The sequence below is a fragment of the Methylobacterium mesophilicum genome, assembly GCF_036441335.1.
In the GTDB taxonomy this organism is placed as follows: domain Bacteria; phylum Pseudomonadota; class Alphaproteobacteria; order Rhizobiales; family Beijerinckiaceae; genus Methylobacterium; species Methylobacterium mesophilicum_B.
Genome location: NZ_MLBW01000008.1, coordinates 111,576 through 165,073, shown reverse-complemented (window position 1 = coordinate 165,073; position 53,498 = coordinate 111,576). Strand labels below are relative to the sequence as shown.

Sequence of the window (53,498 nt, the reverse complement as noted above, 5' to 3'; positions counted from 1 at the left end):
GTCGCCGGCCGGGCCCGCGGCAACGGGCGGTCGACCGCCGCGGKGCCGGGCGCTCAGATTTTGCCGTCGAGGCCCATCTGGTAGTACTTGTGGGTGATCTTGTCCTGGTTCTCGAGGAGCCAGTCGATCGAGGGCTCGTTGGTCATGGCCTTGCGGATGGCTTCGGTCATGCCCCTGCGCTGGATGTCGAACAGGGCCTTGTGGTCGACGTGCTGGGCCTCGATGACGCCGGGGCTGAGCCAGACCGAGCAGATGATGCCGAGGTCGTTGGCCTTGTGCTTGGGGATGTAGCCGGCGCGCACGGCGTCCAGCACGCCGTTGGCGATGGCGAACTGGACGGTGCCCATCAGGATCGAGGTGTACTTGCTCTCGGTGACGCTGACCTTGGACACGCACAGGGTGACCGGGCGGACCATGATGTCGGTGTTGAGCAGGGCGAAGACGCGGCTGTGGCCGACGACCTGATCGCCGGTGAGCGTGGCCAGGGCGGTGCCGACCGGCCCGTCGAGCTCGCCGATGATGACCTCGGGCTCGGAGGCGGTGTTGGGCGGCCCGCCCGCGACCAGGGCCTCACCGGCCCGCAGGATGATGCGCTCGTTCATGCTGTCCCTCGTCAAGGTCGGGCGATCCGGCACTGCCCGACGGCGCGGCTCCTATCACCGGCCCGCCGGGCCTGTCGACGCGGGCGCGGCGCGGCTGCCCCGAGACGCAGGGGGGGAGGGCGGCGGTCGACGGCGCCGCCCGCCCGGTCAGTCGCGCACGACGACCTTGGTGCCGACGTGGACCCGGTCGTAGAGGTCGACCACGTCCTTGTTGGTCATGCGGATGCAGCCGGACGAGACCGCCGCGCCCATCGTCTCGGGCTCGTTCGAGCCGTGGATGCGGTAGAGCGACGAGCCGAGATAGAGGGCGCGGGCGCCCAGCGGGTTGTCCTGGCCGCCGGCCATGTAGCGCGGCAGGTCGGGGCGGCGGGCCAGCATCTGCTGCGGCGGGCGCCAGTCCGGCCACTCCTTCTTCATGGTGACGGTCTTGGTGCCGGACCACGAGAAGCCCTGCCGCCCGACGCCCACGCCGTAGCGGACCGCCGCGCCGCCGCCGAGCACGTAGTAGAGCCGGCGCTGGCGGGTCGAGACCACGATGGTGCCGGGCTTCTCCTTGCCGGTCCACGCCACCGTCTCGCGCGGGATCGCCTGGCTGCGGAAGATGTTGAGGAAGTCCGCGATCGGACCCCTGTCCAGCGGGTTGGCGGCCGCCGCCGGGGCGCTCCCGAGCAGCAGGCCCGCGAGCCCGAGTAGCGCGATCCGTCTCGCCATAGTCGTCCGTCCTCCGTTCGTCGCGGCGCTGGTACTCGCGGACCGTCGTGGACCTGTTCAGCTCTCGGCAGACCTGGGTCGGGCCCGCGCGAGGACCCCCGCGCATCCGGCGAGCCGGCCCGGACTTCACGGCAAGGTTGAGGCCGGGCCGCCGGTACGGACACTTCCGGACGCAGCTGTGTGCCGCGCGCAACACTGGGCGGGTGGCGCGACGCCGTGGGTGATTGCGCGCGGCGACAGCCATGCTTATCTCGGGTCCGTGATCCGATCCGCCGCCTTTCCGGCCCGCCGTGTCGCGGGCCTGCCGGACCGCCTCGCCCGGGGCCTCGTCGCGCTGGCGCTGCTCGTCCTCGCGGCGGCCGCGCTGGTGGCCGCGAGGACNGCCACCGGCAGGTCGTGCGCGTGGCCGAGGCCGAGCCGCTCCAGCGCGGCGCGCGGGTCCAGGCGCGGCGCGCCCAGGAGCCGCTGGGCGAACAGGAGGTTCTCGCCCGCCGTGAGGGAGCTCTTCAGGCCGTCGCGGTGGCCGACCGCGTGGAGGCACTCGGGCAGGCTGGCCTCGCCGACATCGGCGACGTCGACCCGCCCGGCATCGGCCCGCAGCCGGCCCGACAGGATGGCGAGGAGGCTCGACTTGCCCGCCCCGTTCCGCCCGGTGATCGCCAGGGCGTCGCCGGGTCCGAGGGCGAAGGACAGGTTGGCGAAGATGCGGCGGCCGGAGCGGCGGCAGGCCAGATTGTCCACGCTGAGCCGCACCCGATACCCCGCCCTCGTCCCGCCACCGCGCGGCCGCTCCGCCATCGCCGCCTCCATGCCCGATTGCGCCGCGGAACGGAACCGCACGGCCCAGCTGCGCTTTCGTTCTGGGACGGAGGATTGCCCATGCCCGAGGCGAGGAACCCGAGCGAGACCGAGGTCGCCGCGACGCCCGACGCGGTGGCCGGACGCGCCAAGGTCGAGGCGCGGATGGCGCAGTGCACCCCCGAGGAGCAGACGGCGTTCTGGGAGGCGGTGGGGCGCTGCTTCGGCGGCGGCAAGGCCCCGGAGATGAAGCCGGCCTCCGGCTGATCAGCCACCCTTCCGCGTCAGGGCCCGCAGCGCCCCGCGGAACGTCCGCACGTCCTGCTCGGTCAGGCTCATGCGGTGCAGCATGTCGCGCATGTTGCGGGCGATGATCTCCCTCTTCTCCGGCGGGTAGAAGCCGGCCCCGTCGAGGGCCGCCTCCAGGCTTCCGAACAGGGCGATCAGCGCGTCGCGGGTCGCGGGAGGCGACAGGAGTTCGCCCGTGAAGGGCAGGCGCGCCCGGCCGCTCGCCTGCCGCCACGCGTAGCCGACCAGCAGGACCGCCTGCGCGAGGTTGAGCGAGGGAAAGTCCGGGGAGACCGGGAAGGTGACGATCGCGTCGGCGAGCGACACCTCGTCGTTGGTGAGCCCGACCCGCTCGCGGCCGAACATCACCGCGGTGCGCTGGCCGTCCCGTGCCGCGACTTCGCCCATGGCCTCCTCGGGCGCGAAGACCCGCTTCATCTGCCCGCGCTCGCGCGCCGTGGTCGCCAGCACGTAATGGCAGTCGGCGATGGCCTCGGCGACGCTGCCGTAGATCGTGGCCGCGTCCAGGACGTGCGTCGCGCCCGAGGCCGCCTCGCGCACGCCCTTCTTGGGCCAGCCGTTCTTCGGCTTGACGAGGCGCAGCTCCGACAGGCCGAAATTCGCCATGGCGCGGGCGGTCATGCCGATATTCTCGGCGAGTTGCGGCTCCACCAGGATCACCGCGGGGGCGATCCCGGGCGGCAGCTCGGTAACCTTCCCGGGGGCGTCGTCGGGGGTGTCGCCCTGTGCGGCTCGGCTCGTCATGGCGGCCGTCTGGCACGGCGGGCCCGCGCCCGTCGAGGGGCGAGTGACGATGCCGCCCGGATGACAGCGCGCGCCTTCCGTCGCCGGAAGGGCCGCGCTATGTCGCGGGGCGATTCCGGCCCGGGGCGCCCGACAGGTCCCCGGGACAACGACCGCACGGCCCTTGCATGCCGTGCGCGGGGACAACGCGGGAAGGCATCGGTCCATGGCGAAGATCAAGGTAGCGAACCCCGTCGTCGAACTCGACGGCGACGAGATGACCCGGATCATCTGGGCCGAGATCAAGAACAAGCTCATCCACCCCTATCTCGACGTCGACCTCGAGTACTACGACCTCGGCGTCGAGCACCGCGACGCCACCAACGACAAGGTGACGGTCGACGCCGCCGAGGCGATCAAGCGCCACGGCGTCGGCGTGAAGTGCGCGACCATCACCCCCGACGAGCAGCGGGTGCAGGAATTCGGCCTCAAGGAGATGTGGCGGTCGCCGAACGGCACGATCCGCAACATCCTCGGCGGCGTGATCTTCCGCGAGCCGATCATCTGCAAGAACGTGCCGCGCCTCGTGCCCGGCTGGACCCAGCCCTTCGTGATCGGCCGCCACGCCTACGGCGACCAGTACCGCGCCACCGACTTCAAGGTGCCCGGCAAGGGCCGCCTGACCATCAAGTTCGAGGGCGACGACGGCACGGTCATCGAGAAGGAGGTGTTCAAGTTCCCCGAGGCCGGCGTCGCGATGTCGATGTACAACCTCGACCAGTCGATCATCGACTTCGCCCGCGCCTCGATGAACTACGGCCTGGCGCGCAAGTACCCGGTCTACCTGTCGACCAAGAACACGATCCTCAAGGCCTATGACGGCCGGTTCAAGGACCTGTTCCAGAAGGTCTACGAGGACGAGTTCGAGTCGAAGTTCAAGGCGCTCGGGATCACCTACGAGCACCGCCTGATCGACGACATGGTCGCATCGTGCCTGAAGTGGTCGGGCGGGTACGTCTGGGCCTGCAAGAACTACGACGGCGACGTGCAGTCCGACACGGCCGCGCAGGGCTTCGGCTCGCTCGGGCTGATGACCTCCGTGCTGATGACGCCGGACGGCCGCACCGTGGAGGCCGAGGCCGCCCACGGCACCGTCACCCGCCACTACCGCGAGCACCAGAAGGGCCGCGAGACCTCGACCAACTCGATCGCGTCGATCTTCGCCTGGACCCGGGGCCTGTCGCACCGCGCCAAGCTCGACGGCAACGACGATCTGGCGAAGTTCGCCGCGACCCTGGAGAAGGTCTGCGTCGACACGGTCGAGGCCGGCCACATGACCAAGGACCTCGCGCTCCTCGTCGGGCCCGACCAGAAGTGGCTCTCGACCACGGGCTTCCTCGACAAGGTCGACCAGAACCTGAAGACCGCGATGGGCGCCTGAGTCTCCAGCCCCTGGCGTGGACAGCGGCGGGCGGCCTCCGGGACGCCCGCCGTTCTCACATCCGCGCGTCGCCGGCGCCTCAGGCGCCGCTCGCGCGGTCCGGCGGGCGGGTCTGGGCCAGGGCCCGGGCGACCTCGAGAAGCAGGAGGTCGATGGCGGCCCGCATCAGCGGATCGCCGACCGTGTCGATGAGTTCGCGCACCCGCAGGCACTGCGCCGCGAGCACGTCCAGCGCGGTATCCTTGCTGTCGAAGATCATGTTCAGGCCACCAGGTAGGCGGGTTCGGAGACGAGCACCGAGCGATTGTCGCCGCGGACGGCGCGGAGCTTGGCGAGGGTGCGGGCGTCGAACCGGGCGGTCGCCGCCATGATCTCCTCGCCGGCGATCTGGACCGGGAGGCCGAGCGGCTGCGGGCGGAAATGCAGCTGGATAACGTGGATCATGTAGAGGGTCGGCATCTGCAGCAGCAGGCTGTTGACCCCGTGCGCGAGGCCCCACTCGACGATCCCGGTGAGCAGCGCGATCGAGACCGGATTGACGACGCGGCCCTTCGCCCGGTGCGAGCGGGCGACGCCCTGGCGAGTCCATTCCCAGATCTGCGGGCCGACCGGCCGCTCACCCTCGCAGAGCTGCGGCAGCACGTCCGACAGGAGATGCGGGCGCGTGGTCGGCAGGAGCCGGCTGTAGCCGACGACTGTGTTGCCCTCCATGGCGAGGAAGTGGATCGCGTGCGGCGTGTCGAACTGATCGATCTCGCGGCCGTCCGGCCGGGCCAGCTCGCTCCAGCCCTTCTCGGCGACGAAGATCTCGTGGCGCAGGCGCCAGGCCTGCTCCATCGCGTCGGCGTAGCGATCCGCGTTGGCGGGGGTGACGATGTGGATCACGAGAAAACCTCACGTTGGTATGACGCGAGTTCTCGTCGGTTCACCGGGAGCTGTGTACTACGAGAAACCGTAGGGTCGACGACCCCGTCCAGCTGAAGCGCGCGGCACTTGCCGCTGTCCCGGCACGCTCTCTCGTCTCGGGCTGCGGGGTGTGCGGATGCCGCGCCGCGGCCTCTAGGTTATCAGGCCGGCCCGGAGCGCCTGCGCCACGGTGTGGGCGCGGTTGACGGTGTCGAGCTTCGATCGGGCCGAGCGCAGGTGGTAGTCGACGCCCGCGGCGGTGATGCCCATGACGATGCCGATCTCGACGTCGGTCTTGCCTTCCGCCGCCCATTGCAGGGCCTCGCGCTCCCGCGGCGAGAGGCGCGCCGGCCCGCGCCCGGCCGGACGGCTGTTCATCAGCAGCAACTGACCGACCGCGTAGGTCGCGACCAGGTTGACCGCGACGCGCTCGGCCGGATCGATCTCGATCCGGTCCCCGGAGACGCTGATCCCGCCCGGCTCGCCGTCGAGGGTCACGAACGGGATCGTGAGGCCCGCGCGGATGCCGAAATCGCCGGCCTCGTCCATGACGCGCCCGGCCGTCGGCGTATCGGGCCGCACGGCGCTCCAGTCGAACGGCGTCGCCGTGGTGCAGAGCCGCCGGACCGTGGGGTCGTGGAGGGCGTAGCCCTGCGTGACGTACCGCCGCGCCCACTGCTCCGGCATGGTGCTGGCGAGCACGAACCCGGCGTGCCGCCGCTTCGGCAGGCCGGGATCCGGGACGATCCCAGCCATGATGTACGAGACCCCGTAGCGCGTGAAGGCGTCGACCAGCAGCCGCGCGATCTCGTCGGGCGTGGCCGCCCGTTCCAGATCGCGCAACACGCTGAAGGTCCTGTCCAGGTGCTTCGGATGCGGCATGCCCTATCTCAAAGTTGATGCACGCACTGCGACAAATGGTGAGTCGAACGCAACCTGAGGATGGCATCGCCGCGGCTGAAAGGCTAGGGTGGCGCCGAAAGCTCTGCCGTTAGGATCGGTACAGCGGTCGGAGTACGAGTTTCGCAGGCATGACAGACGACGCGACCCCGCCGACGACCCGCTGGCTGCTGGAACGGATCGCAGCCACTCTGAACGTCTGTCCGACCTTCTTCCTCCAGCCGGACCGGCCCGACGAGACAGCGACGGATCAGGAGACGCGGGACTGCGCCGAGGTCGCCGCGCTGTTTCGCGCGATCAAGTCGCCGGCGCGGCGCGACGCTGTCCTGAAGCTCCTGCGCGAGATGAGCCGCGAGACCTGACGGCGCGCGCCCCGGGGCTGCCGGTTCGCGGGCGCCGTCAGGCCGCCACGAGGAGCGCGGCCCCGGCGACGCCGGAGAGGACCAGGCGCAGGCGGCCGAGCCAGAGGGGCGTGAGCCCGCGGCGGGGCAGGTCCTGATCGATGAGGCCCCAGGCCAGCACGAGGCCGCCGAGGATGCGCAGGTCCCACGGTGCCGGCGCGGCCATCGCAGCCCAGGCCACGAGGGACGGCACGATGGCCACGAGGTAATCGCCGTTGCCGGCGTTGCGCGCCGCGGCGGCGCCCCAGCGGATCCCTCCCAGGAACGAGGCGATCACGGCCCCGTAGGCCGACAGGATGGTGCGCGGAGACAGGCCGATGCTGCTCAGGCCACCGTCGGTGCCCGATACCGCCAGGGCCGCGAAGCCCAGGAACGGGATGAGACCGGCGACGCCGAGCACGATAGCGCCGAGCGGGACAGTACTCCGGTGCGCCATCCATCCTCCGGGCATCGGCAAGGGTTGGCGACCCGCGCGATCCGACCCTCGGTCCGACGCCGCCCTGTCGCAGCGTTCCCGCATCGCGGCGTGGCGGTCAAGGTCGCTCCCGTGGCCGGAACGCGCCCCCCGACCGCGGTCAGCTCCGGCGCGGCGGGGCCGTGAACGGCACGGCGCCGGGCATCGGTGCGCCGAGGAGGGACATCGGCGCGTTGGCCGGCATCTTCGGTGCGGGCGGCTCGTTGATTGCCGCGTCGATCTTTCGCGGCTTGAAGTTCGCCGCGAGGCTCTTGGCGCTGGCGAGATCGGCGGGGCTCAGCTTGTTGGCCACGTCGTCGCGCTTCTTTCCGGCATCGTCGTCGCCCTGGCTCGCGGCCGCGGAGAACCACGCGTAGGACTGGATCAGGTCCTGCGTCAGGCCGAGGCCGCGCGCGTAGAGGACGCCGAGATTGTATTGGCTGTCGCGGACGCCGAACTCGGCGCCCTGGCGGAACCACGAGGCCGCGGAGGCGAAGTCGGGCTTGCCGTTGGCGGCCGGGTTCTCGGCGTAGAGCACCGCCAGATTGTGCATGGAGCGGGCATGGCCCTGCTCGGCGGCGCGGCCGTACCAGAGCTTCGCCTTGTCGAGGTCGCGGACGACGCCGGAGCCCTTCTCGTAGTGGCCCGCGAGCTTGTACTGGGCGGGCGCGTAGCCGGCCGCGGCCAGCTTCTCGTAGAGCTTGGCGGCGACCGAGAGGTCGCGCGGCATGCCGCGGCCGTCGGCCTCCCGGGTGGCGAGGTCCCAGATCGACGCGCCGTCGCCGTCGAGGGCGGCGAGCTTCACCTTCGCCAGCGCCGGCGGCAGGTTGCCGAGTTCGGCCTGAAGGCTGTTCATCCCGGAGACCTGCGGCACGGCCGCCTTGGCGCCGGGCCGTGCCTCCGCGGGAACGGGATTGGGCAGGGCCTGGGTCGTCGTCGGGTCTGCCGGGGCCGGCTTGGACTCGGCGCTCTCCCTGACCGGGTCCTTCGACGCGTCCCTGGAGCCGTCCCTGGAGCCGTCCGGAGCGTCCTTCTGGACGTCCGCGGCATCGCCGCGGGACGGCGCGACCAGGCTCGTCGGAGCGGCCGGCCGCGACTCGTCGGCGCCGCGCATGGTGATCGCCTGGAGCGCCCCGAGGGCCAGCACGATGGCGGCGAGGCCGAGCAGCAGCGGTCGGCGCCGGCGATCGATCTCGGCGCGCAGCCGACCGAGACGGCCGGTCGACGCGCCCTGGAGGGCGTCCACCCGGTCACCGCGGGCTTCCGTGCCCCAGGTTGCAAAATATCAACCACTGGTCGATCAATGCAGCGCACATTCTACCAGGAGAAAAATTAATATATTGGCACTCGTTATTGACCTGTTTACTTTGTTAATTCAATTTCTGAATTGTTTCTAGATCGCGCTTGATCGAACATCGTCATTATTGCTCATGAGATTGCCGCAGAAGCGGCGTGTTGACTCAGAAAGATAGCAAATCATGTCTTCGATCACCCTGTCGGCTGCGACGCGCCAGAACCTGCTCTCGCGCGGCGGCCGGCCGCTGCCGGGCTCGAGCAGGTCGTCGGCGAGGCGGGAGGCCTCGACACCGTCGCGCCGCGGCTTGGCGCGCGCCTCGACGGGCGCGAGGGCCACCTCAGGGCTCGTCGAGGACATCAGGCGCTCGTCGAGGGACGGCCCCCGTACCGGGACGGCCTCGGCCGGGCCGAGCCGGACGAGCAGCCGCTCCAGGGCCGACTGAACCCCCTCGAGGGTGGCACCGAGGCGCTGGTCGGAGGCGACCTGCCGGGCCTGCATGTCCGCGAGGCTGGCGCGCAGGAGGCCGATCTCGCCCGACTCGGCCGCGCCGAGTCCGGACGTCTGGAGGGTCTGGGCGACCGCGTTGCGGGCGGCGCGCTCCACCACGGCCTCGCTCGGCGCCGCGTCCTTGAGCGCCGTCACCTGCCGCAGCAGGTCGCCCATGGTGCGCTCCAGGCCGGCCAGCGCCGGATCGGCGCTGTGCGGCGCGTCGAGACGGCCCGCCAGCGAGACGACCTGCCGCTCCAGGGCGTCGAGGCCGTCCTGCTCGGACCGGTTGCCGACCTGATCGACCTTGTCGGCGAGGCTCCGGAGCATGGCGTGGATGGACGCCATGTCGCCCGAGCGGGCGACGCTCGCGTCGCCGGAGCGCTCGGACCAGTCGTCCCGGGCGCAGAGCACGTCGACCTTCTCGGCGAGCGCCTGAATCTGCTCCGCCAGCGCGGCCGGCGCGGCGATCTTCACGTCGCTCCGGATCTCTTCCAGGATCGGCCGCAGGTCCGGACCGGCGGCCGTCCGCTGCAGCTGGGCGATCTGCGCGCTCACCGCCTGCAGGCTCTGCGCGAGGCCCTGGATGCGCTCCGGACCGGCGAGCGCACCGATCTGCCGCCGGATCTCCTCGAGTTCGGCGAACAGGCCCGCGAGGGTGTGGTCATCCGGCCCGGCCGCGCCGGTCGCGGCCGCGGTGTCGAGGCGCTCGGCGAGGCGCCGGACGTCCTCCGCGACGCGGCTGTGGACGTTCTCGGCCACCTCCTCGGCGAGGCGCTCGACCTGGGCGCGGACCTGCTCGATCGGCGCCGCGATAGCGGTGAGATCGGTCCCGGCCTGGGCGCGCTCGATGCCGCTCGCCAGGGTGACGACCGCCTGCTCCAGGGCGCCGATGTCGCGGCTCGTGGCCAGCTGATTGATCGCCTCCCGCAGGCGCGTGGTCTCCTCCTGGAGCTCGATCAGGGCGGTCGACGGCGCGACGCCCTCCTCGATCCGGGCCTCCAGGCGGCGGGCGAGGCGGCGTAGATGTTCCAGTCGTTCGGGTCGTAGCGCTCGGCGATGACGCGCTTCATCTCCACGAGCGCCGACGAGACCAGGGTGCCGCCGGTCTCGCGGGAGCCGAAGAACGTCTCCTCGTCCACCTCGGTGGCCCGGTCGGTGAGGGCGAGCTGCTCGGCGCGGTGACGCCGCCGGTGCCGGCGATTGCCCTGGCCGGCCGCCTGCTGCTGCGGCACCACCGAGGCGATCCAGGTCTCGAGCGGGACGCCCGCCCGCGCCGCCACGTCGCGGGCCGCGTCGAGCACCTCGGGATCGAAACTGTCGAGCTGCGGCATCGCGTTGCGGGTCATCGGTGGCCTGTCGTCGGCAGCGTTCGGCGTCCGTTTCCTCGGCGCAGAGCGGGACCGGATTTCGGTATCCACGGACGCACGCGTCGGATCGTTCGAGCGTGACCATTAACTTTCTTGGTAAACACGAAGTTAAGGTCTGCTGGGCGCGGTAATGGCTGCGACCTTCCCGCGACTGAGGAACGGCGCCGCGTGTCGCGCGATCGGCGGGCGGAGCCGTTGCTCCGGGGGCAGCGTGGCGTTTACATGCGGCCAACGCGGCGGGCCGTTCCGAGAGGCCCGCACCAGACGGGGGAAGCCAGAGATGCCGCAGTATCGCGCTCCGGTCGAGGACACGCTGTTCCTGCTCACCGACGTCCTCGGCTTCCACGCCCGGGACAATCTGGCGGGCTTCGCCGAGGCCTCGCCCGACGTGGTCGAGGCCGTCCTGCGCGAGGGCGCGAAGCTCGCCGAGGAGGTGCTCGCGCCGCTCAACCGCACCGGCGATGTCGAGGGCTGCCGCCGCGAGGCGGACGGCACGGTGCGCACGCCGGCCGGCTTCAAGGCCGCCTACGACACCTACGCCAGCGGCGGCTGGATGGGCCTGTCGGTGCCCGAGGCCTACGGCGGCCAGGGCCTGCCCCACACCCTCAACACGGCGATCCAGGAATTCGCCTCGGGCGCGAACCTCGCCTTCGGCATGTATCCCGGCCTGACGCAGGGCGCGATGGCGGCCCTGCTGGTCCACGGCTCCGAGGAGCAGAAGGCGCTGTACCTGCCCAAGATGGTCGAGGGCGCCTGGACCGGCACGATGAACCTCACCGAGCCGCATTGCGGCACGGATCTCGGGCTGCTCAAGACCAAGGCCGTGCCGAACGGCGACGGCTCCTACAGCATCACCGGCACCAAGATCTTCATCTCGGCCGGCGAGCACGACCTCGCCGAGAACATCGTGCACCTGGTCATCGCGCGGATCGAGGGCGCGCCGGCCGGCACCAAGGGCATCTCGCTGTTCGTGGTGCCGAAGTTCCTGGTGAACGCCGACGGCTCCCTCGGGGCGCGCAACGGCGTGTCGTGCGGCTCCCTCGAGCACAAGATGGGCATCCACGGCAACGCCACCTGCGTGATGAACTACGACGGGGCGACGGGCTGGCTCGTCGGCCAGGAGAATCGCGGCCTCAACGCCATGTTCGTGATGATGAACGAGGCGCGGCTCGCCGTCGGCGTCCAGGGCCTCGGCCAGTCCGAGGTCGCCTACCAGAACGCGGCCGCCTACGCGAAGGACCGGCTCCAGGGCCGGGCCCTGACCGGCGCCAAGGCGCCCGAGAAGGCCGCCGACCCGATCATCGTCCATCCGGATGTGCGCCGCACGCTGATGCAGATCCGCGCCTTCAACGAGGCGGCCCGGGCCCTCATGCTCTGGACCGCGCTCCAGGCCGATATCCTGCACCGTTCCGAGGATGCCAAGGAGCGGCAGGCGGCCGACGATCATCTCGGCCTGATGACGCCGGTGGTGAAGGGCGTGTTCACCGATCGGGGCTTCGCCAACGCGGTCGAGGCCCAGCAGCTCCTCGGAGGCCACGGCTACATCGAGGAATGGGGCATGTCGCAGTTCGTGCGCGATGCCCGCATCGCCATGATCTACGAGGGCGCCAACGGCATCCAGGCCATGGACCTGATCGGCCGCAAGCTGCCGAAGGACGGCGGCCGGGCGATGATGACCTTCCTGGGCGAGGTCCAGACGTTCCTGAAGGACCACGGCGAGGATCCCGCCATGGCGCCGTTCACCAAGCCGCTCCAGGCCGGACTGAACGACCTCCAGGGCGCCGTGATGTGGCTGATGCAGAACGCGTTCAGCAAGCCCGACAATGCCGGGGCCGGCGCGACCGACTTCATGCACCTCTTCGGCCTCGTGGCCCTCGGCTACATGTGGGCGAAGATCGCCAAGGCCGCCCAGGCCAAGCACGCCGAGGCCCCCTCCCCGCGCTGGGAGTCGAAGCTGACGAGCGGCCGGTTCTTCATGGAGCGGATGCTGCCGGAGACCGCCCTGCGCCTCAGCCGGATCAAGGCCGGCGCGGATAGCACCATGGCGCTGGAGGCGGAGGCCTTCTGAGCGTCCCGCCGGCCGCGCGCCTCGCGCCAGCCGGCGGCTTCTGGTCAGATCGCTGGAAGCGCCGCCGCCCTCGCGCGCGCAGCGAAGCGATCCCGCCGGCGCCACGCTTCCCGCCGGCGCGCCGCCCGGGGTCGCTTCGCTGCGCGCGCGATGGCGCCGGGCTCACGCACCCAGCGCCGCGTCCAGATCCTCGATCAGGTCGGCCGGATCCTCCAGGCCGATCGACAGCCGCACCACGTCGGGGCCGGCGCCCGCGGCGGTCTTCTGCGCGTCGGTCAGCTGACGGTGGGTCGTCGAGGCCGGATGGATGATCAGCGAGCGCGTATCGCCGATATTGGCGAGGTGCGAGAACAGCTGCAGGCTCGACACCAGCTTGACGCCCGCGTCGTAGCCGCCTTTCAGCCCGAAGGTGAAGACGGCCCCGGCACCGTTCGGCGTGTAGCGCCGGGCGAGCTGGTGGTAGCGGTCGGTCTCCAGGCCGGGATAGCTGACCCACGACACCGCCGGATGCGTCGACAGGTGCTTGGCCACCGTCAGCGCGTTGTCGGAGTGGCGCTGCATGCGCAGCGGCAGCGTCTCGATCCCGTTCAGGATCAGGAAGGCGTTGAACGGCGACAGCGCCGGCCCGAGATCGCGCAGCCCCAGCACCCGGCAGGCGATGGCGAAGCCGAAATTGCCGAAGGTCTCGGCCAGCACCATGCCGGAATATTCCGGCCGCGGCTGGCTCATCATCGGGTAGCGCGCGTCGCCGGCCCACTGGAACGAGCCGCCGTCGACGATCAGGCCGCCGATCGAGTTGCCGTGGCCGCCGAGAAACTTGGTGGCCGAGTGCACCACGATGTCGGCGCCGTGCTCGAAGGGCCGGATCAGGTACGGCGTCGCCATGGTGTTGTCGACGACGAGCGGGATGTTGTGCTTCTTGGCGACCTGCGACAGCGCCGCCAGATCGGTGATGACGCCGCCGGGGTTGGCGATCGATTCGCAGAAGATGGCCTTGGTGCGCGGCGTGATCGCCGCCTCGAAGGAGGCGGGGTCGTCGTTATCGGCCCAGGCCACCGACCAGCCGAAGTTCTTGTACGAGTGATTGAACTGGTTGATCGAGCCGCCGTAGAGCTTGTTCGAGGCCACGAACTCGTCGCCCGGCTGCATCAGGGCGTGCATGGTCAGGAACTCGGCCGCGTGGCCCGAGGCGACGGCCAGGGCGGCGGTCCCACCCTCCAGCGCGGCGATGCGCTCCTCCAGCACGGCGTTCGTCGGGTTGGTGATCCGCGTGTAGATGTTGCCGAAGGCCTGGAGGCCGAACAGCGACGCCGCGTGGTCGACATCGTCGAAGACGAAGCTGGTGGTCTGATAGATGGGCGTCGCCCGCGCGCCGGTGGCCGCGTCGGGGGCGGCGCCCGCGTGGATCGCCAGCGTGTTGAAGCCGGGCATGCGGTCGGACATCGTCGGGTCTCCTCAGAGCACCCGAGCCTGTACGCCCGCCCGGGAGTGCGGCGCAAGACTCGGCCGCCGAGACGCGCCCGCCGAGACGCGGCCGCCGAGACTCAGCCGCGACGACTCGGCCGCGAAGACTTCTCCGCGACCGGGCGCGCCGCGATGCCTACACGTCCGGCCGGTGCCCGATGTCGATATGCGGCTGACCCGCGTCGACCAGGGCGCGGTCCACGGCCTCGATGGCGAGCAGGGTCCGGGTCAGGTCCTCGGCCATGGAGATCGGCGCCAGGTCGAGGCCGCCCAACCGCCGGGCGATGGCGTTCCGCTGGCGGGCCAGGGCGGCGCGCGCCCGATTCAGATCGTCGATCTCGTCGGCGGTCATCCGCGCTCCTCCTCGTCGGGGCCGTCGCCGCGCTCAGGCGCCCGGCGTCCAGTCGATGTTCGGGCGCTGGGCCAGCATGCGCTCGAAGTAGTTGGCGACGGCCTGCGCCCCGTCCGTGTGCATCATCGCGACCGGATGCGCGAGGTAGGCACGGGCGAGATCGACGGGAATCCGGCCGCCCTGGAGCGCGCTCAGCACCTCGTCGATGAAGGCGTCGTTGGCCTCGTTGAAGTCATTCGACAGCTTCTTGCGGTCGTTGAGGGCCTTGATCGGCATGCAGCATCCTTGTCGCTCGGCTACGGGGCGGGCTCGGCCGGAAGGCTCGGGCCGAACCGGGCCGGGGCGGCGATTGTTCCGGCCAGAGAGCCTGCTCACAGGTCCAATGCGCGTGCGAAGCCTCACCGCTCGGTAACCGTCCGCACATGACCCGTGGAGCGGAGTCCCGCGCTCGGGCGTTTACCGGTCATGACGACCGAAATCACCCGCTCTCACACCGTCGAGATCGTCCCGTGCGCTGACGATCCCCGCTGCTTCCGCTGGGTCATCCGCAGCCGCGGTGGCGCGATCGTGGAACACTCGCCCTACGCGTTCGTCACCCAGAACGGGGCGCGGATATCCGGCGCGTGCTGGATGCGCGAGCATTTCGCCGACGGGCAGCCTGCCTAACCGCCCGCCCGCGACACGGTCCGAAGGTCGATCGCCGACCCTCGAACCAGGCCGCGTCGCGTGTCTGGGCCCGCAGATCGCCGCCATGGCCGGGCCGAAGCCGCAATCGTCGCGCCGACGGCTCAAGACAACCTTGCCGATGTTCTGGATCCGTAAGGCATCGGTTAAGCATTGTTTCGCCGCGCCTCGCTCTTTGTCAGAACTTTAATCAGCGCCGCCCAATATCGCGCCGATTCTTGTCGGAGCAGGGTGCGGGCGATGTTGAGCGGCGACGGAACGGTCCGGCACGACGTGGCCGCGTCGAACATGGGCGCCGTGACATCGATCGAGGGGTCGAAGGTTCATCTGGAGCTCCTCGTGCAGAACGGGCGGCCCAGGGTGCGGGTCACGGTCGGCAATCTGGTCCGGATCCGGGCCGGGGACGCGGTGCTCGTCGGCATCGTGACCACGCTGTCCTCGGGCAGCGAGCAGGGCCACCGGCCCGGCGCCTTCGCGAGTCTCGATCTGCTCGGCGAGATCGTCGCGACACAGGGCGCGCAGCGCTTCAGCCGCGGCGTGACCTGCTATCCGGCGATCGGCGATACCGTCGAACTCCTGTCCGCCGCCGAGCTCCGGATCGTCCACCAGGTGTCGGCGACCAATACGGCGGCCGTGGGCGCGCTCTATCAGGACCCCGACACCCCGGCCTGCATCAAGATCGACGACCTGCTGTCCAAGCATTTCGCGGTGCTGGGCGCCACCGGGGTCGGCAAGTCGAGCGGCGTCACCGTCATCCTGGACGAGGTGATGCGGGCGAGGCCGGCCGTGCGCGTCTTCCTGCTGGACGTGCACAACGAGTACGCCGCCAGCTTCGGTGACCGCGCGAGCGTCATCAGCCCGAGGACCCTCAAGCTGCCGTTCTGGCTGTTCAACCTCGAGGAGATCGCCGACGTCATCTACGGCGGCCGTCCGGCCGTCGACGAGGAGATCGAGATCCTGGCCGAGGCGATCCCCCTCGCGAAGAGCAAGTACGGGCAGTACAAGGAAGCGAGCGACCGCCAGATCGTCAAGCGGTCGTTCGGCAAGGGCGCCGGCTACACGGTCGACACGCCCGTCCCCTACATGCTGCAGGACCTGCTCGCGCTCATCGACGAGCGTATGGGACGGCTCGAGAACCGTGTCTCGCGGATGCACTATCACCGGCTGATCACCCGGATCGAGGCGATCCGGAACGATCCCCGGCACGGCTTCATGTTCGACAACGCCAATGTCGGCGGCGACATGATGGGCGAGATCCTGGCGCACCTGTTCCGGCTCGATCCCGACGGGCGGCCGATGACGATCATGCAGCTCGCCGGGCTGCCCATGGAGGTGGTCGACGCCGTCGTGTGCGTGCTGTGCCGCCTCGCCTTCGAGTTCGGCATCTGGAGCGAGGGCGCCGTCCCGCTGCTGTTCGTCTGCGAGGAGGCCCACCGCTTCGCCTCGGCCGACCGCTCGGTCGGCTTCACGCCGACCCGCCGTGCCCTGGCGCGGATCGCCCGCGAGGGCCGCAAGCACGGCGTCCATCTGGGCCTGATCACCCAGCGCCCGGCCGAGCTCGACGCGACGATCATGTCGCAGTGCAGCACCCTGTTCGCCATGCGGATGACCAACGCGCGCGACCAAGCCTTCCTGGCCGCCGCCGTGTCGGACGCCACCAACCTGCTCACCTTCGTGCCGTCGCTCGGCACCGGCGAGGTCATCGCCTTCGGCGAGGGCGTGCCGATCCCGGCGCGAATGACCTTCCGGCCGCTGCCGTCGGCGCGTCACCCGCGCAACGACGCGAGCGGCCGCGCCGCGGAGGACGGCGCGACCGTCGCGGGCGCGGCCTTCGTGGGTGCCGTCGTCGAGCGCTGNCCGGTGGCCTATCTGTCGGCGGGGCAGCGGCGGCGCGTGGCCCTGGCGCGGCTGCTGGTCTGCGCCCGCCCGCTCTGGCTCCTGGACGAGCCCACCGCCGCCCTCGACACGGCCTCGCAGGCGGTGCTCGCCGAGCTGATGGAGGGCCATCGGGCCGGCGGCGGCCTCGTGATCGCCGCCACCCATCAGTCCCTCGGCCTCGCCGGCGCGGCCGAGCTGCGCATCGAGACCGCCGTGGCGGCACCGGTCGCCGACGTGCTGGAGGAGTGGGCGTGATTCGCGCGGTCCTCGCCCTCATCGCCCGCGACCTGCGCCTAGCCGGCCGGGTCGGCGGTTCCGGCGCCCTGTCGCTGGTCTTCTTCCTGATGATCGTCGCGCTGGTGCCCTTCGCCCTCGGGCCCGATCTCAACCTGCTGTCGCGGATCGGCCCGGCGATCCTGTGGCTCGCCGCCGTGCTGGCGACGCTGATCGGCCTCGACCGCCTGTTCCAGGCCGACGAGGAGGACGGCTCCCTCGACCTGATGACCGCCGCGCCGGTGCCCCTCGAACTGGTGGTACTCGGCAAGGTCACGGCGCACTGGCTGACAACCGGACTCCCGCTGGCCCTGGCCGCGCCGCTCTTCGGCCTGCTGGTCGCGCTCGACGGCACCGCCATGGGCGCGACCTCCCTGACGCTGCTGGCCGGCACCCCGGCGCTCAGCTTCATCGGCGCGGTGGGCGCGGCGCTCACCGCCTCGATTCGCCGGGGCGGCCTGATCCTGGCCGTCCTGGTCCTGCCGCTGATGATCCCGACGCTGATCTTCGGCGTCTCGGCCGCGCAGGCAGCGAGCGGCGGCACGGTGCCGTTCCTCGTGCCGCTCGCGGTGCTGGCGGCGCTGACGCTGATCGCCGCCGTGGTCGGGACGCTGGCGGCGGCGGCGGCACTGCGCTGGCCCGAATAGCCGGAGCGCTCCTGGGAGAGCCGGCCGCCGCCGTCATCGTCGCGGCGATGCGGCCTCCCGCGATCCGACGTCTTCGGTGAAGCCTGCCGGACGCGTCCCGGCGCCCGGGGGTGAGGCCGAGGCCCGCGATCCGGTTTCGCCGCCGAGCGCGTTGACGCGCGGCCCCCCCCTGACTATAGAAGCCGCTTCGCCGAGGGGCCGCGCTTTCGCGCGCGCTGCGTCTCGGCCATCGCCAGACAACCTGACGCGACGACCGATTTCCGGCCCAGCCGGCCCGTCGGCATCGCCCGACGAGAAACACGAGGACGTACATGGCCAACACCGCTTCGGCCAAGAAGATGACCCGCAAGATCGCCAAGCGCACGGCGATCAACCGCTCGCGCCGCTCGCGCATGCGGACCTTCGTCCGCAAGGTCGAGGAGGCCATCGCCACCGGGAACCAGCAGGACGCGCTGGCCGCCCTCCGCGCCGCCGAGCCCGAGATGATGCGCGCCGCCCAGCACGGCATCGTTCACAAGAACAACGCCTCGCGGAAGGTCTCGCGCCTCGCCGCCCGCGTGAAGGCGCTCGCCGCCTAAGCCGCCACGCACCACTGAGACGGTTTCCAGCCCGGCCTTCGCGCCGGGCTTTTTCGTGCGCGCTGTCCGGGCACCGCCGCGTGCGGCGGGAATCGGCTGGCGCGAAAGCGTTAACCCTATCCAAGAATCGGCGCGATTGCGGAGTCCGGAAACGGCGTGTAGCTTAACAGAAACTGACACCGGACAAGCAAAACACGACGATTTCGGGATTCATGCGAATCGATCTGATTCGCCAAGACTCTAGCGGCCGTGTTCAGCCCCGACGGGAACACTTGCGAATGGGAATCGGCGCCGTCCCCACAAGTCCCACTGTTAAAGGAACCGTAGGTAATTGTTGATAGGCTCTCCCAATCGGCAAAAGTTCCTCGCGCTGGGGTTGACTCCGTTGAGAGGACTCTGTCCCGCCCGTTCTTGCGGGACGCTGAGGGCGTAATTCGTGCGTACGCGCCGCCTGCGGGATTCCGTGGGCAGCGTCGGGAGAGCCAGTGATGCGTGTCGACGGAACGGTGGCGAGCGACGACGACGGGGGCCGCAACGGCGGCGGCAACACCGATTACGGGTCTGCCTGGGCCCGCGTGAAGCGCCGGCTGCGGGCCGAGCTGGGCGAGGACGTTTTCGCGAGCTGGTTCGCCCGCCTGGAGCTGGAGGCCGTCGCCGGCGGGACGGCCCGCCTGACGGTCCCGACCCGCTTCCTCAAGTCCTGGATCGAGTCGCACTACCTCGACCGCGTGCTCAACACGTTCAAGGCCGAGGTCGAGGAGATCGCCCGGATCGAGGTCGGGGTGCGCGGGACCGGGGCCCCGGTCCGTCCGGTGGCCGCCGGCGTCGCCAAGCCCGGCCCGGCCAGCGGCCCGCTCGCCCGCCTCCACGCGACCAGCGCGCCGATCCCGGTCGCCGCGGTCGCGCCGACGGCCGAGGCGCGCGGCGCCGAGGCCGGAGGCGACCTCAGCGGAACGCCGCTCGACGCGCGGCTGACCTTCGCGAGCTTCGTGATCGGGCGCTCGAACGCCCTGGCGCACGCCGCCGCCGAGCGCGTCGCCAACCACCAGGGGGAGGGCGCGCTCTACAACCCGCTCTACCTCCACGCGGGCGTCGGGCTGGGCAAGACCCACCTGCTGCACGGGATCGGCCACGCCGCCCGCGAGGCCGGCCGCCGGGTGATCTACCTGACCGCCGACCGGTTCATGTACGGCTTCGTCAACGCGCTGAAGACCCAGTCGGCGCTCGCCTACAAGGAGCGGCTGCGCGGCATCGACCTGCTGATCCTCGACGACGTCCAGTTCATCCAGGGCAAGTCGATCCAGGCCGAGTTCGGCCACACGATCAACGCGCTCATCGATGCCGGCCGCCAGGTCGTGGTCGCCTCCGACCGGCCCCCGACCGAGCTCGAGGCCCTGGACGAGCGGGTCCGCTCGCGGCTCGGCGGCGGCCTCGTCGTCGAGATCACGGCCCTCGACGAGGCCCTGCGCGTCTCGATCCTGTCGGCGCGGCTCGCCGCGGTGCGGGCCGCGCATCCCGGCTTCGACGTCTCGCCGCAGGTGGCGGCCTACGTGGCCCGGGCGATCACCGCCAACGGCCGCGACCTCGAGGGCGCCGTGAACCGCCTCCTGGCCCACGCCACGCTCACCGGCACCGCCGTGACGATGGAGACGGCCGAGAGCGCGATCCGCGACCTCGTGAAGAACCGCGAGCCGAAGCGGATCAAGATCGAGGACATCCAGAAGCTGGTCGCCTCGCGCTACAACGTCTCGCGGTCCGACATCCTGTCGGAACGGCGCACCGCCGCGGTGGTGAAGCCGCGCCAGATCGCCATGTACCTGTCGAAGGTCCTGACGCTGCGCTCGCTGCCGGAGATCGGCCGCCGCTTCGGAGGGCGCGATCACACCACCGTGCTGCACGCCGTGCGCAAGATCGAGAAGCAGATCGGCGAAGATTCGGTGCTCGGCGATGAAGTCGAGCTGCTGAAGCGGATGCTTCAGGACTAGTCGAACGCGCGAAATCCCCCGCACCGGGCCCGGGATGAGCCTGCTCTTGCCGGAGCAGGTTCGGTCCGGGGCGGGCGTAGGGGGAGCCCGCGCCCGGCTGATCTCGCCGGAGCTGGACCAGCACGACCAAATCACCGCGGCTGTCACGCGCCCTTCGCCGGCTCCCCGCTTTCGGGGCTGGCCGAGGGCGCGCGCGCCGTGGCAGACTGGCGCGAACCGAGACGGCCCTGTAAGGCCGCGTCGCCGACCGGCGAAGAACGACGCCCCGGGGGAGTGCTGATGACGGACGCCTTCATCTACGACCACGTTCGCACGCCGCGCGGGCGCGGCAAGGCGGACGGCTCCCTCCACGAAGTCACCGCCCTGCGGCTGGCCGAGACCGCGCTCCGCGCCCTCAAGGACCGCAACGGCCTCGACACGGGCCTCGTCGACGACGTGGTCCTGGGCTGCGTCGACCCGGTGGGGGAGGCGGGGGGCGACATCGCCCGCGCCGCCGCCCTCGTGGCGGATTACGGGGCGCACGTCCCGGGCGTGCAGATCAACCGCTTCTGCGCCTCCGGCCTCGACGCGGTGAACTTCGCGGCCGCGCAGGTCATGAGCGGCCAGCACGAGATGGCGGTGGGCGGCGGCGTCGAATCGATGAGCCGCATCGGCATCGGCGCCTCGGGTGGCGCCTGGCCGGTCGACCCGGCGATCGCCATCAAGTCCTACTTCATGCCGCAGGGCGTCTCGGCCGACCTGATCGCCACCAAGTACGGCTTCACCCGCGACGATTGCGACGCCTACGCGGTGCGCTCGCAGGAGCGCGCGGCGAAATCCTGGGGCGAGGGCCTGTTCGACCGCTCCGTGGTCCCGGTCCGCGACGTGAACGGCATCACGCTCCTCGACCGCGACGAGCACATGCGCCCCGGCACCGACATGCAGTCGCTCGCCGCGCTGAAGGCGTCCTTCGTGCAGATGGGCCAGATGGGCGGCTTCGATGCCGTGGCGACGGACGCGCATCCGGACGTCGAGGCGGTCGAGCACGTCCACCATGCCGGCAACTCATCCGGCATCGTCGACGGCGCCGCCGCCGTGCTGATCGGTTCCCGGGCGGCCGGCGAGGCCGCCGGCCTGCGCCCGCGCGGCCGGATCCGCGCCTTCGCCAACATCGGGTCCGACCCCGCGCTGATGCTCACCGGGCCGGTCGACGTCACCCGCAAGGTCCTGGCGAAGTCGGGCCTGAGCCTGTCCGACATCGACCTGTTCGAGGTCAACGAGGCCTTCGCGGCGGTGGTCCTGCGCTTCTGCCAGGCCTTCGACCTCGACCCGGAGGCCGTCAACGTGAACGGCGGCGCCATCGCCCTCGGCCACCCGCTGGGCGCCACCGGCGCGATGATCCTCGGGACCGCGCTGGACGAGCTGGAGCGCACCGGCAAGGAGCGCGCGCTGGTCACCCTGTGCATCGGCGCCGGCATGGGCACCGCGACCATCATCGAGCGGGTGTGAACCCCGCGCGTCCGGGAGCGGCGCCGCGCCGCTCCCCAAAAACCGGGAACGCTGCTAGAGGCGCGGGCGACGCTCGGCCCTTTCGCGGTCCGGACGATAAAACAACGGGAGACAAGCCCTTGAACCGCCTGATTGCGACGCTCTGTCTGGGCGTCACCCTGAGCCTGCCGGTGACCGCCCGCGCCGACGACGCCGCGGACCGCGTCGCCGCGGCCACGAACCTCGTCAACAAGACCCTGATCAAGAACCTCCAGACCGGGTTCAACGTCGCCCTGGAGAAGACCGTCGCGCCGATGCCGGAGGCCCGCGCCGAGGCGGTGCGCAAGGAGCTGCTGGACGAGTTCGAGAAGCAGCGGACCCTCATGATCCAGGGGCTCTCGAAGGACTACGCCGAGAAGTTCAGCCTCGCCGAGCTCAAGCACCTCGACGAGATCTACTCGGACCCGACCTATCTGAAATTCCAGACGATGAACGCCGATCCGAACTCGTCGGTGACCGCGATCTCGCAGAACTCCGTCACCAAGCTTCTCAACATGCTGGCGGTGGCCGCGGCGACCGACAATACGCCGAAGCCCGGCACCCCGCCGGTGCCGCCGGTGCCGCCCGCCGCGGCCCCGGCTCCGGCGCCGAAGTAGGCGATGACGGCCGCGCGCGTCGGTCCGGCGTCAGGCTGCGCGCGCGGCAGCCAAGGGGGCGAAGCCCGCGACCGGGGGCAGCCCCTCCAGAAGGGGCTTGGCGAAGTAGTAGCCTTGGACGAGCGTGATCCCGATACTGCGCAGGGCGTCGAGTTCCGCCGCGGTCTCCACGCCCTCGGCGAGCACCGCGACGTCGAGGGCGCGGGCGATGGCGACGACGCCCGAGACGATGGCGTAGCGCCCGGAATCGCTGTCGAGGCCGCGCAGTACGTCCATGTCGATCTTGATCAGGTCCGGGCGGAAGTTGGCGAGCAGGCTCAAGCCGGCGAAGCCGGCGCCGAAATCGTCGAGCGCCGTCAGGAAGCCCTGCTTCCGGTAGGCCGCGACGATGCCCTTGACGTGCTCGATGTCCCGGAAGCGCTCCTGCTCGGTGAACTCGAACATGATGCGGCGGTGGGCGAAATCGATGCGCCGCGCCGCCTCGAGCGAGGCGCGGATGCAGGCATTCGGCTCGTAGACCGCGTTGGGCATGAAGTTGATCGACAGCCGCGTGGCGCTGTCCCGGGGGAACAGCGTGCCGGCGAGCTCGATCGCCTTGACGCGGGCGGCCTGGTCGAACTGGTAGCGGGTCTCGTCGGTCACCCGCTCGAGGATCGTGTAGGCCGGCTCGCCTTTCGGGCCGCGCACCAGCGCCTCGTAGGCCCAGACGCTGCCGTCCGCGAGGTCGAGGATCGGCTGGAACGCCATCGTGAAGTCGAAGTCGAGCTTGGTGCCGGCGCGACAGGCGCGGCAACCGGAATCCTTCGTCATGTGCGGCTTTCGGTGAGTGACCCCGGCCGGCAGACAATGGGCGGACGCGCTCAACACAACCTTAATGCAAGTGCGCCGGCGGATCGTCGGCGGAACCCAGGGAGGACGGCACCGTGACGCTGACCGATTTCCGCTTCGAGATCGATTCCGACGGCATCGCTCTCGCGACCTGGGACATGCCCGGCCGCTCGATGAACGTCATCACCGAGGGCGTGATGGACCAGCTCGAGCAGATCATCGAGCAGGTCGCGTCCGACCCGGCGATCAAGGGCTGCGTCATCGCCTCCGGCAAGGACAATTTCTCCGGCGGCGCCGACCTCACCATGCTCCAGGGCCTCGGCCGGGCCTACGAGCAGCTGAAGGGCGAGCAGGGCGAGGACGTGGCGATGCGCCACTTCTTCGAGGCGTCCCGGCGCCTGTCGCTGCTGTTCCGGCGGCTGGAGACCTGCGGCAAGCCCTTCGCGGCGGCGATCCAGGGCCTGTGCCTGGGCGGCGCCTTCGAGCTGGCGCTGTCCTGCCACTACCGCGTCGCCTCCGATGACGGGAAAACCCGGGTCGGCCTGCCGGAGATCAAGGTCGGGCTGTTCCCGGGCGGCGGCGGCACGCAGCGCGTCGCGCGGCTCATGCAGACCGGCGACGCCCTGCAGATGCTGTTCAAGGGCGAGCAGATCCGCGCGCCCATGGCCAAGGGCATGGGGCTGATCCACGCGGTGGCGCCGCAGGCCGAGATCGTGGAGCGCGCCAAGGCCTGGATCCGCGAGGGCGGCTCGGCGGTGGCGCCCTGGGACGTGCCGAAGTTCAAGGCGCCGTCCGGCAAGGTCTACTCCCCCGCCGGCATGATGATCTGGCCGCCGGCCAACGCCATCTACCGCCGCGAGACGCACGACAATTACCCGGCCGCCAAGGCGATCCTGGCCTCCGTCTACGAGGGCCTGCAGCTCCCGATGGACCTCGCTCTGCGGGTGGAGAGCCGGTACTTCGCGCATATCCTGCGCTCGACCGAGGCGGCGGCGATGATCCGCACGCTGTTCATCTCCATGGGCGAGCTGAACAAGGGCGCGCGCCGCCCGAAGGACGTGCCGGCCACGAACCTGCGCAAGGTCGGCGTGATCGGCGCGGGCTTCATGGGCGCGGGCGTCGCCTACGTCACCGCGCAGGCCGGGATCGAGGTGGTGCTGGTCGACCAGTCGGTCGAGGCCGCCGAGAAGGGCAAGGCCTACGCCCACACCCTCATCACCGGCCAGATCAACAAGGGCCGGGCCAAAACGGCCGACCGGGAGGCGCTGCTCGGCCGGATCCAGACCACGGCGGATTACGGTGCCCTCGCGGAATGCGACCTCGTGATCGAGGCCGTCTTCGAGGATCCGCGGGTGAAGGCCGAGGTGATCCAGAAGGTCGAGGCGGTGATCCGTCCCGACGCGATCTTCGCGTCCAACACCTCGACCCTGCCGATCACCGGCCTGGCCAAGGCCTCGCAGCGGCCCGCGCAGTTCGTCGGCATCCACTTCTTCTCGCCCGTGGAGAAGATGATGCTCGTCGAGATCATCAAGGGCGAGGCGACCGGGGACGCGGCACTCGCCACCGCCCTCGACTACGTCCGGCTGATCAAGAAGACCCCGATCGTCGTCAACGACGCCCGCGGCTTCTTCGCCAACCGCTGCGTCGGCGCCTACATCCTCGAAGGCCACAAGATGCTCTTCGAGGGCGTGCCGCCGGCGATGATCGAGAGCGCCGGCCGCCAGGCGGGCATGCCGGTCGGGCCGCTGTCGCTCAACGACGAGGTCGCCCTCGACCTCGTGCTCAAGATCGCCAAGGCCACCGAGGCGCAGGTGGGTCCGGCTGCCGTCGACCCGGCGCAGAAGGCGATCCTCGCCGAGATGGTCGAGAACCAGGGCCGCCTCGGCCGCAAGAACCGCAAGGGCTTCTACGACTACCCGGAGGGCGCGCCGAAGCGCCTCTGGCCCGGCCTGAAGGACCTGCAGCCGAATCGCCTCGATCCCGACGCCGTCGACTTCACCGAGCTGAAACAGCGGCTCCTGGTGGTCCAGGCGCTGGAGGCCGCCCGCACGGTCGGCGAGGGCGTGGTCACCGATCCGCGCGAGGCCGATGTCGGCTCGATCCTCGGCTTCGGCTTCGCGCCGTTCACCGGGGGCACGCTGTCGTACATCGATTTCATGGGCGCGGCGGCCTTCGTCGACCTCGCGCGGGCGCTCGAGGCCAAGCACGGGCCCCGTTTCCACGTGCCCGACAACCTGGCCGCGATGGCCGAGCGCGGGGGCACCTTCTACGCGGGCGCCGAGAAGCGCGCCGCCTGAGCGAAGTCGGCCGGACGCCCGCCCGCGGCGTCCGGCAGCTGGGCGAGTTCCTCCAGCAGGACCGTGCGCGCGCAGGCGCCGAAGGCCCGCATCAGCCGCCCCCGGGCGTGGTCCGGTGGGAACAGCAGCGCGAAATGCACCGGGAGCGCGGGGGCGAAGGGCCGGATCGCGATCGGCGAGACTTTCGCCTCCTCGTGGGCGGCCAGCGGGTTCATCACGCTGACCCCGAGGCCGGCGGAGACGAGGGTGCAGATCGAGGCGCCCAGGCCGGCCTCGGCGGTGATGGTCAGGCCGATGCCGGCGGCCTCGAAGACGGCCTCGGTCCGGCCGCGCAGGGCGCTCCCGAGCGACGCGGCGACGAAGGGCACGCCCTGAAAATCCGCGGGCGCGAGCGAATCCCGCGCGGCGAGGGCGTGGTCCCGCGGCAGGACGGCGACGCAGGCGCGCGTCTCGACATGTTCGGCGCGCGCCTCCGGGGCGTCGCCGTACAGCATGGTCAGCGCGGCGTCGCAGGAGCCGGTGGCGAGCCAGTGGTTCACGGTCTCGTCGTCGCCGGAATGGATCGCCACGATCACGTCCGGATGCGCGGCCCGGAAGCGGACGACCGCCCGCGCGAGGAGACCGCCCGCCAGCCGGGGCATCGCCGCCACCCGCAGCCGCTCCGCCCCGAAAGCCCGGATCCGCGCGGCCGCAGATTCAAGGCTCGTGAGGCCCACGAAGGCGCGCTCGACCTCCGCGTGGAACCGCGTCCCGTCGAGGGAGGGGACGACCCGGCTCCCGCTCCTGTCGAACAGGGGCAGGCCGGTGATCGCCTCCAGCTGCGCGATCAGGCGGCTGACCTGCGGCTGCGAGGTGTGGAGCCGCCGGCTCGCCTCGGTCATGGACCCGGTGGCCACCACGGCCCGGAAGGCCTCGATGTGCCGGAAGGTCATGCGCCGCTCGGCCATATCAGATCCGCATGCTCGGCAGGTGAATCGGCATTGGACGCCCGCGCGCGGCCGCTCCTAGGATCAGTCGGCAAAGCTTCGGACCGACTCCCTGTCGGGGCGGCCGGGCGCTTCGCCGGTTCAGACATAGCGAGGGGGTTCGGATCGTGTCGAGGACGCTACCGCTTCTGTTGGCCACTCTGTGCTGGGTCGGGCTCGCCGCGCCGTCGGTCGCGGAGGGCCGCCTCGACAAGATCCGCTCCACCGGACAGATCAGCCTCGGCTTCCCGGACGCCTCGCCGCCCTTCGGATTCCTCGACCAGAACGCCAAGCCGGTCGGCTATTCGCTGGAGATATGCGAGCACGTCTCGCAGAAGCTCAAGGCCGCGCTCGGCCTGCCCAAGCTCGAGGTGCGCCACGTGCCGGTGATGTCGGCGACCCGGATCCCGCTGATCAACAACGGCACGATCGACCTGGAATGCGGCACCGCCAGCAACCTGCCCGAGCGGCACAAGCTGGTCTCCTTCGCGCCGACCACCTTCGTGGCGCAGGTGGTGCTGGTGGCCAAGAAGGACACGCCGGTGGACGTCGACGACATCGCGTCGTTCCGCGGCAAGGCCATCTCGGCCCAGGCCGGCGGCGAGACCCAGCGCGTCGCCACCCGGATCAACGTCCGCGACAAGCTCGACATCCAGGTGATGCCCGCCAAGGACACCGCCGAGGTGTTCCTGCTCGTGGAGACCGGACGCGCGGCCGGCGCCATCAACGACGACGCCCTGGCCCACGCCACGGTGGCGGGGGCCAAGCGGCCGGCCGATTACAAGATCGGCACCAAGGGCCTGGAATTCGCCCCCTACGGGATCCTCGAGCCGAAGGACGACGCGGCCTTCAAGGCGGCGGTCGACAAGGCGGTGGTCGAGCTGATCCAGGACGGGACCGTGGCGCGCCTCTACGGCAAGTATTTCGAGCAGCCGATCCCGCCGAAGGGTATCAACCTGGAATTGCCGATGAGCGACGTGCTCAAGCGGGCCCTGGCCAACCCGACCGATTCCGGCGACGAGGCCGCGTACCGGTAGGACGGCGGGACCGACATGCGAGACGATCACCGCGACGCGACGGACACGCCGTCCGTCGTCGACCTGCGGAGCGACACGGTCACCCGGCCGACCGAGGCGATGTACGCCCGGATGCGGTCCGCCCCGCTGGGCGACGACGGGCTCGACGCCGACCCGACCGCCCGCGCCCTGGAGGAGACCGCCGCCGCGATGCTCGGCAAGGCGGCGGCCCTGTTCGTGCCGAGCTGCACGATGGGCAACCTGCTGGCGATCCTCGCGCAGGTTCAGCGCAGCGAGCAGGTCCTGCTCGAGGCCCAGGCCCACATGCTCCACACCGAGCGCGGGGCCGCCACCCTGACCGGGGTGTTCCTGGACGGGATCGCCGGGGCCGACGGCGCCATGGACCTCGACCGGCTTGAGGACGCCCTCCGGCCCGGCGCGAGCCCGCTGCGCACGGCCATGATCGCGCTGGAGACCTCGCACAACGCCGCCGGCGGCACCGTTCTGCCGCCGGACCACATGGCCGCGGTGGCGGAGATCGCCCGCGCGCGCGGTATCGCGGTCCATCTCGACGGGGCCCGCCTGTTCAACGCCGCGACCCATCTCGGGGTCGCGCCGGCGGACGTCGCGGTCCACGTCGACACCGTGTCGCTGTGCCTCTCGAAGGGCCTCAGCGCCCCGGTCGGCGCCGTGCTCGCCGGCGACGAGCCGGTGATCGCGACGGCGCGGCGCCTGCGGAAGATGATCGGCGGGACGCAGCGTCAGGTGGGCATCGTGGCCGCCGCCGGCCTGGAGGCGATCACCGTCATGGGCGCGCGCCTCGCCGAGGACCACGACCGCGCCCGGCAGCTGAGCGCGGGGCTGAACGCCCTGCCGCGCCTCGCGGCGAACCTGCCGCAGACCAACATCGTGCAGGTCGACCTCTCGCGGACCGGGCGGGACAGCCCGTGCTGGGTCGCGGATCTCGACGCGGCCGGCATCCGCACGCGCCCGCTCGGCGCGCGGCGGCTGCGTCTCGTCACGCATCGGCACATCGCGGCGGCCGACATCGACCGCGCCGTCTCGGCCTTCCGCGCCTGCCTCGACGCGGCCTGAATCCGATCAGGCCGCGCCCGCGATCCGTGCCTTCGCGCCGAGCATGCGGGCGAGGAGCGCGACGTCGCCGGCATTGTCCGAGAGCAGGTCGGTGATGTCGCCGACTTCCAGCGCCTTCACGTGGCGGCAGCGCATGCCGTAGCGGCCGGCCGTGCAGGTGCAGCGCAGCTCCGGGCCCCCCGGCCGCTCCTCCAGGCTGACGTGGTAGCGGTTGCCAGTCGAGCCGCGCATGGCAAACCGCAGGGCCGCCGGCGCGTCGGGGAAGGCCGCCAGGGCCCGGCCGCTGATCGCACCCGGCGCGCGGCGCGGCACGGCGGGGACCGCCCGCGTGACCGGCAGGCCGAGCGCGGCCGCGAGGGCGTGCACGTCCGCAGCCGCGCGCTCGCGCATGGCGGCCAGCGCGATCTCCGCGCAGGCGTAGGCGTCCTCGCCGGCGTCGTGGTGCTCGAAGCGGATACCGAGGCGCCGCGCGACCTTGCCGAGCCCGCAGCCCTCCGGCGCCGGGAAGACCCGGCGCGCCACTTGGACCGTGCAGAGATAGGCGAGGTCCGGGACCGGCAGGCCCGCCCGCGTCAGCCCGGCGCGCAGGACGCCGATGTCGAAGCTCGCGTTGTGCGCCAGGATCAGCCCCCGCCCGAGATCGCCGAGATAGGGCGCCATCACGGCGGCGAAGTCGGGCTTGTCGGCGACGTCGGCCGGCAGGATCCCGTGCACGCGGATGTTGCCCGGCGCGAAGCGCATCTCGGGCGGCCGGATCAGGTGGCTCGCGCGGCGCACCACCCGGCCCTCCGCGATCCAGGCGAGACCCACCGCGCAGGCGCTGTCACGCCGCTCGTTGGCCGTCTCGAAGTCGAGGGCCAGGACCGTCATCGAGGGTCAGCCATGCCGGGTGGAAGTTCTCGGGGTGTTCCCCGAGAGGTCTAGGCCGCCCGGACTCGGGCTTCAACCCTGCGCCACCATCGCCAGCCAGTCGTCCTCCGAGACGACTTGCACGCCGTGCTTCTGGGCGTCCTTCAGCTTAGAGCCCGCGCCGGGGCCGGCCACGACCAGATCGGTCTTGGCCGAGACCGAGCCGGAGACCTTCGCGCCCAGGCGCTCGGCCACAGCCTTGGCCTCGTTGCGGGTCATCTTCTCCAGGGTGCCGGTGAAGACCACGGTCTTTCCCGCGAAGGTGGAGGCCGCGGCGGCCCGCTCCATCGGCTGAACGTCGACCGCGTCGAGCAGGGCCGCGACGGCGTGGGCATTGTGCGGCTCGGAGAAGAAGAGCAGCAGAGCGTCGGTCGCCACCGGGCCGATCTCGCCGTCGTCGGCGAAGACCCGGTAGGCATCGCCGGGACGCTGCGCTCCGGCCCGCGCGATCGCCGCGCGCACCGCGTCGACGTCGCCGTAATGGGCGAGGAGATTCTCGCGCTGCACCGCGCTGAGGCGCGCCCGCTCCTTGGCCGGCGCCGCGTCGTCCTCCGGGAAGCCGAGGTCGAGGAGCCGGTCCCGGGTGGTGCCCCCGACGCGCGGCACGGCGGTGAGCTCGACCCAGTCGGGACCGGGCTGCGCCGCCGCGGCCTCGCGGATCGCCGCGATCAGCGTCGGCATGTCGGCGAAGCGCTTCGCCAGCGCCTTGGCGGTCGCCTCGCCGATCTGCGGGATTCCGAGGGCGAAGAGCAGGCGGTTCATCGGCACGGCGCGCCGCGCCTCGACGGCGGCGAGCAGGTTCCGGATCGCCTTGTCGTCCTCGTCGCTCTTCTTCTTGGCGGCCTTCTTGGGCGGCTCGGCCGTTCCCGCCTCCGCGCGCCGCTCGGCCGACAGCGCCTCGCGCCGCGCCACGATCGCGGCCTTGAGTTCCTCGAAGTCGAGGCGGAACAGGTCGGCGGGCTGGCGCACGAGCCCGGCCTCGAACAGCACCTCGATATAGGTCTCGCCGAAGCCCTCGATGTCGAAGCCGTTGCGCGACACGAAGTGCTTCATCCGCTCGACGCCCTGCGCCGGGCAGATCAGGCCGCCGGTGCAGCGGCGCACCGCGTCCGGACGGCCGGTGCGCGGGTTGACGGCGCGGACGGCGCGGCTGCCGCAGGCCGGGCAGGTCTCCGGGAAGGCGTAGGGCCGCGAATCGGCCGGGCGCTTCGTGAGATCGACATCCATGACCTTCGGGATCACGTCGCCGGCCCGGACCACCGTCACGGTATCGCCGACGCGGATGTCGCGGCCGTCGCGGATCGGCTCCCCGTCGGCGCCGACGCCCTTTACGTAGCCCTCGTTGTGCAGGGTGGCGTTCGACACGACCACGCCGCCGACCGTCACGGGACGGAGCTTGGCGAGCGGGTTCAGCGAGCCGGTGCGGCCGACATTGATGACGATGTCCTCGACGACCGTGGTGGCTTCCTGGGCGGCGAATTTGTGGGCGAGCGCCCAGCGGGGCGAGCGCGAGACGAAGCCCAGCCGCTTCTGGAGCGCGAGGTCGTCGACCTTGTAGACGACGCCGTCGATGTCGTAGCCGAGCCCGGCCCGGTCGGCCTCGATGCCGCGGTAATGGTCGAGCATCGCCTCGGTGTCGGTGAAGGTCCGGGTCCGCGGGTTCACCGGCAGGCCCCAGGCCGCGAAGCGCTCCAGCACGCCGGTCTGCGTCTCGGCGATCGGCTCCGACAGCTCGCCCCAGGCATACGCGAAGAATCGCAGCGGCCGGGACGCGGTGATCGCGGGATCGAGTTGGCGCAGGCTGCCGGCGGCGGCGTTGCGCGGGTTGGCGAAGAGCGGCTTGCCGGCCGCGTCCTGCCGGGCGTTAATGGCGGCGAAGTCGGCGTGGGACAGGTAGACCTCCCCGCGCACCTCGCAGATCTCCGGCCAGCCGGACCCCGCGAGAACCGCCGGGATGTCCTGCACCGTGCGGGCGTTGGCCGTGACGTTCTCGCCGACCTCGCCGTCGCCGCGGGTGGCGGCGGTGTCGAGCCGGCCGTCCACGTAGCGCAGCGACAGGGACAGGCCGTCGATCTTCGGCTCGGCCGTGAAGGCGAGGGGGGCGTCGTCCGGCCAGCCGAGGAAGCGGCGCACGCGCGCGACGAACTCGGCCACCTCCGCGTCGTCGAAGGCGTTGCCCAGCGAGAGCATCGGCACGGCGTGCCGCACCTTGGCGAACTTCTCCGAGGGCTTGGCGCCCACCGACGTGCTGGCACCGCCCGTGCCGGCGAGATCGGGGAAGCGGGCCTCGATATCCTCCAGGCGGCGGCGCAGCCGGTCGTACTCGGCGTCCGATATCTCGGGCGCGTCCTCCTGGTAGTAGAGGCGGTCGGCCTCCAGGATCGCGTCCGACAGCCGCGCGTACTCGGCGCGCGCTTCCTCGGCGGTGAGGTCGAGATCGAGCGGTTCGGATTTCGTGACGGCCATGCCGGGGTTCTAACGCATCGACGGCCGGCGGGGAGCCGGCGCCGGCGCGCGATCCCCGATTCCCTCACCGGCGGGCGCCGAGCAGATCGCCGCGCCCCGCCATCCGGAAGGCCGCGAAGAACGTCGCGGCGACGAGGGCGGCGACCGCCTGCAGCGGCAGGACCGGGGCCAGCCAGCCCGCGACCGCGGTTCCTGCGACCGAGCCGAGATTCATGGCCGCCATGTACACCTCGAACTGCGTGGCCGCGCCCGGGCGGCCCCGGCTCGCCGCGAGCAGCGCCGGCATCAGGGCGACGATCAGCAGGCCGGGCAGCACGCTGGTGAGCGCCAGGATCGCCGGTGCCGCGGCCCCGACGAGGCCGGCGCCGATCAGGATCCCGGCCAGCACGAAGGTGGCCGTGCTGCCCAGGAGCAGGGCGCGCAAGGGCGACGCCGCGCCCGCGCGGTCCGACCAGAGGCCCACCGCGACCGCACCGGCCGTGCCGCTCACCAGGGTCAGGATCGCCTGGAGGCGCGACAGGCCCGCGGCCTCCCAGCCCTGCCGCTGGAGGAGGTCGATCGAGAAGGGCAGCTCGAACAGGCCGAGCGCCGCGTCGAGGCCGAAGCACAGGGCGAGCAGCCGCAGGGCCCGCGGGCGGCGCAGGGCGACGATCGTCCGGCGCAGGAAGCGGCGGAACGGAACCCGCCGCGGCGGCGGTCCGCGGCGCTCGAGCGACCAGAACGGATCGGTCGCCGCCTCCCGGACCAGCAGCATCGGCAGGCTCGCGACGATCGCGAGGGCGATCAGGCCGCGGGCGCTCGCGGCGAAGCCCCAGTTCGCGAGCGTCCAGCCGAAGACGGCGGCGCTGAGGCCGGTGCCGACCACGAAGCCCGCGCGGGTGCAGGCGCTGACCCGGCCGAGTTCCTGCGCCGGGACGTGGTCCATGATCATCCGGTCGCAGGCGGTGTCGAGGAGCGACGCGAACAGGCTGTGGACGAGGAAGATCGGTCCGAGCGCGCCCGCGGCGTCGGCGCCGGCGACGAGGAGGAGCGCCAGCGTCGCGTGGCATCCGATCAGCGCCGCGACCGCGAAGGGCCGGCGCCGTCCCATCCGCGTGTCCCCGGCGCGGTCCACGCGGGGCCCCCAGAGCAGGGGCTGCAGCGTCCAGGGCAGGCCCGCTAGGGCGAAGTGCATCCCGACCTCCGTTGCCGGGACGCCCTGCGCCGCCAGGTGGTTGGCGAGCGCCGTCAGCGAGAAACCGGCGACGAGGCCCTGGTAGAGGTAGGTGGCGAAGAACACCCCGTAGCGGACCGGCCGCACGCCGAGGCTCGGCCTGCCCACGGTGCCGACGCGGCGACCCGCGCTGGACCGCGTCACGGGGCGCGGCGCTGCTTGCGGGAGACCGGCCGCGACCCGATGCTGCTCATGCCCGCCCCATCCGGATCGCCGCCCGTGCCGTTTCGCTCCCCCGACGCTAGCGCCACCGCTCCCGCCCCGCGAGGTGTCGCGTGAGCGCGGTGCAGGTCTGGATCGTCGACCTCGCCCTGTCCCCGCGCCAGATCGACCGGTGCGATACCGTCCTCGACGGCGCGGAGCGCGCGCGGGCGGACCGGTTCCTGCGCGCGGCGGATCGGGATCGGTTCCGCGCCAGTCACGCGGCGCTGCGCCTCGTTCTCGGCGACGCGCTCGGCCTCGCGCCGGCCGACGTGGAACTCGCGGCCGGTGCCGGGGGCAAGCCGGAACTCGCGGGCCGGGCGCGGGGCGCCGCCGACTTCAACCTCTCCCATTCCGGGGCGCGCGCGCTGATCGGACTCGCCCGCGGTGCGGCGATCGGCGTCGACGTCGAGGCCGTGCGGCCGATCGCGGACGCGCTGCGGATCGCGGCGGCCCATTTCGCCGCCGACGAGGTGGCGGCCCTCGCCCGAGCCCCCCGGAGTGAGGTGGAGCGGCGCTTCTTCGGTCTGTGGACCCGCAAGGAAGCGGTGGTGAAGGCGCTGGGCAGCGGTCTGACGCTGCCGCTGGACCGGTTCAGCGTCAGCGTGCCCCCCGAACCGCCACGCTTTCTCCGGGCCGCCGGCGATGCGGGCTGGAACCTGGACGGTCCGTGGAGCCTCACGGAAATCGAGTGCGGGCGCGCGCACGTCGCCACCGCGGCGGTCCGCTCCGGCGGGGCTGAGATCACCCGCCACCGCCTCCCGGACGACTGGCCCGATCATCTCGGCTGAAAAGGCGCAACGCCGCGCTTGCGGTGCGGGAAAGGCGCGGCTATACACCCGCTCGCCGGCCCTGGCGGAGACGCGGGGCGGCCTTCGGAGTGTAGCGCAGTCTGGTAGCGCACCACGTTCGGGACGTGGGGGTCGCAGGTTCAAATCCTGCCACTCCGACCAAAATTCCCGCCTTCTCAGCCCCATCGAGCAGGAATACGAGCCCGCGGCCACATACGGCACGGTCGCGCGGATGACGCCCGGCGGCCTATCCCGAGCCCGACCTCTCGGGACTCGCCGGATCGCGGTTCGGACGCCGGAACTGTCCGGCCCCCGCCGCGCCGGAAACGCCGTCCTGCGGGGTGAGCGGCGCGATGGGCACGCTCTCCACGAGAAGCGCGATCATCTTGGACCGTGACGTCAGGAGAATGGCCGGCGGCTCGCCGGTGATCTGCCGCCATCGGGTGACGAAATCGCCCGCCGGCAACTCGGCGAGAGCGTCCTGTTCGGTTACGGGGTGGTCCGTTCTGGGCGCTGCGGACTGATCCATGCGCCTCAACGGTGCTGACCACGATTCGGCCTCAGCGTCCGCCCGGTATGGTGAAGCGAACGTTGCGCCGATCGGAAAAAATACGCCCGCCACGGCGAGCCGGGCGGGCGAGGTCAGGGGCGCTCGATGCGTTGGCGAGCACCACGCCTCTCCGTAGCAGCGATGGCCGTGCCGGTATGCCCGTCGGCGTGACAGATCGGGGCGCGTGAAGGGCTGTATCCCGCGGGCGCCGAAGTTCGGGTCATCGTCGGCCTCCCGAAGCACGCCGGGCGAGACCCGACCCGTGTCCCGGGCGCGCGGTCAGGCGGCGAGCCGGAGGCCGTGCCCGCGGGCGCCGCGGGACGCGACCGCCGCCTTGTCCCTCGGCAGCAGCAGGTCGATCTGCGAGCAGTGGAGCGCCAGCACGTTCTGCTCCTCCGCCAGGGCGCGCGCCGCGCCGCTGAACCGGCCGTTGGTCATCACGCACGCCGTCGCCGACCCCGCGCGCTCCGCCGCCGCCGCGACGTCCGAGATCGGGAGGCACGCGACGTCGCGATCCGCCCAGTGCAGGCGCACGACGACGCGCGTCCGAGCCCGGAGGAGGACGAAGTGTTCCTGATCCTGATAGTCCAAGCGCCAGCCGGCCGCCTTCAGGCACCGCAGCATCAGGGCCTCGTACTGCGGCTGCGAGGCGATGGCGTGATCGACAAAGGTCCACGACGCGATCTCGGCCGGCAGGATCGACGCGAATTCGGCCCGGACCACCCGCTTGAAGCTGCGGAACCCGACGAGAGCGCGGAGCGGGCGCGCGAGATGGGCGCGGTGCATCCGCGCCACTTCCCGGTCCCAGAGTGCCTCGAACGCGGCCGCATTGCGGGCATGGCGTTCCATCCAACGGTTCTCGATGATCAGGCGCTCGACCTGCGGTCGGATCGTGCGGCGACACCGCTCCGTGGCGCGCTCCTGGAAATGCAACCAGGCGAGCAGAAACAGGATGGCTGCAACCCAAAGGGCGAGGCTCGTCGCGAACATGGCGGCGGGACTTTTCGAATTAAGGCCGATGTCGCGATTTATCTGCCACAGGAATTAAGCGGAGATTGCTGTTTAGAATCGTGTTCCGTCGATCACCGCAAGTCCTTCGAGATGGTGAATTCTAACTTTACGGGAGGCTGAAGGCCGCTCAGGTCCGCATGGCGACGAACATGCTACGGCCCTGCTGGTGGTAGTAGCCGCTCTCCATCGAGCCGCGGATATCGCGCCCGAGCATGTCGTACTGCTCGTAGACCATGTCGAAGCCGCACTCCTTCAGGAGCTGGATCAGGGCCGGCTTGGTGGGCCAGAAGGAGCGCTTGTTGCTCCACGAGGTCCATTTGTGCGCTTCGAGCTGGCTCGTGTCGTCGAGGTCGTGCTCGTGCATCCAGCGGCCCGGCAGGCCTTCGTTCTCCGCGGGCGACGACAATTGGAAGAGGGTCTGGTTCTCGTCGGTCGCGAAATGGGTGTGCAAGATGATCACGTCGCGCACGCATTCGGCCATGAGGCGGATGAAGGCGGCCGGCCTGTCGAGGTGGTAGAGCAGTCCGCAGCAGAAAGCGGCATCGAAGGGCCCGTGGGCGGCGAGGTTCCACACGTCGTCGTTGACGAAGGCGAGGTCCGGGACGCCCGCCCCATCCTTGACCCGCAGGCAGTTCTCGAAGTTGGAGCGGCGCACCTCGACGCCGGTGGCGCGCATCCCGGCGCGGGCGAATTCGAGCGTGTACCCGCCCTCGAGGCAGCCCAGATCGACGATCGAGCGACCGGCCAGCCGGTGGCCGTAGAACAGGCGGAGCGAGCGCAGTGCTGCCTGGGTCCAGGGGCTGTCGGCGATCAGCCAGCCCGCCTCCGGCAAGGTCTCGGACCCGTCCGCCAGGCGGATGTTGTGCGCGGTGAACGTCATGGAGCCTCCCCAAGTCGCACACCCATGCCGAGCGGCGCCGCGGGCAGTCTATAAGGGCGACGGCCGATCGGTTCACGCGCTTTGTCGATCCGCCGGTCGCGATCGGCCGGCGACCCTCGGGACGATCGGCGCCCCCGCGCACACCGCGTGCAGACGGGGCGGCCGACGACACGAGGCCTGCGACGCGGCTCTCGGAACCGCGTATGAAGCCGCCCGATGACTTCGCCCTCTCACAGCCGAGCCGGTCGGCGACCCGCAGGATGGGCCGCCTTCGCGCGCAGCTTCCTCCTCAGCGCTGCCGGCATGGGCGTGGCGGTGGTCGGCCTCGTGGCCGCGGTCGATCCCTACGGCCTGCGCGCCGCGCCCGGGCATCCGCCGGGACCGATCATGGATGCCAATCAGCGGCTCTCCTATCCGCAGATCGCCCGCGGCGGGCCGTTCGACGCCGCGGTCTTCGGCACCTCGACCGCGCGGCTCCTCGACCCGCGGGCCCTGGATGCCGCCTTCGGCGCCCGGTTCGCCAATCTGGCGGTGAACGCCGCGACGCCCGACGAGCAGGCGCGCCTGGCCGCGCTGTTCCTGTCCCGGCGGCCGATCCGCGCGGTCCTGTTCGGTCTCGACGCCCCGTGGTGCGCCGCCGATCCGCCTGCCCGAACGGCCAACGCCTTCCCCGACTGGCTCTACGCGGATCGGGCGCCCGGCGACGTCCTGCGGCAGGTCAGCCTGCGCTCGGTCACGACGGCCGTCCGTGCGGGACTTGCCGAACTCGGGCTGGTGCAGTCGCGGATCCGGGGCGACGGTTACGCGGTGTTCACGCCCCCGGAAGCGCGCTACGACCTCGGTCGCGCCCAGGCCCACATCCGCGCGGGCCGCGTCGACCGGACGGCCGCGGAACCGCCCGATGCACCGATGCCGGCCCTCGACCGCCTGGAGGATCTCCTCCGTCGCGTGCCCGCCGAGGCCCTGAAGATCGTGGCCTTCATGCCGGTCCACGCGGCGGCGCAGGGTTCGCCGGGAACGGCGGCGGGCCGGCGCGAGGAGGCTTGCAAGGCGCGCGCCGCGATGATCGGGACGCGTCACGGCGCGGTCGTGGTCGATTTCCGCCGGATCTCGCCGCTGACCAGCCGGGACGCGAATTACTGGGACGCGCTGCACTACCGCCTGCCCGTGGCGGGCCGCATCGTCTCGGACCTCGCGCGCGCCGTCGCCACCGGCCGCGACGACCCGGACGGGGTGTACCGCGTGCTCGCGCACCCGTGAGCCCCGGTCAGGCGGCGGCGCGCTCGGCGCCGGCCCAGCCCGCGCGGGTCTCGGCGCAGTAATCCGCGTAGCGGCCGTCGCGGATCGCCGCGCGGGCGCCAGCCATCAGGTCCTGGTAATAGGCGAGGTTGTTCCAGGTCAGCAGCATCATCCCGAGGATCTCGTTCGCGCGCACGAGGTGATGCAGGTAGGCACGGGAATAGTCCCGCGCGGCCGGACAGGTCGAGGCCGCGTCGAGCGGTGCGGTGTCCTCGGCGTGGCGCGCGTTGCGCAGGTTGACCCGTCCGTGGCGCGTGTAGGCGAGCCCGTGGCGGCCGGCCCGGGTCGGCATCACGCAGTCGAACATGTCGATCCCGCGGGCGACCGCGCCGAGGATGTCGTCCGGCGTGCCGACCCCCATCAGGTAGCGGGGCTTCGCCGCCGGCAGGTGCGGCTCCACCGTTTCGATCATGGCGAACATGACCGCCTGGGGCTCGCCCACGGCGAGGCCGCCGACCGCGTAGCCCTTGAGATCGAGATCCGTCAGCGCGCGGGCGCTCTCGACGCGCAGGGCCGGCACGTCGCCGCCCTGGACGATGCCGAACAGGGCCCGCCCGGGCTGCTCACCGAACGCGACGCGGCAGCGCTCGGCCCAGCGCAGCGACAGGTGCATGGCCTTCTCGATCGCCGCGTGGTCCGCCGGCAGGCGAACGCACTCGTCGAGCTGCATCTGGATGTCGGAGCCGAGCAGACCCTGGATCTCGATGGAGCGCTCCGGGCTCATGTGGTGGGCGGTGCCGTCGATGTGAGAGCGGAAGGTCACGCCCTGCTCGTCGATCTTCCGCAGAGCGGAGAGCGACATCACCTGGAAGCCGCCGGAATCGGTCAGGATCGGCCGGTCCCAGTTCATGAAGCGGTGCAGGCCGCCGAGCCGGGCCATGCGCTCCGGGCCGGGTCGCAGCATCAGGTGGTAGGTATTGCCCAGCACCACGTCCGCGCCGAGATCGCGGACCTGGCCGGGATACATGGCCTTGACGGTCGCGGCTGTGCCCACCGGCATGAAGGCCGGGGTCCGGATCTCGCCGCGCGGCGTCGCGATCACGCCGGTGCGGGCGGTGCCGTCCCGGGCCAGCAGGTCGAAGCGGAAGGCAGCGCTGTCGGTCATGGCGTGTCCGCGCGCGGGCCCGGGAAGAGCAGGCTGGCGTCGCCGTAGGAGTAGAATCGGTACCCGGCACCGATCGCGTGCGCGTAGGCCGCGCGCATCGTCTCGAGCCCCGAGAAGGCCGAGACCAGCATGAACAGCGTCGAGCGTGGCAGGTGGAAGTTGGTCACGAGGGCGTCGACTGCCCGGAACCGGTAGCCCGGCGTGATGAAGATCTCGGTCGGTCCGGAGAAGGGCGCGAGCGTCCCGTCCGGGCGGGCCGCGCTCTCCAGCAGGCGCAGGGCCGTGGTCCCGACCGCGACGATCCGGCCGCCCGCGGCCCGCGCGGCGTTCAGGGCGTCGGCGGTGGCGGCGTCGAGGATGCCGATCTCCGCGTGCATGCGGTGCCCGTCGGTGTCCTCGGCCTTGACCGGCAGGAAGGTCCCGGCGCCGACATGCAGCGTGACGTGGTGGCGCCGCAGACCGGCGGCGTCGAGATCGGCCAGCAGGGCGTCGGAGAAGTGCAGGCCGGCCGTCGGGGCCGCCACCGCCCCCGGATGGCGGGCGTACACCGTCTGATAGTCGGTGGCGTCGCGGTCATCCGTGGCGCGCTTGCCGGCGATGTAGGGGGGCAGCGGCAGGACGCCCTCCGCGGCGATGGCCGCGTCGAGCGCGGGCCCGGCCCGGTCGAAGGCCAGGACGATCTCCCCGGCCTCGGCCCTCTCCAGAACGGTCGCCGCCAGATCGCCGAAGCGCAGCGCGTCGCCCGCGGTCAGCCGCTTGGCCGGACGCGCGAAGGCGCGCCAGCGGTCGGGGGCCTCGCGCAGGTGGAGCATCACCTCCGTGCGCTGGCCGGGGGCGCCGGGTCGGGTGCGCACGCCGTTCAGCCGCGCGGGGATCACCCGCGTGTCGTTGAAGACCAGGGCATCGCCGGCCCGGAGCGCGCCGGGCAGTTCGCGCACGGTCCGGTCGGCCAGCGGCGCGCCGGGCCGGACCACGAGCATCCGCCCGGCATCGCGCGGCTCGGCCGGGCGCAGGGCGATGCTGGTCTCCGGCAAGTCGAAATCGAAGAGGTCCACGCGCATCGCCGGCTGCCTGCACCGAACGGCACGCGGTTTCAACCGCGGAACCGCCGGGGAGCGCGTCCGTTTCCAGCGTCACCGAGACGCGAGGCCCCCGATCCATGCCATGGTACGCCGTTCGCCCCCGTGACGCCGCCGATCCCCGCTGGCCGCTCCCCGGCACGCCCGAGATCGTTCTGAAGGCCGAGGATCCCGACACCGCTCGCGCGAAATTCGAATCGGCCTATCCGAGCCAGCCCTTCGGCAGCCCCGGCATCCCGGTTCCGGATACCGGCGCCGGCAGCTTCCGCGGCGATCCGGACGCGCTGGTCGTGGCCGAGACGGGTGAGCCGCTCGCGTCGCGGGGGCAAGACGCGTGACGCCCCGCGCGCGCCCCCGGCGGGTCACCCTCGACGGGCAGCTCATCGGGTACTGGGAGCGCGAGGCCGCGCGGCTCGAGGCCCTCGCCGCCGCGGCGCGCTTCGCCTGGCANCGCCTGGCAGCGCCGCCGCTACCTGCGCAAGGCGGAGGCCGCGCGCGCCAGGGCGGAGCCGAGCCGCCTCCGCGAGGCCGCCCGGGACAAGGGCGGCGCGTCCGAGACTTAGCCGCGGCTAACACGTTTTCGACGGCGTCGAACCTTTGCCGTGGCCTTGGCCGCGGCCGGTGCCGTATGGGCGCGGCGTCACCCCAACGGCGCGAACCATGGACCGCACCCAGAAAGCTGCCCTCTTGAGCGCGGGCATCGGCCTCGCCGTCACGGCGATGAAGTTCTACGCGGCCTGGCTCACCGGCAGCCTCGCGCTCTACTCCGACGCGCTGGAGAGCATCATCAACGTGGTCGCCGCGGTGGGCGCCTTCGTGGCCCTGCGGGTGGCGGCGCGCCCGGCCGACGAGGACCATCCCTACGGTCACCACAAGGCCGAGTTCTTCTCGGCGGTGATCGAGGGCGCGCTGATCGTGGTGGCGGCGCTGCTGATCCTGCGCGAATCCTATTTCGGGCTGCTCGCCCCGAAGCCCCTCGACGCGCCCGCGGTCGGCCTCGCGATCAACTTCGCGGCCGGGATCGTCAACGCGGTCTGGGCGGCGGCGCTGATGCGCTGGGGCCGGCGGTGGCGGTCGCCGGCCCTGATCGCCGACGCGCGCCACGTCTTCGCCGACGTGGTCACGTCCTGCGGCGTCCTCGCCGGCGTCGGCGCCGTGGTGGTGACGGGCTACCCGGTCCTCGATCCCGTGGTGGCCGGGCTGGTCGCCATGAACATCCTGTGGTCCGGCTTCCGCATGGTCCGGGAATCGGTGGACGGACTCATGGACCGGGCAGCCCCGGCCGATATGGTCAGCCAGATCCGGTCACTCATCTCGCAGCACGGCGAGGGCGCGCTGGAGGCGCACGACGTGCGCACGCGCTCCGCCGGGCAGGCGACGTTCATCGATTTCCACCTCGTCGTCCCCGGCACGATGACCGTCGAGGATTCCCACGCGATCTGCGACCGGCTCGAGACCGCCCTCGAGACGACGATCCCCGGGGCGGTGGTGACGATCCACGTCGAGCCCGGCGAGGAGGCCAAGGCGCGGGGCTTGCCGGTGCTGTAGCGCCGCCGGTCAGCTCCAGGCGTGGAGCGGCGGGTTCACGCCGTTGAGGGCGTGGTTGCCGACGATCGCGTACTTCCAGCGGACCGGGTCGTGCAGCGTGTGCGTGCGCGCGTTCCGCCAGTGGCGATCGAGATTCTCGGCCGCCAGGGTCGAGCGGGTGCCCGACAGCTCGAACAGCTTGTTCGATGCCGCCAGGGCGACCTCGGTCGTCAGCACCTTCGCCTCGGCGACGGCGATCTGCGCCGCCGCGACCGCCTCGGCATCCGGCCGCGCGACGGCCGCGTCGAGGGCGAGACCGGCGCGGTCGAGCAGCGCCTCGGCGGCGTGCTGCCGGATGGTCAGATCGCCGATCGCCTGGATCGTGTAGGGATCGTCGGCGGCCCGCTCCAGCCCGCTGTCGACCCAGGGGCGGGCCTTCGCGCGGACGAAGGCGACGGTGTCGTCCAGCGCCTCGCGGCCGATCCCGGCATCGACCGCCGCCTGGATGATCTGGAACACGGCGCCGTCGGCGGTGGGGGCCGCGTAGCCCCTCCAGGCGGGGACCAGATGGGTCTTGGGCACCCGGACGTCGTCGACCAGCACGGTCCCGCTCGCCGTGCCCCGCTGGCCGAAGCTCGACCAGTCGTCGATCACCGTGAGGCCGGGCGCGTCCCGCTCGGCGATGGCGTACCAGGCGCGCCCGTCGTGATCGAGGGCGACGATCGGCACGCGATGCGCGAGGAGGGCGCCGGTGGCGTAGAATTTCTGCCCTCGCACGACGACGTGATCGCCGTCATCCGTGAAGCGCGTCTCGAAATCGGACGCCCGCTTGGTGCCGCGCTCCGAGAAGGCGTTGCCGAACCGCGTGCCGCGCAGCGCCTCGCCGAACAGCAGGTGCTTCTGCGCCTCGTCCGACACGGTCCGGATGGCCGCCAGGATGCCGAGATGGTTCTGGGCGATCTGTGCGATGGCCGGATCCGCGGCCGCCACGATGGCGATGACCTGCGCCAGCGTCCGGTACGAGACGTCGGGGCCTCCGTAGGCCCGCGGCACGTTGATCGACCAGAGGCCGCTCTGCGAGAAGGCGTCGAGCTCCGCCAGCGGCCGCACGGCGTGGCGGTCCCGCTCCGAGGCGCCGGCCCGGAATTCGGCCGCGAGCCGGCGAGCCACGTCCAGCGCCTCGGCGTCGTCGCGGATCACGTGGGCGGGGGAGGGCGGCCGGGCGGGGCCGGGTACGCCCGGCGGGCGCTCCGGCTCGAGCGTGCGCGCATCGACGGCGATGTTCATGGCTCACTCCGGTCTGTCGGGAATCGGTTCGGCGGACGGCGCTCAGGCCGCCTCGGCGCGCCGGTCGCGGGCGGCCTCGAGGGCGCGGACCCGCGGGATCACGTGCGCGCCGAAATACGCGACGTCCTCCTGGAAGTGCAGGAAGGCCAGCAGGGCGAGGTCGGCGCCGGCGTCCTTCAGCGCCAGGATCCGCTCGGCGATCTGGTCGGGCGTGCCGATCAGGTCGGTCTTGAAGCCGTCATTGTACTGGACGAGGTCCTCGAAGCTCGACTTCGCCCAGTTGCCTTCACCTTCGGGCGAGGCCTTGCCGGCGTTCTTCACCTCGTGGCCGAAGGCCTTCACGGCGTCCGGATCTGCATTGTCGATGATCTCCTGGAGAACGGCCCGGGCCTCCGCCTCGGTGTCGCGGGCGATGACGAACGCGTTCACGCCGATCCGGGGATGATTGCCGGTCGCGGCCGCCTTGGCACGGATGTCGTCGACCTGGGCGCGGATTGTCTCCGGCGTGCCGCCGTTGGTGAAGTACCAGTCCGAGACGCGGGCCGCCATGTCGCGCGCGGCGCGCGACGAGCCGCCCTGGAAGATCTCGGGCAGCGGCTGCGCGGGCTTCGGCTTCAGCGTGTAGTCGCTGTACCGGTAGAAGTCGCCGCGGAAGGTGAAGTTGTCCTGCGTCCAGATCCCGCGCAGGCTGCGGATGAACTCCTCCGACCGGCGGTACCGCTCGTCGTGGTCGAGCCAGGGCTCCCCGATCGCCCGGAATTCGCCCGAGAACCAGCCCGACACGATGTTCACCGCGATGCGGCCCTCGGTGAGCTGCGAGATCGTGGCGATCTGCTTGGCGGCGAGCGTGGGGTGCCACGGGCCGGGCAGGAGCGCGGCGATCACCTTGAGCTTGGTGGTCGCGGCCAGCAGCGCGTGGCTGAAGGCGACCGATTCGTGCTGGTACTCGGCACCGTAGCCGGCGGTGAAGCGGATCTGCGTCAGCCCGTAATCGAACCCCGCCTCCTCGGCGATCTGCGCCAGCTTCCGATTGTACTCGGCATCCCAGCTCGTGCGCTGGGGGATCTTGCTGATCACGAGGCCGCCCGAGACGTTGGGCACCCAGTAGGCGAAGCGGATCGGCTCGCGCGCCGCGTCGGCGAGATGGCTGGTCATCCGGCATTACCTCAGTTGCACGGCGCCCAGGCGCCGTGGCGTCTTCGGATGATCGCCGCGAACTGAATACACTATGCAGACCGCGGCCGATCGCTCAAGAACACCGAAAGTATTCCGAAGCGACGGCCGTCGGTCAAAGGAACGGGCTGCCGTTTTTAGGCCGATCCCGGCGAACCTGTTCTTCGCCGAGACCCTGCGCGAGCGGCTTTATCCTAGGCGGCGCCGGCCGCGGGCGAATCGTGCAGGCGGCGCCACGCGAAGACCGTGAACACGCCGATCAGGCAGGCCGCGAGGCCGAACCACGTGAACGCGTATTGCAGATGGTTGTTCGGCAGGTCGACCCGGAGCTGGCCACCGCGCGGCCAAGTCGTCTGCCCGGGCACGGCGTCGGCCTCGATCAGGTAGGGCTCGACCGGCCCGAGGCCGCGCGCCTCCGCGATGCCGGCGATGTCCCGGTTGAACCACTCCCCGCGGGCAGGATCCGGTTCCGGCACGAACATCCCCCGGGCCTCGCTCGCGCGGAGAATGCCGGTGACCGTCGTCGGCCCGTCGATCAGCCCGTCGCGGCGATCGCCCTGCGCCTTCAACTCGGTGGGAACGAAACCGCGGTTGACCAGCACGACGCCGCCGTCGTCCCGGCGGAACGGCGTCAGGACGTAGTAGCCCTGCAGGGCGCGGCCCGGCGTCTCACCGGCCGCCAATCCGTGGACAAGGGTTTCCCGATCGTTGAGGTACCGGCCGGTGACACGGACGTGGCGGAACTCGTCGCGCGCCGGATCCCAGGCGTCCGCTCGCGGCGGCGGTGCCGGCTCGGCGCGGCTCTGGCGCACGATCCGGGCGATGAGATCCTCCTTCCAGGCCTTGCGCTCGAGTTGCCACGTGCCGAGGCCCAGCAGGATGGCCAGGGCGATCAGCGAGGCCAGTCCCGGCGCGACGAGGTCGCGCCAAGCCGCCCGGCGCGGTCCGGTCGCTGTCACGGCTTGAATCGCCCTTCCTCGGCCCGGTTGCTGAACTGCAGGGCGATCAGCAGACCCTTGAGCGGTCGGACCAGGATGAGGCTGAGCCCGACCGAGAGCGTCAGGGCGACCAGGGCGTGCACCCAGATCGGCGGCTCGTAGGTGATCTCCAGCCACAGGGCGATGCCGACGACGACGAGGCCGACGATCGACATCACGAAGAAGGCCGGCCCGTCCGCCGCGTCGAAATGCGCGTAGTCCAGGCCGCAAGCCTCGCAGGAGGGGCGCAGGCTCAGGAATCCCTTGAACAGGTGACCTTCGCCGCAGCGCGGGCACCGGCCGCGCAGGCCGGTCGGGATCGGGGGCGGCGGCGCGTAGGTTCGGTCGTTCATGGGCACACTCCAGACCTGTTCGGCGCGGGCCCCCGTGCCCCGCGCACGGTCGCCCGACCCGATATGGGGTTCGCGCGGCGTCGGAAACGCAGAAGGGCGGCCTGAGCCGCCCTTCGCAGGTCCGCCATGCAGCGGCAGGATGGTCGCGCTCAGTGAGCGCCGCCGCCGTGGAAAACGCCCGAGCCCCACACGTAGATGGCGGCGAACAGGAACAGCCACACGACATCGACGAAGTGCCAGTACCAGGCGGCGAACTCGAAGCCGAGGTGCTGGCGGGGAGTGAACTGGCCCGCGTAGACGCGGAACAGGCACACCGCGAGGAAGATCGTGCCGATGATCACGTGGGCGCCGTGGAAGCCCGTCGCCATGAAGAAGGTCGACGAGTAGATGCTGCCCGAGAAGCCGAACTCGGCGTGGCTGTACTCGTAGGCCTGGCAGGCGGTGAACAGCACGCCGAGGATGATGGTCAGCCAGAGGCCGTACTTCAGGCCCTTGCGGTCGCCCTCGATCAGCGCGTGGTGCGCCCAGGTCACGGTGGTGCCCGAGGTCAGCAGGATCAGCGTGTTCAGGAGCGGCAGGTGCCAGGGATCGAACGCCTCGATGCCCTTGGGCGGCCAGACACCGCCGGTGAATTCCACGCGCGAGACCTGGATCGGATCGGCGGTGTAGAGGGCGGCCTCGAAGTAGGCCCAGAACCACGCGACGAAGAACATCACCTCGGAGGCGATGAACATCATCATGCCGTAGCGGTGGTGAAGCTGGACGACGCGGGTGTGATCGCCGGAATTGGCCTCGTGCGCGACGTCCTTCCACCACGAGTACATGGTGTAGAGCACGCCGATCGCGCCGGCCCCGAAGATGTAGGGGCCCGGGCTCAGCGTGCCGATCTGGAGGCTCTTCATCCAGAACACGGCACCGAACGCCATGAGGAAGCCCGAGAAGGCTCCGATCAACGGCCACGGGCTCGGGTTCAGGATGTGAAAGTCGTGATTCTTGGCGTGCGCCTCGGCCATCGTCCCGTCGCTCCTCACCCTCGCGCCCTGCGCCGTTCCCGGCTTCCGGCCTTACGCTGTTCGTTGCTTGCTCTTGACCGGGCGCGGCACGCACCACGCCCAAGCTTGCTCGCAGCTTTAGTCGGTGCGGCCCCGTGTTGTCACGGGTCCGCGATCAGAAATCGCCCTTCGTGCCCGGAGAAGACGATTTCGCCACCGTCGCCTTGACCGGCTGACCGTTCTTGGACGCGAAGTACGTGTAGGACAGCGTCATCTCAGAGAGATGCGCGGTGTTCGAATCGTCCCGTACGGCCGGATCGACGTAGAACACCACCGGCACGTCCAGCGTCTCCCCCGGCTGGAGCGTCTGCTCGTTGAAGCAGAAGCAGGCGATCTTGACGAAGTAGCCGCCCATCAATCCCGGCTGGACGTTGAAGGTGGCGACACCCGCCGAGGGCGTGCTGCCGGTATTCTGCACGCGGAAGAAGACCGTCTTGGTCTCCCCGAGCTTCGCCTCGACGCTGCTCACCTCCGGGATGAACTTCCAGGGCAGGCCCGGCGCGACGTTCGTGTCGAAGTGGACGACCATGCTGTCGTCGGTCCGCGCCGCGGAGGCCGACAGCGCCGGTCCCTGCCGAGGCGTGCCGTCGTAGCCGGTCGCCTTGCAGAAGGCGTCGTAGAGCGGCACCGACGCGAAGGCGAGGCCGATCATGCCGACGGCGAGGCCGGCGCAGGCGAGGGCGGTGCGAGTCGCGGCCCGGTTCGATCGTGAGGGAGGCACGGTCATCGGGAGCGCCTCAGAGCGGCCGGCTCAGGATCTGCGGCCCGAGCTTGACGATCGTCAGCACGAAGAACAGCAGAACCCAGGCACCGAGGGCCAGCGCGATCGCGATCGAGCGCTTGCGGCGGCGCGCCTCCTGCTCGGGCGTCAGCGGCCGGTACTGGATCTCGGGATCCGCCATGGCGCTCAACCCAGGACCGGGCGGAACAGGCCGAAGCTCTGCTCGGCCAGGAGCGCCGAGAACAGCGCGAACAGGTAGAGGATCGAGAAGCCGAACATGCCCATGGCGGCGCGGCGCTCGGCATCGCCCTCCGGGTTCCGCAGCACGCGGATGCTGAAAGCCACCATGCCGAGGCCGCCCACGACACCGATCACCGCGTAGACGAGGCCGCCGAAGCCAAGGGCCACCGGCACGAGGCCGAGCGGCGCGAGGAGGAGGGAGTACCACACGATCTGACGCCGGGTGGAGGCCGGGCCGGCGACGTTCGGCATCATCGGGATGCCGGCGCGGGCGTACTCGTCCGCCTTGATCAGGGCGAGCGCCCAGAAGTGCGGCGGGGTCCAGATGAAGATGATGGCGAACAGGATCAGCGACTCGACGCCGATCGACCCGGTCACCACAGCCTGGCCGATGACCGGCGGCAGGGCGCCGGCGGCGCCGCCGATGACGATGTTCTGCGCCGTCGCCCGCTTCAGCCACATCGAGTAGACCACCGCGTAGAACACGATGGTGAAGGCGAGGAGCGCGGCGGCCAGGAGATTGGCGGCGAGGCCGAGCACGACCACCGACGCGACCGAGAGGAACAGCCCGAAGCCCAGCGCCTCTTCGGAGGTGATCCGGCCCGACGGGATCGGCCGGGTGGCGGTCCGGCTCATGACGGCGTCGATGTCGGCGTCCCACCACATGTTGAGGCAGCCGGAGGCCCCGGCCCCGACCGCGATGGCGAGGAGCGAGATCGCGCCGATGGCCGGCTGGACGTGGCCCTGCGAGACCACCATCCCGACCAGCGCCGTGAAGATCACGAGGACCATCACCCGCGGCTTCAGCAGGGCGAAGTAGTCCGGAACGTCGCCGCCGGCGGTCGTGAGGGCCGGGGCCGGAACGTCCGGTCCGATCGTGTTGGTCAGGCTCGTCATCGCGTCTGCCGCTGCTGTGTCGGCGCCCGGCCGCGCGCGTCACGGCCGAGTCGTGTCTCGAGTTCGACGTGTTCCAAGGATCGGCGTGAGCGGGGCCCAGGAAGTTTCCCTCGGCCCGTGCGGATCGCCCTCATCGCTCGCCCTTGCCGGGAGGTCGGCCGACCGGCCTCCGGGGAAGGGCGAGGGCCGCGGACGCGGCCCTCGCGGGGGTTCTATCAGTGCGCGCCCGGCTCGTCGACGATGCGGGGCAGCGTCTCGAACTGGTGGAACGGCGGCGGGGAGGACAGCGTCCACTCGAGGGTGGTGGCGCCTTCGCCCCACGGGTTGTCCGCGGCCCGCTCCTTCGAGCGGAAGGCCAGGACCACGCCGATCACGAACACGAACATGCCGAGACCGAAGATGTGGCCGCCGTAGGTCGACACCTTGTGCCACTGGGCGAAGGCGTCCGGATAGTCGGCGTAGCGGCGCGGCATGCCGGCCAGCCCGAGGAAGTGCATCGGGAAGAACAGGACGTTCGCGCCGATGAAGGCCAGCCAGAAGTGCAGCTTTCCGGCCCATTCGGGGATGATGTGGCCGGTCATCTTCGGGAACCAGTAGTAGACACCGGCGAAGATGATGAACACGGCCCCGAGGGACAGCACGTAGTGGAAGTGCGCGACCACGTAGTAGGTGTCGTGCAGGTACTTATCGACCGCCGAGTTGGCCAGCACGACGCCGGTGACGCCGCCGACGGTGAAGAGGAAGATGAAGCCCACCGCCCAGTGCATCGCCGCGGTGAAGCGGATGGAGCCGCCCCACATCGTGGCGATCCACGAGAAGATCTTCACCCCGGTCGGGACCGCGATCACCATCGTGGCGAACACGAAGTACGACTGCGTCTGGAGCGACAGGCCGACCGTGTACATGTGGTGCGCCCACACGACGAAGCCGACGACGCCGATCGCCACCATGGCGTAGGCCATCGCGAGGTAGCCGAACACGGGCTTGCGCGAGAACGTCGCGATGATGTGCGACACGATGCCGAAGGCCGGCAGGATCATGATGTACACTTCGGGGTGACCGAAGAACCAGAACAGGTGCTGGTACAGGATCGGGTCACCGCCGCCGGCCGGGTCGAAGAAGGTCGTGCCGAAGTTGCGGTCGGTCAGCAGCATCGTGATGGCGCCGGCGAGCACCGGCAGCGACAGGAGCAGCAGGAACGCGGTCACCAGCTCGGCCCAGGCGAAGAGCGGCATCTTGTGCAGCGTCATGCCCGGGGCGCGCATGTTCAGGATGGTGGTGATGAAGTTGATCGCGCCGAGGATCGAGCCCGCGCCCGACAGGTGCAGGGCGAAGATCGCGAAGTCGACGGCCGGGCCGGGATGGCCGGCGGTCGAGAGCGGCGGGTAGACGGTCCAGCCGGTGCCGGCGCCGGACGCGCCGGGCGCGCCCTCGACGAACAGCGAGCACAGCAGCGAGCAGAAGCCCGCCACCGTCAGCCAGAACGAGATGTTGTTCATGCGCGGGAACGCCATGTCGGGCGCGCCGATCATGAGGGGCACGAACCAGTTGCCGAAGCCGCCGATCAGCGCCGGCATCACCATGAAGAACACCATGATGAGGCCGTGACCCGTGACGAACACGTTGTAGGTCGCGGGATTCGAGAAGTACTGCAGGCCGGGGGCCTCCATCTCCATCCGGATGCCGAAGGAGAGGAACGCGCCGATCATGCCGGCGCAGAAGGCGAAGAGCAGGTAGAGGGTGCCGATGTCCTTGTGGTTCGTCGACAGGAACCAGCGGGCGAAGAACGACGGCTTGTGGTCGTGGACCGCGTGGGCCTCGGCATGGGCTGTGGCTGTAGCCATGGATTCGGGTGCCTTGTGAATCGGATGGGTGCGGTTCGGTCAGCCGGGGCTCAGCGCGCCTCGGCGACGCTCGTGCCGTTGTCGATGCGGGCGTACTTGGTCTTCGCCTCCTTCAGCCAGTCGGCGTAGGCCTGCTCGCTGACCACGCGGACCACGATGGGCATGTAGGCGTGGCGCTGACCGCACAGCTCGGAGCACTGGCCGTGGAAGGTGCCCTCCTTGTCGGCCTTGAACCACATCTGGTTCAGACGGCCCGGGACGGCGTCGATCTTGAAGCCGAAGGCCGGCATCGCCCAGGAATGCAGCACGTCCGCAGCGGTGACCTGGATCTTCACGATCTTGCCGACCGGGACCACCATCTCGTTGTCGGTCTGGAGCAGGCGCGGCTGCTTGTCCTCGTCGATGTTGGCATCGAACGTGAAGCCGCCGCCGGCCTCGGTCTGCGGGTACTCGTACGACCAGTACCAGGCGTGGCCGATGACCTTGACGATCATGTCGGCCTTCGGATCCGAGAGCTGCGTGCGAAGCAGGCGGAAGGACGGGATCGCCACGGCGACCAGGATCAGCACCGGCACGATCGTCCAGGCGACCTCGATGGCGGTGTTGTGCGTGGTCCGCGACGGCGTCGGGTTCCGCTTCTCGCCGAAGCGGTAGACGCACCAGAGGATGAGCCCGAGGACGAACACCGAGATGGCGAGGGACAGCCAGTGCAGGCCGATCTCGAAATTCAGGATGTCGCGCGCGTTCTCGGTGACCGGGATCTGCCGGTCCATCTCCCACGGCACGGGCTGACCGAAGCCCGCGGCCTGGGCGCCGGATAACGGGAAGAGCGAGGCGCCGAGAGCGGCGAGGCTCCAGAGTGACCGGTTGATCGTCCGCACCGTCCGCATCTGCCTCTCGTGGCTCCCCTGAACTGTCTGGCTGCCGCCGGACCTCCCCGTCTTGACGCGTGCGGGATTGTACCGACGTGACGGAGTACCGGTTGTGTCACCCGGCATTATCCGACCGGCGCTTCAGACCACAAGGGCCGGCGAGGCGCAACCGCACAAGCGTCGCATCGCGCGCTTTCCGGCCAGTTGACGGCGCCTCGTGGCGCCGGCGCACTAGGGAGCGGCACAATCGTTCCCGCCCGCGTCGGGCCGGGGATGAGGCGTCGCGACGCGTACGTGTCACGTCAGCGGAGTTCACGATGTCCACGGATACCGGCAGCCACATGCCCGCTCCTCTGCCCTGCGCGGTGCCGGCGCCGATGCAGGTGATGGCTTACACGGGTGCGGCGCCGAGGTCGGACACGCGGGCCCTGGCCGTCGAGGCGCCGGTCAACCTCGTCTACGGCAGCGTGCCGCACGCCGTGATGATGGCGACGCCCGCCGACCTCGAGGATTTCGCCTACGGTTTCAGCCTGACCGAGGGAATCGTGGACGGCGCCGAGGAGATCCGCGCGACCCGGGTGGAGGCCGGCTCGGACGGCCTTCGCCTCCACGTCGAGCTCGCGCCGGGCCGGCTGCGGGAGCATCTGGCGCGCAAGCGCGCCATCAGCGGCCGGACCGGCTGCGGGGTCTGCGGCATCGAGGACCTGGCGCAACTGCCCCGGGCGGGGGGGCGGGCGGCTCCCGAGGTCCGTGTCGCGCTGCCGGCGATCGCCCGCGCCCTCTCGGATCTGCGAGGTCCGTGTCGCGCTGCCGGCGATCGCCCGCGCCCTGTCGGATCTGGACCGTGCCCAGCGCCTGGGCGCGGAGACCCGCGCGGTCCACGCCGCCGCCTGGGCGCGCCTCGACGGCGGCCTCGCGGCGGTGCGCGAGGATGTCGGCCGCCACAACGCCCTGGACAAGCTGATCGGCGCCCTGATGCGGACCGGTACGCCGGTCGACGCGGGCTTCCTGGTCATCACCAGCCGCTGCTCGTTCGAGATGGTCGAGAAGGCCGCGCGGCTCGGTGCGGCCGTGATCGTCGCCATCTCGGCGCCGACATCCCTGGCCCTCGACCGCGCCCGCTCCTACGGCATGACGCTCTGCGCCATCGCGCGGGCCGACACGGTGACGGTGTTCACCGGGGCCGAGCGGCTGATCGACGGCGCGTGAGGCGCGGGTCCGCGCCGCCGCGGCTAGTCGGACTGGCCCGGGACGATGGTCGCGCCGCCGATCACCCGGACCGGCTTCTTGTCGGTGGGCGGATCCTTCCAATCCTTCGCGGCGGGCTTGGCGGCCTCCGCGACGGCGGCGTCCGCCGGCTTCGGCGACGCGACGGGCTGCGCCGCCGGGGGCGGCGAGGGGGCCGTCTCGACCGACGCCGCCTTGGTCTCGGGCACGGGCGCGGGTTTCGGGTCCGCCTTGGGAGCCGCGTTCGTTGCCGCCTTGGGGTCCACCTTGGCCGTTTCGGCCGGGGCGAGCCTGGGGGCCGGCGCCTCGGGGGACGTGCGGGGCGGCGTCTTCAGCTCCGGCGTTCGGGCCAGCGACCCGCGCGCGACTCGCTTCGGCGGAGTCCGGCCGGCACTCTCGGGATTGACGCCGTCCGGGTTGGCCTCCGGCCGCAGGGCTTCGCCGCCCGGCCGGCGCTGGGGACGCACCGCGGGACCCTCCTCGGACGGGACGGGCTGCATCGCGCGGCGGGGCACGACCTCGTCCTCGGTCCAGCCGAAGCCCGGCGCCGGGCGCTCCAGCCGGGCGACGGCCTCAGGCGCACCGATCGGCCGGCGGCCGACGATCGCGCCCGTCATGGGATCGACGAACAGCCGGACGGGTGCGCCGGCGGGGCCGACCGCGTCGACCACGTAGACCCGACCGTCGAAGCGCGGGCGGCTCAGGCCGCTGAACCCGCGGTCGGCGAGGCGCCAGGCCACGACACGCGGGGGAAGGACCTCTTCCTCGAAGACGAACTGCGCGCGCGCGGCGCAGGACGCGCCCAGAAGTGCGAGCACCGATAGAAATGCCGTGCGAAGCGCTCGCCTCATGGGGGGGCGCGGGCGCGCAGAAGCTCTGCTCGTCATCGTCACTCTTGTGCGTTCTGGGTTTGGAGACCCGGCAGAGTGTCCGGTTCCGGCATGGTCCGGGCCGGTGGACCCGGACCTCGACCATGCCGGCAGGGTCGTTGCCCCGCATGCCGCTTGTGCTCGGCCCGCCCGGTAGACCCGGCGATTCGGGCGAGATTGCGGAGGCCTGGAACGGGGCTCGGCCCCTCATCCAGAGCGGCGACACCGTGACGACGCGCTGTCTCTTGCTGAAAACACTTCAATCTGGCAGTTTCGCGACTTAGGACAGCACAACTGTCCCATC

The 53,498-nt window shown here is 71.2% G+C and carries 51 protein-coding genes, 1 tRNA gene and 3 pseudogenes; 21 read left to right on the top strand and 34 right to left on the bottom strand.

Annotated elements, in window-relative coordinates; genetic code table 11:
- Positions 1 to 53: 53 nt before the first annotated feature.
- The 3 genes and pseudogenes from MMR14E_RS06740 to MMR14E_RS06730 form a co-directional block, all read right to left on the bottom strand.
- Positions 54 to 602, bottom strand: coding sequence for a formaldehyde-activating enzyme (locus tag MMR14E_RS06740; RefSeq protein WP_012321386.1), 549 nt, complete (start codon positions 600 to 602; stop codon positions 54 to 56).
- 147 nt (positions 603 to 749) lie between these two features.
- Entirely contained in the window at positions 750 to 1,313 is a 564-nt protein-coding gene (locus tag MMR14E_RS06735; protein ID WP_331313394.1) for a L,D-transpeptidase, read from the bottom strand.
- Positions 1,314 to 1,682: 369 nt separating this feature from the next.
- Positions 1,683 to 2,066, bottom strand: a pseudogene (locus MMR14E_RS06730) (ATP-binding cassette domain-containing protein); the annotation flags it as partial.
- Positions 2,067 to 2,192: 126 nt separating this feature from the next.
- Here MMR14E_RS06730 and MMR14E_RS06725 point away from each other — a divergent pair.
- Positions 2,193 to 2,378, top strand: coding sequence for a hypothetical protein (locus MMR14E_RS06725; protein WP_331313393.1), 186 nt, complete (start codon positions 2,193 to 2,195; stop codon positions 2,376 to 2,378).
- On the opposite strand, the gene MMR14E_RS06720 is transcribed toward MMR14E_RS06725, so the two are convergent.
- Positions 2,379 to 3,164 carry an RNA methyltransferase gene (locus MMR14E_RS06720; protein WP_331313392.1) on the bottom strand — a complete coding sequence of 262 codons (786 nt, stop codon included), beginning with the start codon at positions 3,162 to 3,164 and terminating at the stop codon, positions 2,379 to 2,381.
- A gap of 205 nt (positions 3,165 to 3,369) precedes the next feature.
- Between MMR14E_RS06720 and MMR14E_RS06715 the strand changes: the two genes are divergently transcribed.
- Complete coding sequence (locus tag MMR14E_RS06715; RefSeq protein ID WP_331313391.1) at positions 3,370 to 4,584, top strand: NADP-dependent isocitrate dehydrogenase; 1,215 nt, start codon at positions 3,370 to 3,372, stop codon at positions 4,582 to 4,584.
- A gap of 79 nt (positions 4,585 to 4,663) precedes the next feature.
- Here the strand turns inward: MMR14E_RS06715 and MMR14E_RS06710 are convergent, their stop codons facing one another.
- From MMR14E_RS06710 to MMR14E_RS06700, 3 genes are all read right to left on the bottom strand, one after another.
- Positions 4,664 to 4,843, bottom strand: coding sequence for a hypothetical protein (locus MMR14E_RS06710; protein ID WP_331313390.1), 180 nt, complete (start codon positions 4,841 to 4,843; stop codon positions 4,664 to 4,666).
- 2 nt (positions 4,844 to 4,845) lie between these two features.
- Positions 4,846 to 5,469 carry an acyl-homoserine-lactone synthase gene (locus MMR14E_RS06705; protein ID WP_331313389.1) on the bottom strand — a complete coding sequence of 208 codons (624 nt, stop codon included), beginning with the start codon at positions 5,467 to 5,469 and terminating at the stop codon, positions 4,846 to 4,848.
- Positions 5,470 to 5,643: 174 nt separating this feature from the next.
- Complete coding sequence (locus tag MMR14E_RS06700; protein ID WP_331313388.1) at positions 5,644 to 6,372, bottom strand: autoinducer binding domain-containing protein; 729 nt, start codon at positions 6,370 to 6,372, stop codon at positions 5,644 to 5,646.
- Positions 6,373 to 6,521: 149 nt separating this feature from the next.
- On the opposite strand from MMR14E_RS06700, the gene MMR14E_RS06695 reads away from it, so the two are divergent.
- Positions 6,522 to 6,752, top strand: a complete 231-nt coding sequence (locus tag MMR14E_RS06695; protein WP_331313387.1) for a hypothetical protein — start codon at positions 6,522 to 6,524, stop codon at positions 6,750 to 6,752.
- Positions 6,753 to 6,789: 37 nt separating this feature from the next.
- Here MMR14E_RS06695 and MMR14E_RS06690 read toward each other — a convergent pair whose 3' ends face one another.
- The 3 genes from MMR14E_RS06690 to MMR14E_RS06680 all read right to left on the bottom strand — a co-directional run bounded on the left by MMR14E_RS06690 (position 6,790) and on the right by MMR14E_RS06680 (position 9,790).
- The gene (locus MMR14E_RS06690) at positions 6,790 to 7,227 is read right to left on the bottom strand and encodes a DUF3429 domain-containing protein (RefSeq protein WP_331313386.1); all 438 of its coding nucleotides are present in this window, start codon (positions 7,225 to 7,227) and stop codon (positions 6,790 to 6,792) included.
- 139 nt (positions 7,228 to 7,366) lie between these two features.
- Complete coding sequence (locus tag MMR14E_RS06685) at positions 7,367 to 8,491, bottom strand: tetratricopeptide repeat protein (RefSeq protein WP_331313385.1); 1,125 nt, start codon at positions 8,489 to 8,491, stop codon at positions 7,367 to 7,369.
- A 147-nt stretch (positions 8,492 to 8,638) separates the two neighbouring features.
- Complete coding sequence (locus MMR14E_RS06680; protein ID WP_331313384.1) at positions 8,639 to 9,790, bottom strand: hypothetical protein; 1,152 nt, start codon at positions 9,788 to 9,790, stop codon at positions 8,639 to 8,641.
- Between MMR14E_RS06680 and MMR14E_RS06675 the strand changes: the two genes are divergently transcribed.
- Complete coding sequence (locus tag MMR14E_RS06675; RefSeq protein WP_331313383.1) at positions 9,773 to 10,054, top strand: hypothetical protein; 282 nt, start codon at positions 9,773 to 9,775, stop codon at positions 10,052 to 10,054. The two genes, MMR14E_RS06680 and MMR14E_RS06675, sit on opposite strands and share 18 nt — an antisense overlap.
- Here the strand turns inward: MMR14E_RS06675 and MMR14E_RS06670 are convergent.
- A pseudogene (locus MMR14E_RS06670) lies at positions 10,045 to 10,188 on the bottom strand (DUF444 family protein); the annotation flags it as partial. The gene MMR14E_RS06675 and the pseudogene MMR14E_RS06670 sit on opposite strands and share 10 nt — an antisense overlap.
- Positions 10,189 to 10,678: 490 nt before the next feature.
- Here MMR14E_RS06670 and MMR14E_RS06665 point away from each other — a divergent pair.
- Positions 10,679 to 12,466, top strand: a complete 1,788-nt coding sequence (locus MMR14E_RS06665; protein ID WP_331313382.1) for an acyl-CoA dehydrogenase C-terminal domain-containing protein — start codon at positions 10,679 to 10,681, stop codon at positions 12,464 to 12,466.
- Between the two features lie 162 nt (positions 12,467 to 12,628).
- On the opposite strand, the gene MMR14E_RS06660 is transcribed toward MMR14E_RS06665, so the two are convergent.
- The 3 genes from MMR14E_RS06660 to MMR14E_RS06650 all read right to left on the bottom strand — a co-directional run bounded on the left by MMR14E_RS06660 (position 12,629) and on the right by MMR14E_RS06650 (position 14,558).
- Entirely contained in the window at positions 12,629 to 13,909 is a 1,281-nt protein-coding gene (locus MMR14E_RS06660) for an O-acetylhomoserine aminocarboxypropyltransferase (protein WP_331313381.1), read from the bottom strand.
- Positions 13,910 to 14,066: 157 nt separating this feature from the next.
- On the bottom strand, positions 14,067 to 14,282 hold the full coding sequence (locus MMR14E_RS06655; protein ID WP_331313380.1) for a hypothetical protein: 216 nt from the start codon (positions 14,280 to 14,282) through the stop codon (positions 14,067 to 14,069).
- Positions 14,283 to 14,315: 33 nt separating this feature from the next.
- Positions 14,316 to 14,558, bottom strand: a complete 243-nt coding sequence (locus MMR14E_RS06650) for a hypothetical protein (protein WP_020091367.1) — start codon at positions 14,556 to 14,558, stop codon at positions 14,316 to 14,318.
- 189 nt (positions 14,559 to 14,747) lie between these two features.
- Between MMR14E_RS06650 and MMR14E_RS06645 the strand changes: the two genes are divergently transcribed.
- The 7 genes from MMR14E_RS06645 (at position 14,748) to MMR14E_RS06615 (ending at position 22,450) form a co-directional block, all read left to right on the top strand.
- Entirely contained in the window at positions 14,748 to 14,948 is a 201-nt protein-coding gene (locus MMR14E_RS06645) for a hypothetical protein (RefSeq protein WP_331313379.1), read from the top strand.
- 258 nt (positions 14,949 to 15,206) lie between these two features.
- Entirely contained in the window at positions 15,207 to 17,099 is a 1,893-nt protein-coding gene (locus MMR14E_RS06640) for a helicase HerA domain-containing protein (protein ID WP_331313378.1), read from the top strand.
- Positions 17,096 to 17,764 (top strand): heme exporter protein CcmB, encoded by a 669-nt coding sequence (gene ccmB, locus MMR14E_RS06635; protein ID WP_331313377.1) that lies wholly within the window; start codon positions 17,096 to 17,098, stop codon positions 17,762 to 17,764. Before MMR14E_RS06640 ends, ccmB begins: the two co-directional genes overlap by 4 nt.
- A 311-nt stretch (positions 17,765 to 18,075) precedes the next feature.
- Positions 18,076 to 18,342 (top strand): 30S ribosomal protein S20, encoded by a 267-nt coding sequence (gene rpsT / locus MMR14E_RS06630; protein ID WP_007561677.1) that lies wholly within the window; start codon positions 18,076 to 18,078, stop codon positions 18,340 to 18,342.
- Between the two features lie 488 nt (positions 18,343 to 18,830).
- The gene (gene dnaA, locus MMR14E_RS06625; RefSeq protein ID WP_331313376.1) at positions 18,831 to 20,327 is read left to right on the top strand and encodes a chromosomal replication initiator protein DnaA; all 1,497 of its coding nucleotides are present in this window, start codon (positions 18,831 to 18,833) and stop codon (positions 20,325 to 20,327) included.
- A 279-nt stretch (positions 20,328 to 20,606) separates the two neighbouring features.
- Positions 20,607 to 21,815 (top strand): acetyl-CoA C-acetyltransferase, encoded by a 1,209-nt coding sequence (locus tag MMR14E_RS06620; protein WP_331313375.1) that lies wholly within the window; start codon positions 20,607 to 20,609, stop codon positions 21,813 to 21,815.
- 119 nt (positions 21,816 to 21,934) lie between these two features.
- Positions 21,935 to 22,450: a hypothetical protein gene (locus MMR14E_RS06615; protein ID WP_331313374.1), complete on the top strand. Its 516-nt coding sequence runs from the start codon at positions 21,935 to 21,937 to the stop codon at positions 22,448 to 22,450.
- 30 nt (positions 22,451 to 22,480) lie between these two features.
- Here the strand turns inward: MMR14E_RS06615 and MMR14E_RS06610 are convergent, their stop codons facing one another.
- Positions 22,481 to 23,260 (bottom strand): EAL domain-containing protein, encoded by a 780-nt coding sequence (locus tag MMR14E_RS06610; RefSeq protein ID WP_331313373.1) that lies wholly within the window; start codon positions 23,258 to 23,260, stop codon positions 22,481 to 22,483.
- A 113-nt stretch (positions 23,261 to 23,373) separates the two neighbouring features.
- Between MMR14E_RS06610 and MMR14E_RS06605 the strand changes: the two genes are divergently transcribed.
- Complete coding sequence (locus tag MMR14E_RS06605) at positions 23,374 to 25,575, top strand: 3-hydroxyacyl-CoA dehydrogenase NAD-binding domain-containing protein (protein WP_331313372.1); 2,202 nt, start codon at positions 23,374 to 23,376, stop codon at positions 25,573 to 25,575.
- Here the strand turns inward: MMR14E_RS06605 and MMR14E_RS06600 are convergent.
- Positions 25,545 to 26,507 (bottom strand): LysR substrate-binding domain-containing protein, encoded by a 963-nt coding sequence (locus MMR14E_RS06600; RefSeq protein WP_331313371.1) that lies wholly within the window; start codon positions 26,505 to 26,507, stop codon positions 25,545 to 25,547. The two genes, MMR14E_RS06605 and MMR14E_RS06600, sit on opposite strands and share 31 nt — an antisense overlap.
- Positions 26,508 to 26,692: 185 nt before the next feature.
- Between MMR14E_RS06600 and MMR14E_RS06595 the strand changes: the two genes are divergently transcribed.
- A complete protein-coding gene (locus MMR14E_RS06595) occupies positions 26,693 to 27,577 on the top strand; it encodes an amino acid ABC transporter substrate-binding protein (RefSeq protein ID WP_331313370.1) in 885 nt (294 codons plus the stop codon).
- Positions 27,578 to 27,592: 15 nt separating this feature from the next.
- Positions 27,593 to 28,651, top strand: a complete 1,059-nt coding sequence (locus MMR14E_RS06590; protein ID WP_331313369.1) for a GntG family PLP-dependent aldolase — start codon at positions 27,593 to 27,595, stop codon at positions 28,649 to 28,651.
- Positions 28,652 to 28,657: 6 nt separating this feature from the next.
- On the opposite strand, the gene MMR14E_RS06585 is transcribed toward MMR14E_RS06590, so the two are convergent.
- From MMR14E_RS06585 to MMR14E_RS06575, 3 genes are all read right to left on the bottom strand, one after another.
- Positions 28,658 to 29,521 (bottom strand): 3'-5' exonuclease, encoded by an 864-nt coding sequence (locus MMR14E_RS06585; RefSeq protein WP_331313368.1) that lies wholly within the window; start codon positions 29,519 to 29,521, stop codon positions 28,658 to 28,660.
- Between the two features lie 72 nt (positions 29,522 to 29,593).
- Positions 29,594 to 32,026, bottom strand: coding sequence for an NAD-dependent DNA ligase LigA (gene ligA, locus MMR14E_RS06580; protein ID WP_331313367.1), 2,433 nt, complete (start codon positions 32,024 to 32,026; stop codon positions 29,594 to 29,596).
- 64 nt (positions 32,027 to 32,090) lie between these two features.
- Positions 32,091 to 33,383 carry an MFS transporter gene (locus tag MMR14E_RS06575; protein ID WP_331313366.1) on the bottom strand — a complete coding sequence of 431 codons (1,293 nt, stop codon included), beginning with the start codon at positions 33,381 to 33,383 and terminating at the stop codon, positions 32,091 to 32,093.
- Between the two features lie 131 nt (positions 33,384 to 33,514).
- Between MMR14E_RS06575 and MMR14E_RS06570 the strand changes: the two genes are divergently transcribed.
- Positions 33,515 to 34,231, top strand: a complete 717-nt coding sequence (locus MMR14E_RS06570; RefSeq protein WP_331313365.1) for a 4'-phosphopantetheinyl transferase family protein — start codon at positions 33,515 to 33,517, stop codon at positions 34,229 to 34,231.
- A gap of 85 nt (positions 34,232 to 34,316) precedes the next feature.
- Positions 34,317 to 34,393: transfer RNA gene (locus tag MMR14E_RS06565), tRNA-Pro, on the top strand.
- Between the two features lie 667 nt (positions 34,394 to 35,060).
- On the opposite strand, the gene MMR14E_RS06560 is transcribed toward MMR14E_RS06565, so the two are convergent.
- Complete coding sequence (locus MMR14E_RS06560) at positions 35,061 to 35,771, bottom strand: restriction endonuclease (protein WP_331313364.1); 711 nt, start codon at positions 35,769 to 35,771, stop codon at positions 35,061 to 35,063.
- 148 nt (positions 35,772 to 35,919) lie between these two features.
- Positions 35,920 to 36,672 (bottom strand): class I SAM-dependent methyltransferase, encoded by a 753-nt coding sequence (locus tag MMR14E_RS06555; RefSeq protein ID WP_331313363.1) that lies wholly within the window; start codon positions 36,670 to 36,672, stop codon positions 35,920 to 35,922.
- Positions 36,673 to 36,888: 216 nt separating this feature from the next.
- On the opposite strand from MMR14E_RS06555, the gene MMR14E_RS06550 reads away from it, so the two are divergent.
- Complete coding sequence (locus MMR14E_RS06550) at positions 36,889 to 37,932, top strand: hypothetical protein (RefSeq protein WP_419539309.1); 1,044 nt, start codon at positions 36,889 to 36,891, stop codon at positions 37,930 to 37,932.
- A gap of 7 nt (positions 37,933 to 37,939) precedes the next feature.
- On the opposite strand, the gene tgt is transcribed toward MMR14E_RS06550, so the two are convergent.
- Both tgt and queA read right to left on the bottom strand, forming a co-directional pair.
- On the bottom strand, positions 37,940 to 39,076 hold the full coding sequence (gene tgt / locus MMR14E_RS06545) for a tRNA guanosine(34) transglycosylase Tgt (RefSeq protein ID WP_331313362.1): 1,137 nt from the start codon (positions 39,074 to 39,076) through the stop codon (positions 37,940 to 37,942).
- Positions 39,073 to 40,137 carry a tRNA preQ1(34) S-adenosylmethionine ribosyltransferase-isomerase QueA gene (gene queA, locus MMR14E_RS06540; RefSeq protein ID WP_331313361.1) on the bottom strand — a complete coding sequence of 355 codons (1,065 nt, stop codon included), beginning with the start codon at positions 40,135 to 40,137 and terminating at the stop codon, positions 39,073 to 39,075. Before queA ends, tgt begins: the two co-directional genes overlap by 4 nt.
- Before the next feature lie 98 nt (positions 40,138 to 40,235).
- Between queA and MMR14E_RS06535 the strand changes: the two genes are divergently transcribed.
- Both MMR14E_RS06535 and MMR14E_RS06525 read left to right on the top strand, forming a co-directional pair.
- Entirely contained in the window at positions 40,236 to 40,493 is a 258-nt protein-coding gene (locus MMR14E_RS06535; protein WP_331313360.1) for a hypothetical protein, read from the top strand.
- A gap of 322 nt (positions 40,494 to 40,815) precedes the next feature.
- Positions 40,816 to 41,703 (top strand): cation diffusion facilitator family transporter, encoded by an 888-nt coding sequence (locus tag MMR14E_RS06525; RefSeq protein ID WP_331313359.1) that lies wholly within the window; start codon positions 40,816 to 40,818, stop codon positions 41,701 to 41,703.
- A gap of 9 nt (positions 41,704 to 41,712) precedes the next feature.
- Here the strand turns inward: MMR14E_RS06525 and MMR14E_RS06520 are convergent, their stop codons facing one another.
- The 10 genes from MMR14E_RS06520 to coxB form a co-directional block, all read right to left on the bottom strand.
- A complete protein-coding gene (locus tag MMR14E_RS06520; RefSeq protein ID WP_331313358.1) occupies positions 41,713 to 42,969 on the bottom strand; it encodes an SfnB family sulfur acquisition oxidoreductase in 1,257 nt (418 codons plus the stop codon).
- 42 nt (positions 42,970 to 43,011) lie between these two features.
- Positions 43,012 to 44,124, bottom strand: a complete 1,113-nt coding sequence (gene sfnG / locus MMR14E_RS06515; protein ID WP_331313357.1) for a dimethylsulfone monooxygenase SfnG — start codon at positions 44,122 to 44,124, stop codon at positions 43,012 to 43,014.
- 212 nt (positions 44,125 to 44,336) lie between these two features.
- The gene (locus tag MMR14E_RS06510) at positions 44,337 to 45,101 is read right to left on the bottom strand and encodes an SURF1 family protein (protein ID WP_331313356.1); all 765 of its coding nucleotides are present in this window, start codon (positions 45,099 to 45,101) and stop codon (positions 44,337 to 44,339) included.
- The gene (locus MMR14E_RS06505) at positions 45,098 to 45,472 is read right to left on the bottom strand and encodes a DUF983 domain-containing protein (RefSeq protein ID WP_331313355.1); all 375 of its coding nucleotides are present in this window, start codon (positions 45,470 to 45,472) and stop codon (positions 45,098 to 45,100) included. Before MMR14E_RS06505 ends, MMR14E_RS06510 begins: the two co-directional genes overlap by 4 nt.
- A 149-nt stretch (positions 45,473 to 45,621) precedes the next feature.
- The gene (locus MMR14E_RS06500) at positions 45,622 to 46,485 is read right to left on the bottom strand and encodes a cytochrome c oxidase subunit 3 (RefSeq protein ID WP_331313354.1); all 864 of its coding nucleotides are present in this window, start codon (positions 46,483 to 46,485) and stop codon (positions 45,622 to 45,624) included.
- A 154-nt stretch (positions 46,486 to 46,639) separates the two neighbouring features.
- Entirely contained in the window at positions 46,640 to 47,251 is a 612-nt protein-coding gene (locus MMR14E_RS06495; RefSeq protein WP_331313353.1) for a cytochrome c oxidase assembly protein, read from the bottom strand.
- 10 nt (positions 47,252 to 47,261) lie between these two features.
- Positions 47,262 to 47,426, bottom strand: a complete 165-nt coding sequence (locus MMR14E_RS06490; protein WP_273561921.1) for a hypothetical protein — start codon at positions 47,424 to 47,426, stop codon at positions 47,262 to 47,264.
- Between the two features lie 5 nt (positions 47,427 to 47,431).
- Complete coding sequence (locus MMR14E_RS06485; protein ID WP_331313352.1) at positions 47,432 to 48,382, bottom strand: heme o synthase; 951 nt, start codon at positions 48,380 to 48,382, stop codon at positions 47,432 to 47,434.
- Between the two features lie 215 nt (positions 48,383 to 48,597).
- A complete protein-coding gene (ctaD, locus tag MMR14E_RS06480; protein WP_331313351.1) occupies positions 48,598 to 50,226 on the bottom strand; it encodes a cytochrome c oxidase subunit I in 1,629 nt (542 codons plus the stop codon).
- Between the two features lie 50 nt (positions 50,227 to 50,276).
- The gene (gene coxB / locus MMR14E_RS06475) at positions 50,277 to 51,116 is read right to left on the bottom strand and encodes a cytochrome c oxidase subunit II (RefSeq protein ID WP_331313350.1); all 840 of its coding nucleotides are present in this window, start codon (positions 51,114 to 51,116) and stop codon (positions 50,277 to 50,279) included.
- A gap of 368 nt (positions 51,117 to 51,484) precedes the next feature.
- Here coxB and fdhD point away from each other — a divergent pair.
- Positions 51,485 to 52,307: pseudogene (fdhD, locus tag MMR14E_RS06470) on the top strand (formate dehydrogenase accessory sulfurtransferase FdhD).
- 23 nt (positions 52,308 to 52,330) lie between these two features.
- Here the strand turns inward: fdhD and MMR14E_RS06465 are convergent.
- Positions 52,331 to 53,143: a hypothetical protein gene (locus tag MMR14E_RS06465; RefSeq protein WP_331313349.1), complete on the bottom strand. Its 813-nt coding sequence runs from the start codon at positions 53,141 to 53,143 to the stop codon at positions 52,331 to 52,333.
- Positions 53,144 to 53,498 lie beyond the last annotated feature (355 nt).

Coding starts and splice junctions, on each gene's coding strand:
- MMR14E_RS06740 (WP_012321386.1), bottom strand. CDS start 602: ATGAACGAGCGCATCATCCTGCGGGCCGGTGAGGCCCTGGTCGCGGGC.
- MMR14E_RS06735 (WP_331313394.1), bottom strand. CDS start 1,313: ATGGCGAGACGGATCGCGCTACTCGGGCTCGCGGGCCTGCTGCTCGGG.
- MMR14E_RS06725 (WP_331313393.1), top strand. CDS start 2,193: ATGCCCGAGGCGAGGAACCCGAGCGAGACCGAGGTCGCCGCGACGCCC.
- MMR14E_RS06720 (WP_331313392.1), bottom strand. CDS start 3,164: ATGACGAGCCGAGCCGCACAGGGCGACACCCCCGACGACGCCCCCGGG.
- MMR14E_RS06715 (WP_331313391.1), top strand. CDS start 3,370: ATGGCGAAGATCAAGGTAGCGAACCCCGTCGTCGAACTCGACGGCGAC.
- MMR14E_RS06710 (WP_331313390.1), bottom strand. CDS start 4,843: ATGATCTTCGACAGCAAGGATACCGCGCTGGACGTGCTCGCGGCGCAG.
- MMR14E_RS06700 (WP_331313388.1), bottom strand. CDS start 6,372: ATGCCGCATCCGAAGCACCTGGACAGGACCTTCAGCGTGTTGCGCGAT.
- MMR14E_RS06695 (WP_331313387.1), top strand. CDS start 6,522: ATGACAGACGACGCGACCCCGCCGACGACCCGCTGGCTGCTGGAACGG.
- MMR14E_RS06690 (WP_331313386.1), bottom strand. CDS start 7,227: ATGGCGCACCGGAGTACTGTCCCGCTCGGCGCTATCGTGCTCGGCGTC.
- MMR14E_RS06665 (WP_331313382.1), top strand. CDS start 10,679: ATGCCGCAGTATCGCGCTCCGGTCGAGGACACGCTGTTCCTGCTCACC.
- MMR14E_RS06660 (WP_331313381.1), bottom strand. CDS start 13,909: ATGTCCGACCGCATGCCCGGCTTCAACACGCTGGCGATCCACGCGGGC.
- MMR14E_RS06655 (WP_331313380.1), bottom strand. CDS start 14,282: ATGACCGCCGACGAGATCGACGATCTGAATCGGGCGCGCGCCGCCCTG.
- MMR14E_RS06650 (WP_020091367.1), bottom strand. CDS start 14,558: ATGCCGATCAAGGCCCTCAACGACCGCAAGAAGCTGTCGAATGACTTC.
- MMR14E_RS06645 (WP_331313379.1), top strand. CDS start 14,748: ATGACGACCGAAATCACCCGCTCTCACACCGTCGAGATCGTCCCGTGC.
- rpsT (WP_007561677.1), top strand. CDS start 18,076: ATGGCCAACACCGCTTCGGCCAAGAAGATGACCCGCAAGATCGCCAAG.
- dnaA (WP_331313376.1), top strand. CDS start 18,831: ATGCGTGTCGACGGAACGGTGGCGAGCGACGACGACGGGGGCCGCAAC.
- MMR14E_RS06620 (WP_331313375.1), top strand. CDS start 20,607: ATGACGGACGCCTTCATCTACGACCACGTTCGCACGCCGCGCGGGCGC.
- MMR14E_RS06610 (WP_331313373.1), bottom strand. CDS start 23,260: ATGACGAAGGATTCCGGTTGCCGCGCCTGTCGCGCCGGCACCAAGCTC.
- MMR14E_RS06600 (WP_331313371.1), bottom strand. CDS start 26,507: ATGACCTTCCGGCACATCGAGGCCTTCCGGGCCGTGGTGGCCACCGGG.
- MMR14E_RS06590 (WP_331313369.1), top strand. CDS start 27,593: ATGCGAGACGATCACCGCGACGCGACGGACACGCCGTCCGTCGTCGAC.
- MMR14E_RS06585 (WP_331313368.1), bottom strand. CDS start 29,521: ATGACGGTCCTGGCCCTCGACTTCGAGACGGCCAACGAGCGGCGTGAC.
- ligA (WP_331313367.1), bottom strand. CDS start 32,026: ATGGCCGTCACGAAATCCGAACCGCTCGATCTCGACCTCACCGCCGAG.
- MMR14E_RS06560 (WP_331313364.1), bottom strand. CDS start 35,771: ATGTTCGCGACGAGCCTCGCCCTTTGGGTTGCAGCCATCCTGTTTCTG.
- MMR14E_RS06555 (WP_331313363.1), bottom strand. CDS start 36,672: ATGACGTTCACCGCGCACAACATCCGCCTGGCGGACGGGTCCGAGACC.
- MMR14E_RS06550 (WP_419539309.1), top strand. CDS start 36,889: ATGACTTCGCCCTCTCACAGCCGAGCCGGTCGGCGACCCGCAGGATGG.
- tgt (WP_331313362.1), bottom strand. CDS start 39,076: ATGACCGACAGCGCTGCCTTCCGCTTCGACCTGCTGGCCCGGGACGGC.
- queA (WP_331313361.1), bottom strand. CDS start 40,137: ATGCGCGTGGACCTCTTCGATTTCGACTTGCCGGAGACCAGCATCGCC.
- MMR14E_RS06535 (WP_331313360.1), top strand. CDS start 40,236: ATGCCATGGTACGCCGTTCGCCCCCGTGACGCCGCCGATCCCCGCTGG.
- MMR14E_RS06525 (WP_331313359.1), top strand. CDS start 40,816: ATGGACCGCACCCAGAAAGCTGCCCTCTTGAGCGCGGGCATCGGCCTC.
- MMR14E_RS06520 (WP_331313358.1), bottom strand. CDS start 42,969: ATGAACATCGCCGTCGATGCGCGCACGCTCGAGCCGGAGCGCCCGCCG.
- sfnG (WP_331313357.1), bottom strand. CDS start 44,124: ATGACCAGCCATCTCGCCGACGCGGCGCGCGAGCCGATCCGCTTCGCC.
- MMR14E_RS06505 (WP_331313355.1), bottom strand. CDS start 45,472: ATGAACGACCGAACCTACGCGCCGCCGCCCCCGATCCCGACCGGCCTG.
- MMR14E_RS06500 (WP_331313354.1), bottom strand. CDS start 46,485: ATGGCCGAGGCGCACGCCAAGAATCACGACTTTCACATCCTGAACCCG.
- MMR14E_RS06495 (WP_331313353.1), bottom strand. CDS start 47,251: ATGACCGTGCCTCCCTCACGATCGAACCGGGCCGCGACTCGCACCGCC.
- MMR14E_RS06490 (WP_273561921.1), bottom strand. CDS start 47,426: ATGGCGGATCCCGAGATCCAGTACCGGCCGCTGACGCCCGAGCAGGAG.
- MMR14E_RS06485 (WP_331313352.1), bottom strand. CDS start 48,382: ATGACGAGCCTGACCAACACGATCGGACCGGACGTTCCGGCCCCGGCC.
- ctaD (WP_331313351.1), bottom strand. CDS start 50,226: ATGGCTACAGCCACAGCCCATGCCGAGGCCCACGCGGTCCACGACCAC.
- coxB (WP_331313350.1), bottom strand. CDS start 51,116: ATGCGGACGGTGCGGACGATCAACCGGTCACTCTGGAGCCTCGCCGCT.